Origin of the sequence: Pseudomonas frederiksbergensis (assembly GCF_900105495.1) — a bacterium.
GTDB classification, from domain to species: domain Bacteria; phylum Pseudomonadota; class Gammaproteobacteria; order Pseudomonadales; family Pseudomonadaceae; genus Aquipseudomonas; species Aquipseudomonas frederiksbergensis.
In genome coordinates this window covers 6,237,031-6,293,419 of sequence record NZ_FNTF01000002.1, presented here as the reverse complement: position 1 = coordinate 6,293,419, position 56,389 = coordinate 6,237,031, and the positions used below count along the sequence as shown (strand labels likewise).

At 59.2% G+C, this 56,389-nt stretch carries 52 protein-coding genes, 2 tRNA genes, 2 rRNA genes and 5 pseudogenes (2 of these 61 running past the window's edge); 30 read left to right on the top strand and 31 right to left on the bottom strand.

All coding sequences use genetic code 11. The features are described 5' to 3' along the window. The 5 genes from BLW70_RS29585 to BLW70_RS29565 form a co-directional block, all read left to right on the top strand. Positions 1-790: ribosomal RNA gene (locus BLW70_RS29585) — 23S ribosomal RNA — on the top strand (it extends 2,102 nt beyond the left edge of the window). A 172-nt stretch (positions 791-962) separates the two neighbouring features. Beyond that, a 5S ribosomal RNA gene (gene rrf, locus BLW70_RS29580) occupies positions 963-1,078 on the top strand. Positions 1,079-1,227: 149 nt separating this feature from the next. Then, a complete protein-coding gene (locus BLW70_RS29575; RefSeq protein ID WP_074880340.1) occupies positions 1,228-1,887 on the top strand; it encodes a paraquat-inducible protein A in 660 nt (219 codons plus the stop codon). Then, positions 1,874-2,497 (top strand): paraquat-inducible protein A, encoded by a 624-nt coding sequence (locus tag BLW70_RS29570; RefSeq protein WP_074880335.1) that lies wholly within the window; start codon positions 1,874-1,876, stop codon positions 2,495-2,497. Before BLW70_RS29575 ends, BLW70_RS29570 begins: the two co-directional genes overlap by 14 nt. Next, the gene (locus tag BLW70_RS29565; protein WP_074880332.1) at positions 2,490-4,793 is read left to right on the top strand and encodes a PqiB family protein; all 2,304 of its coding nucleotides are present in this window, start codon (positions 2,490-2,492) and stop codon (positions 4,791-4,793) included. The genes BLW70_RS29570 and BLW70_RS29565 overlap by 8 nt, the downstream gene beginning before the upstream one ends. Before the next feature lie 211 nt (positions 4,794-5,004). Here the strand turns inward: BLW70_RS29565 and mksF are convergent, their stop codons facing one another. Genes mksF through mksB form a run of 3 tightly spaced genes read right to left on the bottom strand, consistent with a single transcriptional unit; the run spans position 5,005 to position 9,807 of the window. Beyond that, complete coding sequence (mksF, locus tag BLW70_RS29560) at positions 5,005-7,845, bottom strand: Mks condensin complex protein MksF (RefSeq protein ID WP_074880329.1); 2,841 nt, start codon at positions 7,843-7,845, stop codon at positions 5,005-5,007. Further along, positions 7,842-8,543, bottom strand: a complete 702-nt coding sequence (mksE, locus tag BLW70_RS29555; RefSeq protein ID WP_038981553.1) for an Mks condensin complex protein MksE — start codon at positions 8,541-8,543, stop codon at positions 7,842-7,844. The genes mksF and mksE overlap by 4 nt, the downstream gene beginning before the upstream one ends. After that, complete coding sequence (gene mksB, locus BLW70_RS29550) at positions 8,533-9,807, bottom strand: Mks condensin complex protein MksB (RefSeq protein WP_162493964.1); 1,275 nt, start codon at positions 9,805-9,807, stop codon at positions 8,533-8,535. The genes mksE and mksB overlap by 11 nt, the downstream gene beginning before the upstream one ends. 206 nt (positions 9,808-10,013) lie before the next feature. Between mksB and BLW70_RS29545 the strand changes: the two genes are divergently transcribed. Next, positions 10,014-10,763 (top strand): energy transducer TonB, encoded by a 750-nt coding sequence (locus BLW70_RS29545; RefSeq protein WP_074880322.1) that lies wholly within the window; start codon positions 10,014-10,016, stop codon positions 10,761-10,763. Further along, a complete protein-coding gene (gene rimI / locus BLW70_RS29540; protein ID WP_074880319.1) occupies positions 10,756-11,208 on the top strand; it encodes a ribosomal protein S18-alanine N-acetyltransferase in 453 nt (150 codons plus the stop codon). The genes BLW70_RS29545 and rimI overlap by 8 nt, the downstream gene beginning before the upstream one ends. Before the next feature lie 107 nt (positions 11,209-11,315). Here the strand turns inward: rimI and BLW70_RS29535 are convergent, their stop codons facing one another. Beyond that, positions 11,316-11,720, bottom strand: coding sequence for a serine kinase/phosphatase (locus tag BLW70_RS29535; protein ID WP_074880316.1), 405 nt, complete (start codon positions 11,718-11,720; stop codon positions 11,316-11,318). Between the two features lie 152 nt (positions 11,721-11,872). On the opposite strand from BLW70_RS29535, the gene can reads away from it, so the two are divergent. Beyond that, positions 11,873-12,517, top strand: a complete 645-nt coding sequence (gene can, locus BLW70_RS29530) for a carbonate dehydratase (protein WP_074880312.1) — start codon at positions 11,873-11,875, stop codon at positions 12,515-12,517. Between the two features lie 7 nt (positions 12,518-12,524). Here can and BLW70_RS29525 read toward each other — a convergent pair whose 3' ends face one another. The 3 genes from BLW70_RS29525 to BLW70_RS29515 form a co-directional block, all read right to left on the bottom strand. After that, positions 12,525-13,049 carry an SET domain-containing protein-lysine N-methyltransferase gene (locus BLW70_RS29525; protein ID WP_074880308.1) on the bottom strand — a complete coding sequence of 175 codons (525 nt, stop codon included), beginning with the start codon at positions 13,047-13,049 and terminating at the stop codon, positions 12,525-12,527. Between the two features lie 146 nt (positions 13,050-13,195). Next, positions 13,196-14,368 (bottom strand): hypothetical protein, encoded by a 1,173-nt coding sequence (locus tag BLW70_RS29520; RefSeq protein ID WP_074880305.1) that lies wholly within the window; start codon positions 14,366-14,368, stop codon positions 13,196-13,198. A gap of 184 nt (positions 14,369-14,552) precedes the next feature. Further along, on the bottom strand, positions 14,553-14,873 hold the full coding sequence (locus BLW70_RS29515; protein WP_074880302.1) for a hypothetical protein: 321 nt from the start codon (positions 14,871-14,873) through the stop codon (positions 14,553-14,555). 256 nt (positions 14,874-15,129) lie between these two features. On the opposite strand from BLW70_RS29515, the gene BLW70_RS29510 reads away from it, so the two are divergent. The 5 genes and pseudogenes from BLW70_RS29510 to BLW70_RS31255 all read left to right on the top strand — a co-directional run. Continuing rightward, on the top strand, positions 15,130-16,443 hold the full coding sequence (locus BLW70_RS29510) for an MFS transporter (RefSeq protein ID WP_074880299.1): 1,314 nt from the start codon (positions 15,130-15,132) through the stop codon (positions 16,441-16,443). 59 nt (positions 16,444-16,502) lie between these two features. Beyond that, positions 16,503-17,057: a UDP-4-amino-4,6-dideoxy-N-acetyl-beta-L-altrosamine N-acetyltransferase gene (gene pseH, locus BLW70_RS29505; RefSeq protein ID WP_074880295.1), complete on the top strand. Its 555-nt coding sequence runs from the start codon at positions 16,503-16,505 to the stop codon at positions 17,055-17,057. 72 nt (positions 17,058-17,129) lie between these two features. After that, positions 17,130-17,954: pseudogene (locus BLW70_RS31640) on the top strand (PAS domain-containing protein); the annotation flags it as partial. Next, entirely contained in the window at positions 17,934-18,494 is a 561-nt protein-coding gene (locus BLW70_RS31635) for a methyl-accepting chemotaxis protein (RefSeq protein ID WP_413037968.1), read from the top strand. The pseudogene BLW70_RS31640 and the gene BLW70_RS31635, both read left to right, overlap by 21 nt. Positions 18,495-18,515: 21 nt before the next feature. After that, positions 18,516-18,705: pseudogene (locus BLW70_RS31255) on the top strand (flavin reductase); the annotation flags it as partial. A gap of 12 nt (positions 18,706-18,717) precedes the next feature. Here BLW70_RS31255 and BLW70_RS29490 read toward each other — a convergent pair. Both BLW70_RS29490 and BLW70_RS29485 read right to left on the bottom strand, forming a co-directional pair. Beyond that, positions 18,718-19,086, bottom strand: coding sequence for a cupin domain-containing protein (locus BLW70_RS29490; RefSeq protein ID WP_074880288.1), 369 nt, complete (start codon positions 19,084-19,086; stop codon positions 18,718-18,720). A 77-nt stretch (positions 19,087-19,163) separates the two neighbouring features. Next, positions 19,164-19,973 (bottom strand): AraC family transcriptional regulator, encoded by an 810-nt coding sequence (locus BLW70_RS29485; protein ID WP_074880285.1) that lies wholly within the window; start codon positions 19,971-19,973, stop codon positions 19,164-19,166. A gap of 150 nt (positions 19,974-20,123) precedes the next feature. On the opposite strand from BLW70_RS29485, the pseudogene BLW70_RS30640 reads away from it, so the two are divergent. Continuing rightward, a pseudogene (locus BLW70_RS30640) lies at positions 20,124-20,207 on the top strand (lysine transporter LysE); the annotation flags it as partial. An 18-nt stretch (positions 20,208-20,225) separates the two neighbouring features. After that, the gene (ddlA, locus tag BLW70_RS29480) at positions 20,226-21,320 is read left to right on the top strand and encodes a D-alanine--D-alanine ligase (RefSeq protein ID WP_074880282.1); all 1,095 of its coding nucleotides are present in this window, start codon (positions 20,226-20,228) and stop codon (positions 21,318-21,320) included. Between the two features lie 73 nt (positions 21,321-21,393). Here ddlA and ggt read toward each other — a convergent pair whose 3' ends face one another. After that, on the bottom strand, positions 21,394-23,226 hold the full coding sequence (gene ggt / locus BLW70_RS29475; protein ID WP_074880279.1) for a gamma-glutamyltransferase: 1,833 nt from the start codon (positions 23,224-23,226) through the stop codon (positions 21,394-21,396). A gap of 70 nt (positions 23,227-23,296) precedes the next feature. On the opposite strand from ggt, the pseudogene BLW70_RS31250 reads away from it, so the two are divergent. Beyond that, positions 23,297-23,459: pseudogene (locus tag BLW70_RS31250) on the top strand (DUF2817 domain-containing protein); the annotation flags it as partial. Positions 23,460-23,542: 83 nt separating this feature from the next. Here BLW70_RS31250 and BLW70_RS31685 read toward each other — a convergent pair. From BLW70_RS31685 to BLW70_RS29460, 3 genes and pseudogenes are all read right to left on the bottom strand, one after another. Next, positions 23,543-24,271: pseudogene (locus BLW70_RS31685) on the bottom strand (bestrophin-like domain); the annotation flags it as partial. 143 nt (positions 24,272-24,414) lie between these two features. Then, positions 24,415-24,491 (bottom strand) — tRNA-Met (locus BLW70_RS29465). A 116-nt stretch (positions 24,492-24,607) separates the two neighbouring features. Beyond that, positions 24,608-26,665 (bottom strand): methyl-accepting chemotaxis protein, encoded by a 2,058-nt coding sequence (locus BLW70_RS29460; RefSeq protein ID WP_074880273.1) that lies wholly within the window; start codon positions 26,663-26,665, stop codon positions 24,608-24,610. 331 nt (positions 26,666-26,996) lie between these two features. Here BLW70_RS29460 and BLW70_RS29455 point away from each other — a divergent pair, with 331 nt between their 5' ends. The 3 genes from BLW70_RS29455 (at position 26,997) to BLW70_RS29445 (ending at position 28,712) form a co-directional block, all read left to right on the top strand. Beyond that, positions 26,997-28,214, top strand: coding sequence for an MFS transporter (locus tag BLW70_RS29455; RefSeq protein WP_074880269.1), 1,218 nt, complete (start codon positions 26,997-26,999; stop codon positions 28,212-28,214). 80 nt (positions 28,215-28,294) lie between these two features. Then, on the top strand, positions 28,295-28,474 hold the full coding sequence (locus BLW70_RS29450) for a hypothetical protein (protein WP_074880266.1): 180 nt from the start codon (positions 28,295-28,297) through the stop codon (positions 28,472-28,474). A 4-nt stretch (positions 28,475-28,478) separates the two neighbouring features. Continuing rightward, complete coding sequence (locus BLW70_RS29445) at positions 28,479-28,712, top strand: hypothetical protein (RefSeq protein WP_074880262.1); 234 nt, start codon at positions 28,479-28,481, stop codon at positions 28,710-28,712. A 114-nt stretch (positions 28,713-28,826) separates the two neighbouring features. Here the strand turns inward: BLW70_RS29445 and ychF are convergent, their stop codons facing one another. From ychF to BLW70_RS29405, 8 genes are all read right to left on the bottom strand, one after another. Beyond that, positions 28,827-29,927, bottom strand: coding sequence for a redox-regulated ATPase YchF (ychF, locus tag BLW70_RS29440; protein ID WP_008011955.1), 1,101 nt, complete (start codon positions 29,925-29,927; stop codon positions 28,827-28,829). 22 nt (positions 29,928-29,949) lie between these two features. Next, positions 29,950-30,534 carry an aminoacyl-tRNA hydrolase gene (gene pth, locus BLW70_RS29435; protein WP_008153430.1) on the bottom strand — a complete coding sequence of 195 codons (585 nt, stop codon included), beginning with the start codon at positions 30,532-30,534 and terminating at the stop codon, positions 29,950-29,952. A 169-nt stretch (positions 30,535-30,703) separates the two neighbouring features. Further along, complete coding sequence (locus BLW70_RS29430; RefSeq protein ID WP_074880258.1) at positions 30,704-31,306, bottom strand: 50S ribosomal protein L25/general stress protein Ctc; 603 nt, start codon at positions 31,304-31,306, stop codon at positions 30,704-30,706. A gap of 141 nt (positions 31,307-31,447) precedes the next feature. After that, positions 31,448-32,389 (bottom strand): ribose-phosphate pyrophosphokinase, encoded by a 942-nt coding sequence (locus BLW70_RS29425; protein WP_003208392.1) that lies wholly within the window; start codon positions 32,387-32,389, stop codon positions 31,448-31,450. Between the two features lie 45 nt (positions 32,390-32,434). Further along, positions 32,435-32,509, bottom strand: a tRNA-Gln gene (locus BLW70_RS29420). A 37-nt stretch (positions 32,510-32,546) separates the two neighbouring features. Beyond that, complete coding sequence (gene ispE, locus BLW70_RS29415; RefSeq protein WP_074880862.1) at positions 32,547-33,398, bottom strand: 4-(cytidine 5'-diphospho)-2-C-methyl-D-erythritol kinase; 852 nt, start codon at positions 33,396-33,398, stop codon at positions 32,547-32,549. 2 nt (positions 33,399-33,400) lie between these two features. Next, a complete protein-coding gene (lolB, locus tag BLW70_RS29410) occupies positions 33,401-34,018 on the bottom strand; it encodes a lipoprotein insertase outer membrane protein LolB (RefSeq protein ID WP_074880254.1) in 618 nt (205 codons plus the stop codon). Between the two features lie 4 nt (positions 34,019-34,022). Then, complete coding sequence (locus tag BLW70_RS29405) at positions 34,023-35,747, bottom strand: tetratricopeptide repeat protein (RefSeq protein WP_074880251.1); 1,725 nt, start codon at positions 35,745-35,747, stop codon at positions 34,023-34,025. A gap of 182 nt (positions 35,748-35,929) precedes the next feature. Between BLW70_RS29405 and hemA the strand changes: the two genes are divergently transcribed. From hemA to BLW70_RS29375, 6 genes are all read left to right on the top strand, one after another. After that, complete coding sequence (hemA, locus tag BLW70_RS29400) at positions 35,930-37,219, top strand: glutamyl-tRNA reductase (protein ID WP_074880247.1); 1,290 nt, start codon at positions 35,930-35,932, stop codon at positions 37,217-37,219. Next, entirely contained in the window at positions 37,216-38,298 is a 1,083-nt protein-coding gene (prfA, locus tag BLW70_RS29395) for a peptide chain release factor 1 (protein ID WP_074880244.1), read from the top strand. The genes hemA and prfA overlap by 4 nt, the downstream gene beginning before the upstream one ends. After that, on the top strand, positions 38,299-39,129 hold the full coding sequence (gene prmC, locus BLW70_RS29390; RefSeq protein WP_074880241.1) for a peptide chain release factor N(5)-glutamine methyltransferase: 831 nt from the start codon (positions 38,299-38,301) through the stop codon (positions 39,127-39,129). After that, positions 39,123-39,878 carry a molybdopterin-synthase adenylyltransferase MoeB gene (locus tag BLW70_RS29385; RefSeq protein ID WP_074880238.1) on the top strand — a complete coding sequence of 252 codons (756 nt, stop codon included), beginning with the start codon at positions 39,123-39,125 and terminating at the stop codon, positions 39,876-39,878. Before prmC ends, BLW70_RS29385 begins: the two co-directional genes overlap by 7 nt. Beyond that, entirely contained in the window at positions 39,871-40,662 is a 792-nt protein-coding gene (gene murI / locus BLW70_RS29380) for a glutamate racemase (RefSeq protein WP_074880235.1), read from the top strand. The genes BLW70_RS29385 and murI overlap by 8 nt, the downstream gene beginning before the upstream one ends. Positions 40,663-40,775: 113 nt before the next feature. After that, a complete protein-coding gene (locus BLW70_RS29375; protein ID WP_074880232.1) occupies positions 40,776-41,294 on the top strand; it encodes an acyloxyacyl hydrolase in 519 nt (172 codons plus the stop codon). Between the two features lie 129 nt (positions 41,295-41,423). Here the strand turns inward: BLW70_RS29375 and BLW70_RS29370 are convergent, their stop codons facing one another. From BLW70_RS29370 to BLW70_RS29345, 6 genes are all read right to left on the bottom strand, one after another. Further along, complete coding sequence (locus BLW70_RS29370) at positions 41,424-41,729, bottom strand: YkgJ family cysteine cluster protein (RefSeq protein ID WP_074880229.1); 306 nt, start codon at positions 41,727-41,729, stop codon at positions 41,424-41,426. A gap of 112 nt (positions 41,730-41,841) precedes the next feature. Then, positions 41,842-42,621 carry an SDR family NAD(P)-dependent oxidoreductase gene (locus BLW70_RS29365; RefSeq protein ID WP_074880225.1) on the bottom strand — a complete coding sequence of 260 codons (780 nt, stop codon included), beginning with the start codon at positions 42,619-42,621 and terminating at the stop codon, positions 41,842-41,844. A gap of 14 nt (positions 42,622-42,635) precedes the next feature. Next, positions 42,636-44,081: a deoxyribodipyrimidine photo-lyase gene (gene phrB, locus BLW70_RS29360; protein ID WP_083383409.1), complete on the bottom strand. Its 1,446-nt coding sequence runs from the start codon at positions 44,079-44,081 to the stop codon at positions 42,636-42,638. Positions 44,082-44,116: 35 nt separating this feature from the next. Then, positions 44,117-45,058, bottom strand: a complete 942-nt coding sequence (locus tag BLW70_RS29355) for a MerR family transcriptional regulator (RefSeq protein ID WP_074880219.1) — start codon at positions 45,056-45,058, stop codon at positions 44,117-44,119. 10 nt (positions 45,059-45,068) lie between these two features. After that, entirely contained in the window at positions 45,069-46,025 is a 957-nt protein-coding gene (locus BLW70_RS29350; protein ID WP_074880216.1) for a YbgA family protein, read from the bottom strand. A gap of 261 nt (positions 46,026-46,286) precedes the next feature. Continuing rightward, positions 46,287-47,273 (bottom strand): NAD(P)/FAD-dependent oxidoreductase, encoded by a 987-nt coding sequence (locus tag BLW70_RS29345; RefSeq protein ID WP_074880213.1) that lies wholly within the window; start codon positions 47,271-47,273, stop codon positions 46,287-46,289. A gap of 196 nt (positions 47,274-47,469) precedes the next feature. Between BLW70_RS29345 and BLW70_RS29340 the strand changes: the two genes are divergently transcribed. Continuing rightward, a complete protein-coding gene (locus tag BLW70_RS29340; protein ID WP_074880210.1) occupies positions 47,470-48,372 on the top strand; it encodes a TIGR01777 family oxidoreductase in 903 nt (300 codons plus the stop codon). Between the two features lie 13 nt (positions 48,373-48,385). After that, positions 48,386-49,411 (top strand): ferrochelatase, encoded by a 1,026-nt coding sequence (gene hemH, locus BLW70_RS29335; RefSeq protein WP_074880208.1) that lies wholly within the window; start codon positions 48,386-48,388, stop codon positions 49,409-49,411. A gap of 73 nt (positions 49,412-49,484) precedes the next feature. Here the strand turns inward: hemH and BLW70_RS29330 are convergent, their stop codons facing one another. Next, the gene (locus BLW70_RS29330; protein ID WP_074880204.1) at positions 49,485-50,759 is read right to left on the bottom strand and encodes a uracil-xanthine permease family protein; all 1,275 of its coding nucleotides are present in this window, start codon (positions 50,757-50,759) and stop codon (positions 49,485-49,487) included. Between the two features lie 2 nt (positions 50,760-50,761). Next, a complete protein-coding gene (gene upp, locus BLW70_RS29325; RefSeq protein WP_008025893.1) occupies positions 50,762-51,400 on the bottom strand; it encodes a uracil phosphoribosyltransferase in 639 nt (212 codons plus the stop codon). Positions 51,401-51,563: 163 nt separating this feature from the next. Between upp and BLW70_RS29320 the strand changes: the two genes are divergently transcribed. After that, a complete protein-coding gene (locus BLW70_RS29320) occupies positions 51,564-52,121 on the top strand; it encodes a hypoxanthine-guanine phosphoribosyltransferase (RefSeq protein ID WP_074880200.1) in 558 nt (185 codons plus the stop codon). Between the two features lie 39 nt (positions 52,122-52,160). On the opposite strand, the gene dauA is transcribed toward BLW70_RS29320, so the two are convergent. Then, entirely contained in the window at positions 52,161-53,882 is a 1,722-nt protein-coding gene (gene dauA, locus BLW70_RS29315) for a C4-dicarboxylic acid transporter DauA (RefSeq protein ID WP_074880197.1), read from the bottom strand. A gap of 151 nt (positions 53,883-54,033) precedes the next feature. Between dauA and BLW70_RS29310 the strand changes: the two genes are divergently transcribed. Together BLW70_RS29310 and BLW70_RS29305 are read left to right on the top strand one after the other, a co-directional pair. Beyond that, positions 54,034-54,519: a hypothetical protein gene (locus BLW70_RS29310; protein WP_074880194.1), complete on the top strand. Its 486-nt coding sequence runs from the start codon at positions 54,034-54,036 to the stop codon at positions 54,517-54,519. Positions 54,520-54,582: 63 nt separating this feature from the next. Then, positions 54,583-54,870, top strand: a complete 288-nt coding sequence (locus tag BLW70_RS29305) for a PA4642 family protein (RefSeq protein WP_074880191.1) — start codon at positions 54,583-54,585, stop codon at positions 54,868-54,870. Between the two features lie 200 nt (positions 54,871-55,070). On the opposite strand, the gene mqo is transcribed toward BLW70_RS29305, so the two are convergent. Then, positions 55,071-56,389, bottom strand: partial view of a malate dehydrogenase (quinone) gene (gene mqo, locus BLW70_RS29300; RefSeq protein WP_074880188.1) — the 3' portion only. The gene runs 190 nt beyond the window's last position; 1,319 of the gene's 1,509 nt are visible here — the last part of the coding sequence; its start codon lies beyond the right edge, outside the window — the gene reads right to left on this strand; its stop codon occupies positions 55,071-55,073.

Below are 56,389 nucleotides of genomic sequence, written 5' to 3'. Positions count from 1 at the left end.
GGATAGGTGGGAGGCTTTGAAGCGTGGACGCCAGTTCGCGTGGAGCCAACCTTGAAATACCACCCTGGCAACTTTGAGGTTCTAACTCAGGTCCGTTATCCGGATCGAGGACAGTGTATGGTGGGTAGTTTGACTGGGGCGGTCTCCTCCTAAAGAGTAACGGAGGAGTACGAAGGTGCGCTCAGACCGGTCGGAAATCGGTCGTAGAGTATAAAGGCAAAAGCGCGCTTGACTGCGAGACAGACACGTCGAGCAGGTACGAAAGTAGGTCTTAGTGATCCGGTGGTTCTGTATGGAAGGGCCATCGCTCAACGGATAAAAGGTACTCCGGGGATAACAGGCTGATACCGCCCAAGAGTTCATATCGACGGCGGTGTTTGGCACCTCGATGTCGGCTCATCACATCCTGGGGCTGAAGCCGGTCCCAAGGGTATGGCTGTTCGCCATTTAAAGTGGTACGCGAGCTGGGTTTAGAACGTCGTGAGACAGTTCGGTCCCTATCTGCCGTGGACGTTTGAGATTTGAGAGGGGCTGCTCCTAGTACGAGAGGACCGGAGTGGACGAACCTCTGGTGTTCCGGTTGTCACGCCAGTGGCATTGCCGGGTAGCTATGTTCGGAATAGATAACCGCTGAAAGCATCTAAGCGGGAAACTAGCCTCAAGATGAGATCTCACTGGGACCTTGAGTCCCCTGAAGGGCCGTCGAAGACTACGACGTTGATAGGTTGGGTGTGTAAGCGCTGTGAGGCGTTGAGCTAACCAATACTAATTGCCCGTGAGGCTTGACCATATAACACCCAAGCAATTTGCATGCTTCGAGCTGAAAGGCAAAGGGCACCAGATTGCGGTGTGTGAAGACGAAACGAACCGAAAGTTCGAGATACTCACAAAACACCTGGCTATCACATACCCATTCGCTGGAGCGTGAACCTGAAAAGGCCCACGACCTGGCTACCGAATTTCTTGACGACCATAGAGCATTGGAACCACCTGATCCCATCCCGAACTCAGCAGTGAAACGATGCATCGCCGATGGTAGTGTGGGGTTTCCCCATGTGAGAGTAGGTCATCGTCAAGATTAAATTCCGAAACCCCTATCTGCGTATGCAGGTAGGGGTTTTGTTTTTGTCCGCGGGAAAGTGCCTTTCAGTTAAAGCACAAATTTGCACAGTTATTTTCGATCCATGACACTAGAATAGGTCCAACTTTTTCGGAGCCAGAGCCTTTATGCCAGAACCGGTTGACGCCCCAGGGCTGTCAGAATTACCGCTGGACGACTTGGTAGCGTGTCATGAGTGCGACTTGTTGATGCGTAAGCCCGTACTCGCCCATGGCGAGAAAGCCCTCTGTCCGCGCTGCGGCTACGAGCTCTACGCCCATCGGCATAACGTCGTACAGCGCAGTCTCGCGTTGGTTCTCGCCGCTCTGTTGTTGTACATCCCGGCGAACTTTTTACCCATCATGGAGCTCCATCTACTCGGGCAGTCATCGCACGACACCGTCTGGAGCGGCGTTGTTGGCCTGTTCGATACCGGAATGCAGGGCGTTGCAGTCGTGGTGTTTCTCTGCAGCATGGGAATCCCGCTGCTCAAGTTACTTTGCCAACTGGTTGTACTGCTGAGTATTCGTTTTGATATCGGACGCAGTTACGGCCTGTTGCTCTACCGCATTTATCACCACTTACGCGATTGGGGGATGCTCGAGGTCTACCTCATGGGCGTACTGGTGGCGATCGTCAAACTGGCAGATATGGCAGCAATTACCGTCGGGTTTGGCCTGGTGTGCTTCATCGGTTTGTTGTTGGTTCAGGTCTGGTTGGAGGTGGTGATGTCGCCCCATCAGATCTGGCAGGCTTTATCAGGAGAGGATGCCCATGCGGGCGATTGATGCAGGCATTCTGATTTGCGCCGAATGCCATGAATTGAACAAGCAGGAAGCCGAAACCGACGAGCAGGTCTGCACCCGTTGTGGTGCGCTGGTTCACGCCCGTCGTCCGAACAGTGTGATGCGTACCTGGGCGCTGCTGGTGACCGCCGCGGTTCTCTACATCCCGGCTAACGTGTTGCCGATCATGACCGTCAGTTCACTGGGGCAGGGCGATCCCAGCACCATCATGTCCGGTGTGATCCAACTCGTTCAGCACGGCATGATCCCCATCGCCGCCGTGGTTTTTATCGCCAGTATTCTGGTGCCAACATTCAAATTGGTGGGCATCGCACTGCTGCTGTTTTCCGTGCAGCGCCGCCAACCCCTGTCGGCTCGCCAACGTATTTGGATGTACCGCTTTATTGAGTTCATTGGCCGCTGGTCGATGCTCGATATCTTTGTAATCGCCATCCTGGTGGCGGTTGTGAATTTCGGACGGCTTGCCAGCATCGAAGCCAATCTTGGCGCCATCGCTTTCGCCAGTGTGGTGATTCTGACGATGCTTGCCGCAGTAACTTTTGATCCCCGACTGATTTGGGATAACACGGAGTCGGACGACGACCATGACTGATTTGCCTACAGCAAAAACCCGACCGGCCTCGAACTGGTCAGCTATTTGGGTGTTGCCCCTTATTGCCCTGATCATCGGCGGCTGGCTTGGCTGGCGAGCCTATAACGAGACCGGCATCGAGATTCAGGTGCGATTCGAAAGCGGTGAAGGCATTCAGGCCAACAAGACTGAAGTCGTCTATAAAGGTATGTCGGTCGGGAAGGTAAAGACCCTCAAACTCGATGACGAAGGTGCCTCCAAAGGCGTAATCGCTACCATCGAGATGAACAAGGACGTGGAGCCATACTTGCGGACCAGCACCCGTTTCTGGCTGATCAAGCCGAGTGTGACGCTGGCCGGCATCACTGGCCTGGAGACACTGGTCTCGGGGAACTACGTGGCGATCAGTCCGGGCGAAGGTGAGCCGACCCGCAAGTTCAAAGCCCTGGCTGAAGAACCACCACTGTCGGACGCCCAGCCCGGTCTCCACTTGACCGTCAAGGCTGATCGTCTCGGTTCACTCAATCGCGGAAGCCCGGTGTTCTATAAGCAGATCAGGGTTGGTCAGATCAAAAGCTATCTGCTGTCCGAAGACCAGAGCACCGTCGAACTCAAGGTTTTCATCGAGCCCACCTACGCCAAGCTGGTGCGCAAACACACGCGTTTCTGGAATGCCAGCGGCATCAGCATCGACGCCAACCTGTCGGGTGTGAAGGTGCGCAGCGAGTCCCTGGCCAGCATCGTTGCCGGCGGTATCGCGTTTGCCACGCCGGAGAACCGCAAGGATAGTCCGCCCACCGATCCGAGCCTGCCGTTTCGTCTCTACGAAGATTTTGATGCGGCGGCGGCCGGTATTCGGGTCAAGGTCAAACTCAGCGACTTCGAAGGCATGCAGGCGGGTCGCACACCGGTAATGTACAAAGGCATCCAGGTCGGCAATCTGAAAGCGCTCAAGGTCGATCCTGATCTATCCAGTGCCACCGCCGAATTGACCCTCGATCCTCTGGCCGAAGATTACCTGGTCGAAGGCACCCAGTTCTGGGTGGTCAAACCGTCGATTTCGCTTGCCGGTATCACCGGTCTCGAAGCGTTGGTCAAAGGTAATTACATTGCCGTGCGTCCCGGGGACAAAGGCGCCGCACCGCAGCGCGAGTTTGTCGCACGGCCGAAGGCACCCCCGCTCGACTTGCGTGCGCCAGGATTGCACCTGGTGCTGTTCACCGAAAACCTCGGTTCGCTGGAGGTCGGCAGCCCGATTCTCTACAAGCAGGTCAAGGTCGGTTCGGTCCAGAGCTATCAGTTCTCACGCACCAAAAAGCAGTTGGTAATTGGCGTACACATCGAGAAGGAATACGAAGGGCTGGTCAACGCCTCGACACGGTTCTGGAATGCCAGCGGTATCACGCTCACAGGTGGACTGACCGGCGGAATCCAAGTCAAAAGTGAGTCGCTGCAAAGCCTGATGGCTGGCGGTATTGCCTTCGAAACCCCGGAAGCCAAGGCGCCGTTGCAGAAGCGAATTCCACGTTTCCGTTTGTTCGCCAGTCATGATGAGGCGACGCAAAAAGGTGCCGTGGTAACGATCAGGGTTGATCGCGCCGATGGCTTGCACAGCGGCACACCGATTCGGTTTAAAGGCCTGGATGTTGGCAAGATTGAAGACGTCGACCTCAGCGATGACCTGCAGTCGGTGCTGCTGACTGCACGAATCACCGAAGTGCCGGAGCGTATCGCCCGGGTCGGCAGTCAGTTTTGGGTCGTCAAACCTGAACTGGGTCTGATCAAGACATCCAACCTGGAAACGCTGGTCACTGGCCAATACATCGAAGTAGAACCGGCCGCGAAAAACCTCGGTCCGCAGAAGAACTTCGTGGCCCTGAGCAATCCACCGGAAACCGCTAAACAGGAAGCCGGTTTGAGTCTGGTGTTGAGCGCAGCTCGCCGTGGTTCGCTGAAAACAGGTGTGCCGGTCACTTATCGCGAAATCACCGTGGGCAAGGTGACAGGCTATGAACTCGGCCAGACGGCGGACCGTGTGTTGGTGCACATCCTGATCGAGCCGAAGTACGCGCCGCTGGTGCGCAGCGGTACGCGTTTCTGGAACTCCAGTGGTTTTGGTTTTGATTACGGCTTGTTCAAAGGTGCGACGATGCGTACCGAATCGCTGGAGACGCTGATTCAGGGCGGTATCGCTTTCGCCACGCCGGACGGCGAGCGGATGGGCAGCCCGGCGCGACCTGAGCAAACGTTCCCGCTGTTCGATAAGTTCGAAGACGAATGGCTGACCTGGGCGCCGAAGATCTCAATCGGTAAATAACGGGAGATTATTTGGGTGTCTGTGATGGCGCTTCGCGAGCAGGCTCGCTCCTACAGAGATGTGCTGTGAGCGCAGAATGTGTGTCTGGCACTTATACAATGTGGGAGCGAGCCTGCTCGCGAAGAGGCCTTGAAACTCACTGAAAGGCACCCATGAAAAAGGCCGCGATCCATTGGATCGCGGCCTTTTTAATGCCTTCGATTAATGCAAATCAGACGGCATCCAGCTCCGGCTCATCCGCTTCAACATTAACGGCAGCCTTCACCTCATCGTGACGACGGATGTACTTCCAGTCCGCCTCGTCGATGTAGATCCCGTTCGGCCCGCTGCCACCTTCCAGGTCGATGGCGACACTGGCGCAGACCTGCGGTTTCACACTCGCCAGGATCGGCACGAAGCCCAGTTGCAGACTGGTTTCCAGCAGCGCTGCCTGGTTCTTCTCGTCGATGTCCGCTGCCTCGTCGAGGTAGTACGGCAGGCGCACGCGACCGGCCTGGTCGCGGTCCATCAAGTGCAGCAACAAGTACATGTTGGTCAGCGCCTTGATGGTCATGGTGGTGCCGTTGGATGCCGCGCCGTCGATGTCGGTGTGAATCACCGGCTGGCCGTTGACCTTGGTGATCTCGAACGCCAGCTCGAACAGGTCCTTGAGGCCGAGCTGGTTGTGATTCGCCGCCACCAGCCGCGCCAGGTATTCCTTGGCTTCTTCGTTCTTGTTGTCCTGATCGGCGCTTTGGCTCAGGTCGAAGACCGAAAGGGTTTCACCTTCTTCGTACTGGCCGGCGCTGTGAATGATCTGGTCGATGTGCTTGAGCGCTTCCTTGTTCGGCGCGAGCACGATGCGGAAGCTTTGCAGGTTCGAGACCTGACGCTTGTTGATCTCGCGGTTGAACAACGCTAGTTGATGCTCAAGGCTGTCGTAGTCGCTGCGGATGTTGCGCAGGGTCCGGGCGATGTCGGTAACGGCCGCGCGACGGGCCTTGCCAAGGGTCAGTGCTTCGTCGGTGCGGTGCGCGTACGCATTGATCAGCAGTTGCAGGCGGCGCTCCATGTCGTCTTCGCTGTCGAACTTGGCCACACCCTTGAGACGGACCTGAGCGTACAGCGCCTCGATCTGACCATCGCTGCGCTGCAAACCCTGCCAGCTGTCCTGATAGTCGTTGAGCAGCGGCAGCAGGTTGTCCATGGAATCGTCGATCGGGTCCATGAACGGCGTACCGAACGGCAGGTCCGCGGGCAACAGCTGACGGCGACGCAGGGCATCGTCGAGGGTGCGTTGCTTGGCCTCCATGTCACCGATCTGCCGGCCGACCAATTGCAGCTTGGCCGACAGTTGCTGGACGCGTTCGGTGAAGGCGTCGCTGGAGCGTTTCAATTCCTCCTGAGCGGCTTCCATCTGTGCCAATTGCTCAAGCTTGTCGCCTTCCTCGGCGCTCAGGGTTTGCGCGCGGCGGAAGTCTTCCAGGGCTTTCTGCGCATCCAGCACTTGCTGGTACAGCGCTTCGGTCTGGGTCTTGCTCGCGGCGCGGTCGGCGGCAACCGCAGCTTGGGTTTTCAGCTGCTTGAGTTCTTTTTCCAGGCGTTCTTTCTGATCGCGCAGCGCTGCGCGGTCAGCCAGGGCTTGCAGGGCCGGCGGCTCGATGTGCGAGATGTCGATGGACAGGCCCGGTACTTCGAAGCGCTCGCCTTTGAAGCCATCAAGAATCAGCTCCATGGATTTGACCCACTGACCGTCCTCGTCCAGCGTAATACCGTGTTCGCCCAGCGGAAGGCTGAACAGTGCGCTGTTGAACAGACGCATCAGGCGCTCGACATCCTGTTGCGAGAACTCCTCGCGCAGACGGGCGTAGCTGTTGTTGTCGGCGTGATCGAGTTGCTGCTTGACCGACTTCAGGCGTTTTTCCAGATCCCGCAGACGCTCTTCTAGGTCTTCGGCAGAGAACTGTCGCGACTGCGCCAGCGCACCGGCCAGTTCATCGTGCGCGTCCTTGGCCGCGAGCAACTGCTGCTCCAGGACTTTGACGTCATCGACCAGCGCGAAGCGATGCTTGAGCACCGACAATTCGCCGAGCCAGCGCTGGATGCCGGTGATTTCCCGCTCCAGGCGCATCAGCTCTTGAGTGCCGCCGCGTTGATCGTTTTGCAGTGCGTCCTGCTCGTTGCGGTAGTGCTCGGCCTGAATCGTCAGTTCTTCCTTGCGCGCACTGGCGTAGTCCGACCAGGTGCCGAGCAGGGAATCGAGTAGCGGCGAGATCCGGTGCAGTTTGCCGCGCAGGATATTGCGCTGGGTCACGCCTGCAGCAAGGGCTTCGACCAACGGGCCGGCGGTGACCAGAGAGTTGTAGTCCTGCTCCATGCGTCGTACATCGCGGAACGCTTCTTCGCACGCGGCGATGTAGTCGACGCTACCGGAACGCAGGCTGTGTTCGAACGCATCGAGGAACAATTGCTTGAGCTTGGCCGCGGTGATTTCGCGCATGTGCAGCAAGTTGATGAACAGTGCGCGGAACGTCTTCAGGCTCTGCTCGCTGGTGGAACGCAGCGGGATCAGCGTCAGGTCCAGCGGGATCGAGGTGTGACCGCCGACCAGCAAGCGACGCAATTCATCAGGTTTGAGTTCGTAGGCTTTCAGGCCTTCGCGCTCAAGGTTGGTGAACAATTCTTTCTGACGCAGGCAGGTGTCGTTTTTCTGGTAATGGGCCAGGTCCAGTTTGCCGGCGTAGGCAAAGAACTGGTGACCGAAACCACCGCCCGGGCCGCGACCGACCACACCAATCACATGTGGACCGTGGGGCAGCGAGACTTCGACCAGGATGTAACTGGTGTCCGAGGCGAAGTAGAAGCGCCGGGATTGTTCCAGGCTGTACTTGCCGAAACTCATGTCCGACATGCGCGCCAGGATCGGGAACTGCAAGGCGTTGATCGAGGCGGATTTACCGAGGTTGTTCGCGCCGTAAACCGACAGCGGTTCTTCCAGAGGGAACAGGCCGAGGCTGTAACCGGCGGTGTTCAAAAGGGCAAAGCGGCGAATGCCGTAGCGTTCCTTGCTCATGCGTCGGTCTCCTGTTCTTCGGCAATGGCGCGGGCCATGGCGTCTTCTTCGCTTTCTTCTTCGAAGTCACTGAGGTCTAGCGGATCATCGGTTTGCAGCAGCTTTTCGTCGCTGTCGTCATCGATCAGCACCGGAACCGGCAGAGGCAAGACGCTGTGCAGGCTGGCGGCCAGATCACGGTCCTGCTGGACCGACAGGCAGACATCGAGGAAACGGTGCATCGGCGGCAGGAAACGATAGATGCCATTTTCTTCACCGGCAAAACCGAGCTGAGTCATGCGGCGCATGATTTTTTCTTCGAGTTCTTCGACGGTCTGCACTTCGGCCTGGATAAACAGGTCGCGGTATTTCTCCAGCAGCGATGGCAGCTCATCGCGGCCGAGGCTGCCGCCGTCGAGCACGGCGACCGGGTCGCGGCCCTGATCGGCCAGATGTTCGACGAGGATGAAGGTGAACAGCGCCAGGCGTTGCGCGGTCTTGTTCACCGCCGCCGCGGCGAGGTCCGGGACGAAGTAGTAGAAACCGCGGGTGTCGCAGACCAGTTCAAAGCCGAGTGCCTTGAACAGCGTGCGGTACTGGTCCTGGAAGTTCGACAGTTGCGCGTACAGCTCCGGGTCGCGGCGGCTGACGTGATAGCCCTTGAACAGCTCGCGAAAGATCGGCGCCAGCTGGGACAGTTCGTTTAGATCAAGATGCATGTGGGATGCTCGCAGAATCCTCGGCGGTGTCGCGGGCCGAGAGCAGGGCGAAGGAGCGCAGGCTGACCTGATGCTCATGAGTGTGGTAGTCGCGGCGTTCCAGACGCTCGCGTGTGAAGCGCTTTTCCCGCGACAGGCGCGAGAACCAATAAAGCAATTCGTCGGTGGCGCCGTCCGGTTCCTGCTCCAGTAGCCAGGTCATCAGGTCCGGCATCGGCAGGGCGTCTTCGCAACGTTCGAGCATTTCCCGAACCGTGCGTGGCGCGCGCGGCGCTTCGCCTTTCTGAGTCTTGTGGGCCTTGGGGAAGCGCGCCGGTTTCGGCTCGAAACGGGCCAGCGCATAAACGTAGGCTTCGACCTGACTGGCACTGCCAAGGAAGGTGCTTTGCGGGCGGGTGAACATCGGCATCGCCGCTTGTGGCACCGCATCGATACCTTTGCGACGAATGGCCGACAAGGCCAGCGCCGCGCCACGGGTCACGGCGTTGTGTCGACGGGCTTCTTCACGCAGCGGCAGCAACAGCTCGCGGGCATGACGCAACGTCAGCTGGGCGCTGGTCTGCATTTCGAGGATGCGCGCGTGGGTGCGCAGCAGCATGTCGTCATCGACCAGATGGCCGAGGCGTTGCTGCTCGGTGAGCATTTTCAGCAACACGTTCTCGACCTTGCGCACGCCTTGTTCGAAGGCGCCGTCGGCGTTTACCAACTGAATCATCGGCTCGACGTATTCGTCCCAGGTCGCCAGTACTTCAGCGTAACGCTGACGCAGGGGAATCTGCCGGTCGCTGGTCTTGGCGCGCTCGGCGACGGCCACCAGGGCCTGTTCGTCGTTGGCGAGTTTTTTCAATACATCCCGTACGCGCATGTCGAGCAGGCGCAACTGGCGCGCCAGGTCGTGGCCGTCGCGGATGTCGAAGGCGTCCTGGATATAACCGGCCAGGCGTTCGAGGTGGCGCAAATAGGCTTCGATTTCCAGGCACAGGCCCAGACGGTGCTCACGGCGCAGGTAGGCGAGGAAGTCGTGGATCTGCGCGTTGAGCTCGAAACGGTTCGGGCTTTTCGCCACGGGAACCAGAATGTCGAGGCGGATCCACACGTCCAGCAGGCTGGTGATGTCCTGCGGCGTACTGTCCAGTTGCTGGGCGGCCAACTGTGAACGCAATTCGTTGAGGCTCAGGGTGCCTTGGTCGAAGTGCTCGCACAGTGGCTCCAGAAGTGCCCAGTGTTCAGCGAGGGCGCGCAAGACGCGCTTGGGTTCGATCATCGGAATGGCCGGCTGGTTGGCGATTAAAAGTCGCGATTGTACTGCATCAAGCCCGTTGCGATTCACTCTCGGGACGGACAGTTGGCTTTCTATCGATCAAGCGTGGGCGATCTTGAGCGAAGGGCGGTAGAATCACCGCACTTTAGTTATCCACAAGTGGCCGACCTTTGCTTATCGAGTCCCGTCGTCGCGCTTATTTGACCGCCATGCAGGTGGTCAACTGGCTGCCGCGCACCGAATTGCCCTTTGCTGCGCCCTCGCGCCCTGAGTTGCTGGAGATGCCCGAGCCGTTGGTCGTCGCGCCGGTTGCTCCGGTTGCGCCCGCACCTGTGGCTGATTCGCCCGTGGAACCGCTGGTCAAACCGGCCGAGCGGGTGAAAGTCGAGGTGCCGCGGCCATCGTTGGCCAGCACGCGCACGAACGCCAAGGTTGAAGAAGAGGCCGCTCCGGTCGTGGCCAGGGCGCCCGTCGTGCCGCCACCGCGTTTCGCCCTGCAATTGTTGCGGGCCGGGCGTTGCCTGCTGCTGGTGGAGTTACCCACAGGCGAATCGTTCCAGACCCGCGACCCTGCCTATCTGTTGCTCAAAGACATGCTGCGCGCCGCCGGCCTGCCGGACAGCCCGCAGATCGTCGGCGAGCCGGTGCGTTGGCCGCTGTTGTCTCGGGGCACCATGGATCAAGGCCCGGAAGCGGCTCGCGACTTCGTGCAAGGTTTTCTCTCGGCCCGGCTGGAAGACGCACCGTGCGTCTGCGTGTGGCTGATCGGCTTGCCGGCGGTGCGTTTCGCCGGTGAGGCGAACGCCGAATCCTTCAACCGTGAACTCCAGGTCGACGGCCTGGGCTCGGTCTGGGCCCTGCCGGGTCTGGAATTATTAATGGAAGAGCCACAGCGTAAGGCTGATGTCTGGCAAGCCATGCGTCGGCTGATGGCGCGTTGGAAAGAATCGAATGAGTGACGCTGTATCGTTCCGCCCGATGACCGAGGCGGACCTGGACGCTGTACTGAAAATCGAATACGCGGCTTACAGCCATCCCTGGACGCGCGGGATTTTTCTCGATGGGCTGGGTAAATATCAGATATGGCTGATGTTTGAAGGCGAGCAGCAGGTCGGCCACGGGGTGGTGCAGATCATCCTTGATGAAGCGCATCTGCTGAACATCACCGTCAAGCCGGAGAACCAGGGCCGTGGCCTGGGCTTGACGCTGCTGGAGCATTTGATGTCCCGGGCGTATGACGCCAAGGCGCGGGAATGTTTTCTGGAAGTGCGCGACAGCAACCGTGGCGCGTTCAAGTTGTATGAGCGTTATGGGTTTAACGAGATTGGTCGGCGGCGCGATTACTACCCGGCGGTGGGTGGGCGTGAAGATGCCGTGGTGATGGCCTGCACTTTGGTCGATTGAGCTACAGCGAATGTGGCGAGGGAGCTTGCTCCCGCTGGGCCGCGAAGCGGTCCTGAAATTTTACGACTGCTTCGCAGCCGAGCGGGAGCAAGCTCCCTCGCCACAGATCAACGATTACCGTCCATCGGATCCCGCCGCGCCAGTTCCTCTTCATCCAGCCCGTTCCCTCCGCCAATGTCGTCTGCATCGACAATGCTCAAATCCCAATCGGCTTGGCCCCCTTCACCCGCTTCGTGGGCGCCCCGTGCGCCGTCTTCACGGATCAGGGTTTCCGGGCTCATGTCGTCGTCGGTAGACTCATGGTCATCGGTCGAGGCCCCGGTCATGCCGGCTTCACGTACGCGTTCGCGAGGCATCAGGCGTTCACGTTCCGTTTGCGTCAGCTCGTCGCCGATTTTGGCGCTGGGTTCTTCCTCGTCGAAATCCAGCTCATGCATCGAGCCCATGCGGTCTTCGTTGTCATCGATGGGCTCGGGTTGAGTCGCATCGAACGGACGTCGTGAATCAGTCATGGCAATTCCTCATACTGTAGGCCTTACTAGGGTGGACCCTCTGGGCTGCTGAGAATTCCTCCGGCATGGAAAACCGGGTATCTGCATCTGGCGCGTGACCCCGACAGAGGGTTGTCTGTCATAGAAGCGCATCATTCTCGAGGCTTCATTGCATGAACGAATTACAAGATCTGATTGATAACAACGAGCGTTGGGCTGACGCGATCACCAAAGAAGATCCTGATTTCTTCGCCAAGCTGGCCCGTCAGCAAACCCCGGAATACCTGTGGATCGGTTGCTCCGACGCCCGGGTGCCGGCGAACGAGATCGTCGGCATGCTGCCCGGCGATCTGTTTGTACACCGTAATGTGGCCAACGTAGTGCTGCACACCGACCTCAATTGCCTGTCGGTGATTCAGTACGCAGTCGATGTGCTGAAGGTCAAACACATCCTCGTGACCGGCCACTATGGCTGCGGCGGTGTGCGCGCCTCAATGCAGGACCGTCAGCTGGGCCTGATCGACGGCTGGCTGCGCTCGATTCGCGATCTCTATTATGAGAAACGCGAGGAGCTCGCCAAGTTGCCCACTGAAGAAGAGCGGGTCGACCGCCTCTGCGAATACAACGTCATCCAGCAAGTGGCCAACGTCGGGCACACCAGCATTGTGCAAAATGCCTGGCATCGCGGGCAGAGCCTGTCGATTCACGGCTGCATCTATGGCATCAAGGACGGTCGCTGGAAAAGCCTGAACGCCACCATCAGCGGTTTCGAGCAATTGCCGCCGCAATACCGTCTGCGTCCGGTCGAGGCGTTGTAACGACCCTTCAGCATGGACTTCGCCGGCGCCAGTGTTGAAGAAACAACTGGCCGTCGGCGTTCGGCGATTCATCGTAGCCGGTGATCCAGCCACGGCAGTCGAATGAGCCGCACTGGCAGGCGAACTGACGCATGAGTTTGTCTTCGGTAGAGGCGTAGTCCATCGTCAGTCGATCGCCTTTTTTGATGTCCTTCAGCGCCCACAACCATAGCTCGCTCATGTCGAGAAATACGTTTGGGTCGCAGGAGTGTCGCAGCAGCCCGCAGAAGCGCGGGTCATAGACATGGATGCCATGAGCCAGTTGCCGGGTATGCCGACAGCGATACGGCAGCAGGTGCCCCGACGCCCGACAAATTCGGCTGATGCGTGGAAAGTCCCGAAGCACTGCGACGGCTGCCGCCGATCCGTGGGTGTTGTCGATAATCTCGAAGTCGGCCCTGGAGGGGAATCCAAGGCGAACGGGCAGCTCCGCAAATGGATAAATCCCATCGGGTGGTTGTGCAAGCGTGTCGTGCGCGGCGTGGGTTTTCATAACGATCCTTGTCGGCTGGGTGCTGCGAACTCTCCATCAGCTGACGATCCTGTCAGCCCTGCAGCACATGGGTGCGATTCAAGCCTCTCGCAAATGAAACGGCGGGTCTACTGTCATAACTGACAGTAGAACCGCCGTTCATCGTTTTATAGCGCCGGGGCAGGGATCGCGGTTTCGGGGACCGGTGCTTTCAGCTGTTTGAGCTGAGATTTGATCGGCGCCGTTGCGCACTTGGCCACGGCTTTGTCGGGCGACAGGTTGCGAATCGAGGTGTAGAAAAGCTCGCAGGTTTTTTCTGCCTGGGCCACTTGCCAGGTTTGGGTGCAACTTCTCAGTTCAATGTCGGGATTAGTGTCCGGTTGGCGGCCCATCGCGGCCTGCCAGCACGCGGCACTCAAATCCTGGCCCATGACTTTAAGGCCCGCCGTGTCGGCCTTGGCCTGGGCATCTTTGCCGGTATAGCTTTCCGGGTCGGCGGCGTACCAAATATAGCTTGGGTGGTTGGAACCCAGAACGGGCACTTTCACCCCGTCGCTCGGACTGATGCTGACCAGGCCCAGCACGTTCACGGTCGGCCCGTATTGCTGCTTGATCCAGTTACGCACCGGCGCGCCGAAGGCGACCATCGGCAACGCCGCACCACTGGCGTTCTGGCTGAGTTGCTTGACCATGGTGGTCTGGTAGTCCTTGAAGTAGTCGTAGACGCCTTCCAGATCCTTGCCGGCGTTGGATGGCGCGGCAATCGGTGCAATGTCGATGATGGTCTGGTAGCCCGGCGTCTGGTCGGCCGGAATTCCGTTGACAGTCAACAGTGTGGCCCAGCGATCGGTGGTGGCGGATCGCAGGTAATCCTGAGCCTGGGTCAGCGAATAGTCGGGTGGGAAGTGCAGCAGTTCAATGCTTTTGCGGTTTTCCAGGGCCATGCCCAGTGGCAGGAACAGATACCAGCTGTAAGCCCACTTGCCATCGGCATTCAGCTTGCTGGCGCCGGTATAGGCCAGATCACCGGCATCGAGTAACGCCGCCAGCGGTTTTTCATAGCTGCGGGGTACCCCGGTGATTTCGGCGTAGAGCTGATTATTATCGGTTTTGACCAGCACTTTCGCCGCGCTGTAACCATCGCGCTGCACGCTTTGGGTCAGGTAATGCTCGACCGTTTGCTCCAGCGTCCAGTTGCGAAAGCAGATCACGTTGCAGTTGTTGGGGTAAGCGAAGAGGCGGGTGACGCGTTCGGTACTGCCTAGCTTCAGGCCGATATCGGCATGGGCGGCGGCACTCAGGGTGAGGGCCGCGAGGGTGAGTGCTGCGAATTTGAACATGCTCAGATCCTTTTCAGCGTGGTCCCGTTGATTGGGGTACGCGCCATACTGGATCAGCGGCGTTACACAGAATAGTGGTTGCGAGTAGTTTTTTTGCGTAAGACCTGCAGTTGGATGCCAGGAACCCTCGGTTATGGAGTCCGGCCCGGGCTTGATGTCTATGGGCCGGATGGAGATTGATGCGTTACAACAGCTTTAGTGCCAGGTGAGTACCGGCGCGCAAGTACTCGACCTGGGCCAATACGGCATCCTTGACGATGGCCTCTCCTGTATCGGTCAGTTTGGCTTTTTTGGCATCGATGATGGACGTTTGCGTCAATTGCATGACTACATCCATCGCTTTTTGAAGGGCGGTCAAATTGTTGTGCTGGCCGAACTCGCGGACGACAGCGTCCATACGGCGATCTGCGTCATCACGCAGCTTTTTATACTCAACGACTGAAACCCTACCGTCCTGGTAAATCTCGTTAATCATCTCTTCCAGCGTTTTCGAAATTAAAGACATGTGTTGGTTCATCCTTGGTCAGTGCTGTCTTGCTTTAAAAAGTGTGTGAGCTGTCGGAGTCTACTCAGCAATTTATAGGTTGGAGATAAGACCTCTCCGGGTTTCATGTCAGGCGCAATCGAAGCTGTCTGTAGGATAAATCCAGGCGTTTGTCCGAAGTTTTACGCATCCAGGACTTTGGCCTAATGGGTTGTCCGTTGGCGCGTTTGCGTAGACCATGGGCGCCTCGGTTTTTGCCTATGCCAGAGTCCTTTTCATGACTGCCAACACTCACTCGCATCCGGCGCCGTTCACCCGCTCGGATTACAAGACCCTCGGCCTTGCGGCCCTTGGCGGTGCGCTGGAAATCTACGATTTCATCATTTTCGTATTTTTCGCCCTGACCCTCAGCCAGCTGTTCTTCCCGCCGGAAATGCCTGAGTGGCTGCGACTGCTGCAAAGCTTCGGGATCTTCGCGACCGGTTATCTGGCGCGGCCATTGGGCGGGATTCTGATGGCGCATTTCGCCGATCGACTGGGCCGCAAGAAGGTCTTCAGCCTGAGCATCCTGATGATGGCGCTGCCGTGCCTGCTGATCGGCATCATGCCGACCTACGCGCAAATCGGTTATTTCGCCCCGCTGCTGCTGTTGGCGCTGCGAATTCTCCAGGGCGCGGCGGTGGGTGGCGAAGTGCCGAGCGCCTGGGTGTTCGTCGCCGAGCATGCGCCGGTCGGGCACCGCGGCTATGCCCTCGGTTTCCTGCAGGCCGGGTTGACGTTTGGCTACCTGATCGGTGCACTGACGGCGACCTTTCTGGCACAGGCATTCACCCCGGCGGAAATCCTTGATTACGCTTGGCGTTACCCGTTCCTGCTGGGCGGTGTGTTCGGCGTGATTGGCGTCTGGCTACGCCGCTGGCTCAGCGAAACCCCGGTGTTCATGGCCATGCAGGCCCAACGTGATGCGGCCGTCGAACTGCCGCTGCGCACGGTCTTGCGTGAACACCGCCTGGCCATGCTGCCGGCGATGATCCTCACCTGCGTACTGACCTCGGCAGTGGTGGTGTTCGTGGTGATCACCCCAACCATGATGCAGAAAACCTTCGGTATGACCGCCAGCCACACCTTCGCCCTGAGTGCCTTGGGCATTGTCTTTCTGAATATCGGCTGTGTACTTGCCGGGCTGCTGGTCGACCGCATTGGCGCCTGGCGCACCGTGATGCTCTATAGCTTGCTGCTGCCTTTGGGTATCGGCGTGCTCTATACCTGCCTGATCATCGGAGGCGGCTGGATCGGTCTGGCGTACGCGGTGGCCGGCCTTGGTTGCGGAGTGGTCGGCGCGGTGCCGTCGGTGATGGTCAGCCTGTTCCCGGCGCGGATTCGTGTCTCGGGGATTTCCTTCACCTACAACATTGCCTACGCCGTCTGGGCAAGTATCACACCGTTGTTGCTGATCGGTCTGATGCCGTGGAGCCCATGGATCTGCGTGATCTTCTGCGCGGTGATGGGGGCAGTGGGTGTGAGCTGTGCCGCGTATTTCGGGACGCGGATGCCTAATGTCGGAAGTCGCAGCGCGGCTTCCTGCGTTTAGTGACTGTTGAAGGGGTCCTGCGATGTACAAAAGCAACACAATGCAAAGGAGCAGCATCAGTGCAATTGGTACCCATCCTTGAAGTGTCCCGTCAGGTTCAGTCGCGGGTGCGCGATTTGCGCAATCAGCCTGATGTTCGCCAATACATGTACACCGATCATGAGATATCCGAGGCCGAGCATGCTGCCTGGCTTGACTCGTTAACGGACAATCTCCGTCAATCGGTGTTCGTACTCATGCTCGACGGCGCAGCCCGTGGCGTGGTGTCGCTGAACGCGATCAGCACATTGCACAAAACGGCTGACTGGGCTTTTTATCTCGATAGCGATCTGCAGGGACAAGGGCTGGGCAGTCGATTGGAGTTCTGGCTTCTGGACCACGCGTTTGGTGTGGCAGGTCTGGAAAAGCTCAACTGTGAGGTGTTACAGAGCAACCCGGCGGTGATCAGCCTGCACCAGAAGTTCGGCTTTTCCGTTGAAGGCGTGCGACGGCAGAACATCATCAAGGACAACGTCAGAGTCGATGTGGTGATGCTGGGCATTACGCGACAGGAATGGGCGGCGCGACGGCCGAAGATGGAAGACGTGATGGCACGGCTAAACCGTGTCAGTTGATCAGATGAGCACACCGCAACTATTTTTGTAGGACAACCCTGAAACACTCTTCAGAAAATATCCTTTAGGCCGATGGCTAGGCTGCATGCCGCTTTCTTTCCCTGTCCATCGGTGTATCCCATGTTCAACAAACGCTTGAAGCAGGAGCTGTCGGCTCTTCGCGAAGAACTCTCCAGCCTCCAGCAAGTGAAGGAAAGCCTGGAAAGCGAGATGCTGGTCCTGACCCTCGATGCCGATGGGCGGATTCAATCGGTCAACCAGAACTTCATCGGCGAGATGCTTTACAAAAGCAACGACCTGATAGGGCGACACATCGAAGACATCGTCCCGGCCCATGTGAAGTCGGACGAATTCCACAAGCGCTTCAAGGTCGCACTGACCCGTGGCGAGCACTTTGCCGGCACGGTGCGTTTGTTGCGCGGCAATGGCCAGGAAGCCTGGCTGCGCTCGATCGTGCAGCCGGTTCGGTCCGCGGAGGGCCGGATCAAGCACTTCTCGATTTACTCCAGTGACCTGACCCGCACCATCGAGGCGTCTCGTGAGCATGAGAACCTGATCGGCGCGCTTGTGCGCTCCACGGCAGTGATCGAGTTTGACCTCAATGGCAACGTGCTGGCGGCCAACGAACGGTTCCTCAGCGGCATGGGTTACAGCCTGGCGCAAATCCAGGGCAAACATCACCGCATGTTCTGCGAACCCGAGGATTACAACAGCACCGCGTACCAGGATTTCTGGCGCCGCTTGAACGCAGGGGAGTTCGTCGCTGCCCGTTTCAAGCGCATCGACAGCCACGGTCGCGTGGTCTGGCTGGAGGCTTCCTACAACCCGGTGGTCGATGCCAATAACAAACTCTACAAAGTGGTGAAATTCGCCACGGTGATTACCGATCAAGTCAATCAGGAGCAAGCCGTCGCCGACGCCGCCAACATTGCCTATAGCACCTCGCAGCAAACCGACAGCAGCGCGCAGCGCGGGAGTGCGGTGGTGACTCAGGCGGTCAACGTGATGCGTGACCTTGCTTCGCACATGCAAACCGCCGGGGAAGGCATCGAAGCGCTGAACGAGCAGTCGCTGGTGATCGGCACCATTGTCAAAACCATCAGCGGGATTGCCGAACAGACCAACCTGCTGGCGCTCAACGCGGCCATCGAAGCGGCTCGGGCCGGGGAACAGGGGCGTGGTTTCGCGGTGGTGGCGGATGAGGTCCGGCAATTGGCTTCGCGCACCAGCCAGGCAACCGATGAGATTGTCGGCGTGGTGCGGCAGAACCAGGACATGGCGCGCAACGCCGTGGCGCTGATGACCGAGGGCAAACTCCAGGCTGAACAGGGGCTGGCGCTGGCGGCAGAGGCGGGGACGGTGATTGTCGAGATTCAGGACGGTGCTCAGAAAGTGGTGAACGCGGTCGGGCAGTTTGCCAATCAGCTAGCGACTTGATGCCTGCCATCGCGGCGTGAATCGCACCAGCAATACGATCTGTTTCTGGCTGAGGTGATTCCCGCACAGGCAGACGAGCGAGTGTTCAGTGACGGTCGCTGGCGCTTCGAAGGGCAAGATGCATTGCGCACCTTGCACCTTGCACCATGGGGCGGGCCGGCACTTCCTGAAAATCGGCGATCCAGCGGACGGCAAAACCTTGCCGCCGTAAGCCGCCTGCCTTTCACACCCAAACGTCATTTTGCGCAGTGCGCTCGCCACCTTCGCTCCCGGTGTTCAGCACACCCTTGGGCTCGATCAGCAGGAGTTTCACCTCCTGCTCGGCGAACGGTTTGTGCTCGACACCTTTTGACACCACATACATTTCGCCGGCGTTCACCAGCACGTGGCCATCGCGAAAGTCGATCCGCAATTGTCCTTCGAGGACGATGAAGGTTTCGTCGGTATCCTGGTGATCGTGCCAGATGAAATCCCCCAGCAGCTTCACCACCTTGAACTGGTAGTCGTTCATTTCGGCGATGACCCTGGGCGTCCAGTACGGCCCGATCCTGGAAATTTTCTCAGCGAAATTAAGGCTTTCGTAAGCGTTCATGCAGCAGCTCTCGTGGTTTGATCGTGCATCCACGATAGCCGGCGTATCGGTGAGCTTCTTGAACGATTGTGCGTGGCTCAGCGGCGGTGCATTTTCATCCAGCGTGCCGGCGACAAGCCGTAGGTTTTGCTGAATTGCCGGGTCATGTGGCTCTGATCGGTGAAGCCGGCGATCAGCGCGGCGCTGACCAGTGACTGGCCCTGGATCAACAGCGAGCGGACCAGGTCGAGGCGGCGCATGGTCAGGTATCGATAAGGGCTGGTGCCGAACAACAGGCGAAAATCCCGCGACAGGCTCCAGCGATCGCGACCACTGTGTTGCGCCAGTTCTTCCAGCGTCACGGTGCGATCCAGTGCGCTGTGGATGAATTCGCGCGCGCGTTCGGCGGCCACGTAGTCGAAGCTCTGGCGTGTGGCAGGCACGCCGGAAACACTGTTCAAGGCTTGGGCCAGATCGAACAGCGCATCCTGCTCTTCCAGAGGATCGAGGGGACAATCGAGGCTTCGCAGCAGCACGGCGGTGGCGGCGAACAAACGTGGATCGGCCGACAGGCCGGTCTTGATAAACGGCAACGGCTGGCCGCCGAGCATCTGCTGGATCAGCGCCGGCTCGATGTACATCATTCGATATTGGAACCCGGTCTCGGTGCCGGCTTCGCCATCGTGAACTTCGTCCGGGTGCAGCACCATGGTCCCGCCCGGCAGACTGTGGCGCCAGCCGCCGCGGTACTGAAAACTCTGCACGCCGGCCAGGGTATGGCCGATGGCGTAGGTATCGTGACGGTGAAGGTCGTAGCCGTGTCCGGCAAAAAACGCCTCGAAACGCTGAAGCCCGCCAACGTCCGGCGCGCGGTGGAACCAATCGATGGGAGGCGTGTGCTTGGCCATGGTGGTGTTGCCTTGAACTCGATGCTGAACACGTTACCCCACTCACCAACCGCCTGTCTGCTGCCGATCGAATCACCCCGGCCGGTAGAAAATCCCCGACTAATGTTGCAAGGTGTTGCATGTTTTTAAGTCACGAAGGCGCCCCACATCATGGAAATATCCCACCTGAGCTACGCTGCCCCGTTGTTTTCATTGGCGCTGTTATGGGCGGTTGCGGTGGTGACGCCAGGGCCAATCGTTGAGGAGTTCTGAATGAGCAAACTGCGGGTAGGTATTATTTTTGGCGGCCGTTCGGCTGAACACGAAGTGTCGCTGCAATCGGCGAAAAACATCGTCGATGCGCTGGACCGTTCGCGCTTCGAGCCGGTGCTGATCGGCATCGACAAGCAAGGTCACTGGCACCTGAATGACCCTTCGAATTTCCTGCTCAACCAGGAAAACCCGGCGCTGATCGCCCTCAACCAATCCAACCGCGAACTGGCCGTCGTGCCGGGCAAGGCCAGTCAACAATTGGTGGAAACCTCCAGTCAGGAAATGCTGGGACACGTCGATGTGATCTTCCCGATCGTCCACGGCACCCTGGGCGAAGACGGTTGCCTGCAAGGCTTGCTGCGCATGGCCGATCTGCCGTTTGTCGGCTCCGATGTGCTTGGTTCGGCCGTCTGCATGGACAAGGACATCAGCAAGCGCCTGCTGCGTGACGCCGGGTTGGCGGTCACGCCGTTCGTCACCCTGACCCGCGCCACCGCAGCGCGCACCGGGTTCGCCGAGGTGCAAGGCAAACTCGGCTTGCCGCTGTTCGTCAAACCGGCGAACCAGGGATCTTCCGTGGGCGTCAGCAAGGTGAATGACGAAATCGAGTACGCGGCAGCAGTGGAGCTGGCCTTGGGTTTCGATGAGAAAGTACTGGTCGAATCCGCCGTCCGTGGTCGCGAAATTGAGTGCGCGGTACTCGGCAACGATGACGCCATCGCCAGCGGTTGCGGCGAAATCGTGGTGCGCAGCGGATTCTATTCCTACGACAGCAAATACATTGACGCTCAAGCGGCGGAAGTGGTGGTGCCGGCAAACATCAGCATCGAAGCCAGTGAACGCATCCGTGCCCTGGCCGTCGAGGCATTCCAGGTGTTGGGTTGTTCCGGGCTGGCGCGGGTCGACGTGTTCCTGACCGACAGCGGCGAAGTGCTGATCAACGAGATCAACTCGTTGCCCGGCTTTACCCGCATCAGCATGTACCCCAAGCTATGGCAGGCCGCCGGTATGACGTACAGCGAGTTGGTCAGCCGTTTGATCGACCTGGCGCTGGAGAAGCATCAGGCGCGACAGGCGCTGAAGATCTCTCGCTAGGCTGAATCAGGTTTATCAGGCGTAAAAAAGGGCCTACCTCCCGGTAAGCCCTTGCTCATTTACCACGTAAGACTCAATCCCCCAACGCCGCCCCCTCACGCCGCGGATCGGCCCCGCCCGCCAGCGACGTTTTCCCTTGCGCATCCTTGACCCGGACAATCGCCTGGGTCCCGCTGGTCATGTCGATCTCGTTCACGCTGTGGCCTTTGTCTTTCAGCGTCTGAATCAGCGCCGGGCTGAACTGCCCCTGTTCCAGTTCGGTCGGGCCGTTGCGGCTGCCGAAGTTGGGCAGGCTGATGGCGGTTTGTGGGTCGAGGTTCCAGTCGAGCAGGCCGATGGTGGATTTGGCGACGTATTCGATGATCTGCGAGCCGCCGGGGGAGCCGATGGTGGCGAGGAATTCGCCGCTCTGACGGTCGAAAATCAGGGTCGGAGCCATGGACGAGCGGGGGCGTTTGCCGGGTTCGACGCGGTTGGCAACCTTCTGGCCATTCTCTTCGGGGATGAAGGAGAAGTCGGTCATCTGGTTGTTCAGCAGGAAACCCTGGACCATCAGGTGCGAGCCAAACGCGGACTCCACGGTGGTGGTCATGGACACGGCGCCGCCTTCGTCATCCACCGCCACCACTTGCGAGGTGGAGATGCGCAGCGGCGAGCGGTCCGGTGCGTAGGCGACCTGAATGCCTGGCGGGGTGCCGGGTTTGGCGGTGCCCATGCTGCGATCGCCGATCAGGGCCGCGCGGTCGGCCAGATACGCAGGGGCCACCAGACCTTTGACGGGCACAGGCACGAAGTCTGCGTCGGCCACGTACAGCGCGCGGTCGGCGTAAGCCAGGCGCTCGGCCTCGGAGATCAGGTGCACGGCTTCAGGCGCTGGTTCGATGCCCGCAGGTTTGTTGGTCTTGATCGGTTTGAGCGGCGCCAGGGCAAAACGCGGGTCACGGGTTTCCAGGGCCTGCAAGGTGCCGAGGATCTGCGCCACGGCAATTCCGCCCGACGACGGTGGCGGCATGCCGCAGACCTGCCAGCGTTTGTAGTCGGTGCACAGCGGCGCGCGCTCCTTGGCGCTGTAGCCGTTGAGGTCGTTCAGCGACAGGCTGCCCGGGTTGGCGTGGCCCTGAACCTTGGCGACGATTTCCTGTGCAACGGGGCCTTTGTACAACGCATCCGGTCCTTCCTTGGCAATGCGTTTGAACACAGCCGCCAGCGCCGGGTTTTTCAATTGCGTGCCTGCTGCTTTCGGGCTGCCATCGGCATTCAGGAAGTAGGCGGCCATGTCCGGCGAGCGTCGAATGGACGAATCCGAAGCGATCAACTGGTGTAGGCGTGGCGAGATGGCGAAACCTTGATCCGCGAGCCTGATCGCCGGTTCGAACAGCTGTGCCCAGGGCAGACGACCGTGTTTCTGATGGGCCAACTCAAGGGCCCGCATCACGCCCGGTGTCCCGACTGAACGACCGCCAATCTGCGCCTGGGTGAACGGCATCGGCTTGCCGTCGACTTGCAGGAATAGCTTCTCGGTGGCGCCGGCCGGAGCGGTTTCGCGACCGTCATAAGTGCGCACCGCCTTGCCATCCCAAAGCACGATAAATGCACCACCGCCAATGCCTGAAGATTGTGGCTCGACCAGGGTCAGCACGGCTTGCATCGCAATCGCGGCATCGATTGCCGAACCACCCTGACGCAACATCTCCCGCCCAGCCTCGGCCGCCAGCGGATTGGCCGCGGCTGCCATGTGTTTCGAGGCGTATTGGGTCTGCAGGTCGGCGCGATAACCTGACGCGGCTTCGGGCGCGACAGGCAACGTTGAAGTGGTCGGGGCGCTACAGGCTGCGAGGGTTAAAGCTGCGGCGATCAGCGAAAAGGCTGACAGGCGATAGCGGCTCAAGTGAAAGGCTGAGAACACGTGGGGGCACTCCGTCCGTGGGAAAGATCAGGGGACTTTATCGGCCGAACGGAAGCGACGCAAACCACGCGCGCTGCCGCAGGTGCGGTCGATGCCACTTTGTGATCGAGTGCGGGACGTATCTGATTGAGCAGTTCTATCCCGCCGACAGTGACTGGCAGGCGATGGTCTGGCTGCGGACCTGGCAGATCTGGGGGCGGGCGTTGCCAGCATTGTCGGCAATGCGTTCCTGACGTGATTGGCGCGGACGTGGCCTCTCTTTGCCCGAACTCGTGCGGTTCAAATTCTCCTGCAACCGCAGCAGGCTTTCTTCGCCGACGCGGATGAAGCCGCTGCGGGGCTGATCCATGTCGAGGATGAGGGTGAAGACCATGGCAATCAGCACCGCGAAGATGGCCGTCGAGCCGTGCCGTCGACGGTGGCCCAGGCCATAGCTGTAAGCGATCAAACCCAACGCGCCGATGGCCACCACGAACAGCAGATTGATGACGGTTGCCGGGACATGATTGTCCTGCTCGGCGCGACACTTTTCATTGACACTGTAGACGTCGGTCAACGACTGGATCATCAGGTTCATGGCGGCTGTCGCTTCGCCCTGGGCCTCGGCGGCGGTGGCCAGATTCCATAACTGGTCCTCGATCGTCCGCGACGATGCGCTGGCCGCCTTCAGCAGTTTCTCGTCCGTGCCGGCGCGCAGGTACTCAATCCGCGCCGAGACATACTCCTTGAGCAGCGCTGTCACCTTCCCGCGCAGTTCAGGTGGCAGCAACTTCGCTCGCAGATAGGTCGAGCCGATTACCGTGACTTCATCTTGAATCAGTGTCTTGCGCGCTTCGAAACGTGAAGTGGCCATGGCGAAGTTGAAACCCAGCAACAACGCGAGCAAAACGAGGAGGGCGGTTTGCAAAACGGTGAGGTGGGATCGGGCCGAATCACTGCTGTGGGTTCGGTGATGACGGCCGAGACGAAAAGCGAGTTCCAGCACCACGCAGAAAATGGCGACCGCGATGAAAAACACAATGATCTCGTCCAGGCCCCAGTACATAGGGTGGTCTCTCTGCGTTTAGCTTTGGCGTTAACTGTAGGAGAGAACCGCGAAGTGTGGGGACTAACCGCCCTGTGGACAGGGAGCACTTTTCTCGAGGCATAAAAAAACGGCCTACCTTTCGGTAAGCCGTTTTTAGTACTTGGTGGCTACACAGGGACTTGAACCCCGGACCCCAGCATTATGAATGCTATGCTCTAACCAACTGAGCTATGTAGCCAAGTGGCGCGCATTATTGGCTCGTAACGGAGATGTGTCAAGCGTAAATCTAAAATATTTCTCTACGCTTTCAACCGCTTATCCGCCTGACCCGAAAAAACGGGCCAGGGGAGGGCGTCAACTGAGCTGAAATCTCCCGGTATTGGCACTCAAGGCCTTGCTGCCCTGGCTCAAGGTGTCCGCTGCCAGGTTCACCGCCCGTGCGCCTTCGAGCAAGCGTACTGCCGCCTGATCGACTTGCTGGATATTGCCGCTGACCTCGTCGGCGGTGGTCGCTTGCTCGTCGACCGCTGTGGCGATCTGCGCCAGGGTATCGGTGACGCTCTGCACGGCACTGGCGATTTCCCCCAGGCGTTCGCCGAGGCCAGTGACGGCCTGGGCGTCGGACTGAGCCTGGCCGCAAGCGGCTTCCATCAGGCTCACCGCTTCGTTTACGGTGTTGCGCAGGCTGTCGACAGTCCCGGCAATCTGCGCGGTGGAGGACTGGGTGCGTTGCGACAGGCTACGCACTTCATCGGCCACCACCGCAAAGCCACGACCTTGCTCACCGGCGCGAGCGGCCTCGATGGCGGCATTAAGTGCCAACAAGTTCGTCTGCTCGGCAACCCCGCGGATGGTGTCCACCACCAACTGAATCTGCTGTCCTTGCTCACTGACCCGGCCCAATGCTGCCGCGGTATCGTTCAAACGCTGATTGAGTTGCTGAATACTCGCCGTCGTGCGCAGGCTGTCACGGCTGCTGTCGGCGGCAATGCGCTGGGTATGCTGAGCGCTGCCGGAGGCCTGTTCGCAACTCTGGGCGACGCCTTGAGAGGTCGCCGCCAATTGCGTGGCTGCCGCGGCGATCTGGCTGATCTGCAACTGCTGGGCTTCGACTTCCCCCAAGGCGCCGCTGGAGTGATGGTTAAGGGTGCGCACCGCGTTGCTCAGCTGCAAGGTTTCATGATCAACCCCCAGCAGGCTGTTGCGCAGTTGCACCACCGCGACGTTGAGGGCGGTGCTGATGGCGGCCAGCTCGTCGCGGCCTTCTACCGGTACTTGCAGGCTCAGATTGCCGTCGCGCAAGGCTTCGGCCAGCAGGGTAATGCCGCTGGCGCTACGACGGATCGAGGCCTGCAAGCAGATGAACAGGTACAGCGCGGCCAGCAGCAGGCAGCCAAAAATGCTCGCGACCAGGATGAACTGGCGGATGGCAGAGCCGTGGTAATAGTCCAGACGTTGATCCAGCGACACCAACGATTGCTGACGCAGCGAAGCGAGGTCGGCGAGCAGGGTGTCGAGGCTGCGTTCGAACTCGTCCGGCTTGAGCTTGATGCTGCCGCCGAACACACCGTCATCGAGGACTTTCAACTCGGCATCCAGGTGCTTGAGGCTGTCATGGTATTGCCCGGCCCAGGCCTGCAATGCGCTGGGTAGTCGCGCTTCGAGCAGGCTGGCGGTTTTGACCAGTTGCTCCCGGGCGTCACCGATGCGGCTGCGCAAGTCCCGCAGTTGCAGACGACTTTGCAGGGTGAACTGCCCGGACACTACAGAGGCCTGACCAACGCTGGCGAGACGGCCGACGCGTTCGATCAGGTCCGGCGCGTGCTGCGTGGAGATCTGCGTCAGCAGATAGGTTTCCAGCCACGGCGCCAGCGTCAGGCGATTGTCCATGGCAATCTGTTCGCGCAAGGCTTGCAGAGCGCTCAAGGCATTGGTGAAACGATCGTAACCGTCCGGCCACCAACCGACGCTGCTCAGGCTTTTCGAGTCCAGGCCGTTGAGGGCGCTTTGCAGCGCTTGAAAACGGGCCAGGGTTTCGCCCTCGGCGCCTTCGGTTTGCAGTGCGTTGCCGAGGTCCATGGTGGCTTGGGCGACGGCGGGCTGAACCGTATCGAAAGCCGCCATCGCCGCGATCGTCGCGGGTGTCGGCTGACGATTGGTTTCCGTGGCGCGCCAGCGAGCCGCGCGATCACGCTGAGCGGCGAGCAGATTATCCAGAGCGTCCAGGGCGAGCAGTTGCCGAACCCCGGCACGTTCGCCGGAGATCAGGTTCAGTTTGTCGCGATAGTCTTGACCGATCATCCACAGACTGCCCGTCAACGGCAGGATAAACAGCAGAAACAAAAGCTGAAATTTGCGTGCGAAGCCAAAACGCCCCAGCAACCCGATCCCCGGTGATAAAAAAGCCTGCATGCCCCATGACTCCTCTGGACACCACGCACCATTGGCGTGCGTCGCAACCGTTGCGGTCGCGACCGGTGCCCTTCTAAAAGGCCTCGAAAGTTCACCCTCGCCAGCTCTGTAGGCCGGCTCTGTAGCGAAACTTCCCATTCTCGGTCCCCTTTGTAAGGGGCCGCGTTGAAGCGGATTACCAAGGCAAGATTCAGACCATGGCGTTGCGCTATCACCTTTTCAACGATGAAAACGAGGTCGTTAGCAGGCTAAGGGGATGGCGCGGTTGCACCGAAAAATGGCACATTGGCGCACCTGCCCGTGTGCACCCATCTGTTGTATGGAAACTCTTATGGCTATCAGCAATGTCCAGACCGGCGCGCAGCCGGCATCCGCGACTTCACAAAGCAGCCCTTTGGTCATGCGCATCATCGGCGCCGTGGCGCTGGCGCATTTGATCAACGACTTGATCCAGTCGGTGCTGCCGTCGATCTATCCGATGCTCAAGGCCAGCTACGGCCTGACCTTCACCCAGGTTGGCCTGATCACCTTGACGTTCCAGCTGACGGCTTCGCTGTTGCAGCCGTGGGTCGGTTACTACACCGATCGGCACCCCAAACCCTGGCTATTACCGGCCGGGACGATCTGCACATTGATCGGCATTTTGATGATGTCGGTGGTCGGCACCTTTCCGATGATTTTGCTGGCGGCAGGGTTGATCGGTATCGGCTCCTCGACCTTTCACCCGGAAGCTTCTCGCGTGGCGCGGCTGGCTTCGGGCGGGCGGTTTGGTTTGGCGCAGTCGACGTTTCAGGTCGGCGGCAATGCTGGCTCAGCCTTCGGTCCTTTGCTGGCTGCGGCGATCATCATTCCGTTCGGTCAGGGCCATGTCGCCTGGTTCGGGCTGTTCGCGGTGTTTGCGCTGTTCGTGCTTTATCGGATCAGCCGCTGGTACGCCAATCACTTGAGCCTGTTCAAACTCAAACAAGGCCAGGCGGCGACACATGGTTTGTCGAAAAACCGTGTGATCAGTGCGCTGGTGGTACTCGGGCTGCTGGTGTTTTCCAAGTATTTCTACATGGCCAGCCTCACCAGTTACTTCACCTTCTACCTCATCGAGAAATTCGACCTGTCGGTAGCGAGTTCACAGTTGCACTTGTTCCTGTTTCTCGGCGCGGTAGCGGCGGGGACTTTCTTCGGCGGGCCGATAGGCGACAAGATCGGGCGCAAGGCGGTGATCTGGTTCTCGATCCTCGGCGTAGCGCCGTTCACTCTGATCCTGCCGCATGTCGACCTGTTCTGGACCAGCATCCTCAGCGTCGTGATCGGCTTCATCCTGGCCTCGGCTTTCTCGGCGATCGTGGTGTATGCCCAGGAACTGGTGCCGGGAAATGTCGGGATGATTGCCGGGGTGTTCTTCGGATTGATGTTCGGTTTTGGCGGGATTGGCGCGGCGTTGCTTGGGCATCTGGCGGACATTCACGGCATTGAGTACGTGTATTTCTTGTGTTCGTTCTTGCCGCTGCTTGGGGTGTTGGCGATCTTTCTGCCGCGGAGCAAAAAAGTCTGAAGCGGACCGATCGGGATTTGCGAAAACCCCAGTCCTGATGGACACTTCGCGCCTTTCTGAATTCGTTAAGGATGCGAACAGTGGAGTTTGACAGGAATCAATTTACCGCCAATCACGGCATTGTCCTCAGCGCTCATCCGTTTCAGTGTCAGGCCTATCACGCTGGCGATGTCATCGTCAGTCTGGACGCTCAAGTCAGTGGCGGCATCGGGCCGCAGCGTTCCGTGTCCTCCATGATCATCAAGTCACAAGGGGCATAGGCCCATGAGTCTCTACATTCAATATGCGTTGGCAGGCGTGGGGATGCTGCTGCTATACAGTTGCGTAAGGAGCTACGTACTCAGGAAATGGCTGGGTATTGCTCTGGTCGGTTTGGGCTTTTGCGTGATGTTTGTGCTGCCGCTCTATATTGGCAGCATTGATGTCGGGATCTTTGCAATCGCGGTAGTGGGGGCGGGGGCTTCGATGTTCTTCAATCGGCGTAAGTATCAGGTGTGAGGTAACGAGCCGCCGTAGCATGTGTTGTGCTGGTTTAATCCATGAAAAAAAAGGCACAAAAAAGCCGCGTCTAAACGCGGCTTTTTCTTGGGTAGTGCTTTGTTCTGAATAAAGTTACACGTTAAAACGGAAGTGCATCACGTCGCCGTCTTTAACGATGTAGTCCTTGCCTTCCAGACGCCATTTACCGGCTTCTTTGGTGCCGGCTTCGCCCTTGTATTGGATGAAGTCGTCGTAAGCGATGACTTCGGCGCGGATGAAGCCTTTTTCGAAGTCGGTGTGGATCACCCCAGCGGCTTGTGGCGCAGTAGCACCGACGCGGACGGTCCAGGCGCGGACTTCTTCGACACCGGCGGTGAAGTAGGTCTGCAAGTGCAGCATTTCGTAGCCAGCGCGGATGACGCGGTTCAGGCCAGGCTCTTCGAGACCCAGGGCTTCGAGGAACATATCTTTCTCTTCGCCATCTTCGAGCTCGGCGATTTCGGCTTCGATCTTGTTGCAGACCGGAACCACCATGGCGCCTTCTTCTTCGGCGATGGCTTTGACGATGTCCAGCAGCGGATTGTTCTCGAAACCGTCTTCAGCGACGTTGGCGATGTACATGACCGGCTTGGTGGTCAGCAGGTGGAAACCACGAATCACCGCTTTGTCGTCGGCGCCCATGTTCTTCATCAGCGTACGAGCAGGCTTGCCGAGGGTGAAGTGAGCGATCAATTGCTCCAGCAGGCCTTTCTGGACCACGGCGTCCTTGTCACCACCCTTGGCGTTGCGGGCGACTTTCTGCAGTTGCTTTTCGCAGCTGTCGAGGTCGGCGAAGATCAGTTCCAGATCGATGATTTCGATGTCGCGTTTCGGGTCGACGCTGTTGGAGACGTGAATCACGTTCTCGTCTTCGAAGCAGCGGACTACGTGGGCGATGGCATCGGTTTCACGGATGTTGGCCAGGAACTTGTTGCCCAGGCCTTCACCTTTCGAGGCGCCGGCAACCAGGCCAGCGATGTCGACGAATTCCATGGTGGTCGGCAGGATGCGCTTTGGATTGACGATGGCCGCCAAGGCTTCCAGACGTGGATCCGGCATCGGCACGATACCGGTGTTCGGCTCGATGGTGCAGAAGGGGAAGTTCTCGGCCGCGATCCCGGATTTGGTCAGGGCGTTGAATAGGGTGGACTTGCCGACGTTAGGCAGGCCGACGATGCCGCAATTGAATCCCATGGTGTTTTCCCCGAGGAGTGAGTCAGGCCTTCTGGCTGTGCAGGTTTTTCATCGCGCGGTTCCATTCCCCGGCGAGGATATCCGGCAGCACGCCGAGGGCAAAGTCGATGCTGGCATCGAGTTTTTCCTGTTCGGCGCGTGGCGCACGACCCAGGACGAAATTTGAAACCATACTGGCAACGCCCGGGTGGCCAATGCCAAGCCGCAAGCGGTGAAAGGTATTCTGATTGCCCAGTTGCGCGATGATGTCGCGCAACCCGTTGTGCCCGCCATGGCCGCCGCCCTGTTTGAGCTTGGCAACGCCGGGTGGCAGGTCGAGTTCGTCATGCGCCACCAGGATTTCTTCAGGCGTAATGCGGAAGAATCCGGCAAGTGCCGCGACGGCCTGGCCGCTGCGGTTCATGTAGGTGGTGGGAATCAGCAGACGAACATCCTGACCTTGATGCGAATAGCGTCCGGTCAGGCCGAAATATTTGCGATCCGCCACAAGGTTTACGCCTTGTGCGTTCGCGATGCGCTCAACAAAAAGGGCCCCTGCGTTATGCCGGGTCTGTTCGTATTCAGCGCCTGGATTTCCCAGGCCAACGATCAGTTTGATGGCAGTCACGATAGGGGCCCTTCTTTGGAGTGGTGGATAACATCGCCGCGACCGTTGTGTGCGGCGAAAGTGGACGACAAGTGCTCATTTACCATTATGTAAACTCCGCGATCTCGCCCGCTTTCTCGCTACGCTCTAGTCCGCGATGTTTCCGGTCACTCCGGCGAACAGAGTGAAATTACTCTGCTGCGCCTTCTTCAGTAGCTTCTGGAGCAACACGTGGAGCGTGAACGTTGGCAACAGCCTTGTCATCGCCGTGTGCCAGAGCAACAAACTCAACGCCTTTAGGGGCTTTGAGGTCAGACAGGTGAATGATCGAACCGATTTCGGCGTTAGCCAGATCGACTTCGATGAATTCAGGCAGGTCTTTTGGCAGGCAGGTAACTTCGATTTCCGAAACAACGTGCGAAACTTCGCCGCCTTTCTTGATCGGAGCTTCTTCGCCAACGAAGTGTACAGGCACGATAGCGGTCAGTTTCTGGCCAGCTACTACGCGTACGAAGTCAGCGTGCAGCACGTGGCCTTTGGCCGGGTGACGCTGCAGGGCTTTGATGATCACGTTTTGCTTGGTGCCGCCAACGTTCAGCTCGATGATGTGGCTGTAAGCCGCTTCGTTTTCGAGCAGTTTGGCAACTTCTTTAGCCAGCATGCTGATGGATTCAGGGGCTTTTTCGCCACCGTAAACTACAGCTGGTACCAGGCTTGCGAGACGACGCAGGCGGCGGCTCGCACCTTTCCCCAGGTCGGAACGCACTTCAGCATTCAGAGTAAATTCGTTCATGTTGTATCTCCAAAATAACCACATTCGCCCCAGCGTTTGCGACCAGCGCTAAAGGCGATATGGGCAAAAAAGCCCCGCCCCGACAGGAATGCCGGGGCGGGGCGCTTTTCGTCAACGAGATGGTCGAGAAGGGCAGGGCCCTTAACGGAACATCGCGCTGATCGATTCTTCGTTGCTGATGCGGCGAACCGCTTCGGCAACTACCGGCGCGATATCCAGTTGACGGATACGCGAGCAGGCTTGAGCAGCAGCGGACAACGGGATGGTGTTAGTCACCACCAGTTCGTCCAGCATTGAATTTTCGATGTTTTCGATCGCCCGACCGGACAGCACAGGGTGTGTGCAGTAGGCGAAAACCTTGGCAGCGCCATGCTCTTTCAGGGCCTTGGCCGCGTGGCACAGAGTGCCGGCGGTATCGACCATGTCATCGACCAGAATACAGGTGCGCCCTTCGACATCACCGATGATATGCATCACTTCAGAGTGATTGGCTTTCTCACGGCGTTTGTCGATGATCCCGAGATCCACGCCCAGGGATTTGGCAACAGCACGTGCACGCACGACGCCGCCAATGTCTGGGGATACGATCATCAGGTTTTCGAAGCGCTGATCTTCAATGTCATCCACCAGTACCGGGGAGCCGTAGATGTTATCTACCGGAATATCGAAGAAACCCTGGATTTGGTCAGCATGCAGATCAACCGTGAGAACACGGTCGATGCCGACTACGGTAAGCATGTCAGCAACGACTTTCGCGCTGATAGCCACACGTGCGGAACGCGGACGGCGATCCTGACGGGCATAACCAAAGTAAGGAATAACAGCAGTGATACGAGTAGCCGAGGAGCGGCGGAAGGCATCAGCCATCACTACCAGTTCCATCAGGTTATCGTTAGTCGGAGCGCAAGTCGGCTGAATAATGAAGACATCTTTACCGCGGACGTTTTCATTGATCTCGGCAGTAATTTCGCCGTCGGAGAACTTACCGACAGAGATGTCACCGAGAGGGATATGCAGCTGACGTACAACACGCCGAGCCAGATCGGGGTTAGCGTTCCCCGTAAAGACCATCATCTTGGACACGCGCAGTACCTAGAGGCTGAGGGTAACCTGGATGAGTATGGAAAATGGCAGGGGCGGCTGGATTCGAACCAACGCATGGCAGGATCAAAACCTGCTGCCTTACCGCTTGGCGACGCCCCTGTATCTGTTGCAACGAGTACCCAGTACTCGATTCCTTTTAGAGCAGACTTTGCAGCTTGCGATGCAACATCGAAACGTTGCTTCCCTTTGCTACAAACCCTGTAAGGGTCTCTGTAAGAAGGGCCGAGACTTTATCAGCTTCAGCTTTGTTTGGGAAGCCCCCAAACACACAACTTCCAGTTCCGGTGAGTTTTGCTTCGGTAAATTTACCTAACAAATTCAATGCGTTACGTACATCTGGGTAACGCCTTGCTACCACCGGTAAGCAGTCATTTCGACTGTTTCCCTTGGGAACGGGGCGCACTTTAATGGGAGAAGAGTTACGTGTCAACAACGGATCTGAAAAAATTTCTGCTGTACTTACAGAGACTTGCGGCACAAGCACGAGATACCACGGTTCTTCGGGGTCTACAGGGGTCAGTTTTTCCCCCACGCCTTCGGCAAAAGCCGCGTGCCCACGCACGAAAACCGGGACGTCCGCGCCCAGCGTCAGGCCTAGAGCGGCCAGTCGATCCTCATTCCAACCCAGTTGCCAGAGATGATTGAGACCGAGCAAAGTCGTCGCGGCATTTGAACTGCCGCCACCAATTCCACCGCCCATAGGAAGAATTTTTTCGATCCAGATGTCGATGCCGAGCGAACAACCGGATTGCTCCTGAAGTTTTTTTGCCGCTCGAACAATCAGATTGCTGTCGTGAGGGACGCCTTCGAATTCGGTGTGCAGTCGAATCACACCGTCATCACGAACGGCGAAGGTGATCTCATCGCCGTAATCGAGAAACTGAAAAATAGTCTGCAACTCGTGATAACCGTCTTCACGGCGACCGAGGATGTGCAGCATCAGATTGAGTTTGGCCGGGGAGGGCAGCGTCAAGCGCGCAGCAGTCATCTTCATTGCCCCAATTTGCGAGGTTGCCATTCCTTGATCACCAGCGTGACATCAAGGTCGGTGCCATGCAGTTTGATCCGCTCGGGCAGCCAAAAGCCGTTTTGCTCGGCATAACTGAGGTATTCGACTTGCCAGCCATCCTGCTCAAGGTTGGCCAGGCGGCTGTCAGTGTCCAGCGTCAGACGGCTTTTGCTGTCCGGAGCCGGGAGCCCCCGAACCCACCAGGCCAGATTCGACACCGGTAACTTCCAACCCAGTTGTTCTTCGACCAACACTTCAGGCGTCGGCGCTTCATAGCGGCCCTGGTTGGCGACTTCCAGCGAGACCTTGCCGGGGCGGCCGGTCAGGCGTGCTGCGCCGCGACCCAGGGGGCCGGAGAGGCGAATGTCGTAGTAATCCTGTCGCTGCAGCCAGAACAACGTGCCGCTGCCCGAGTCTTTCGGGGCGCGGATGCCGATCTTGCCGTTGATCTGCCAGCCGTCGAGGCTGGTCAGTTGCTGTTTGTACACGCGCCATTGGGCCGTGTTGCCTTTGCCCTGGACTGATTCGCGGGCACCGAAGCCCGCGCAACCGGCGAGCAGGGCGATGAAACTGAAAACGATGAGGTGGCGCAAAAACATAATGTTAAAGAGTCTCTGATCCGGTCAGGCGCTTGATGGTGCTGCGCAGGATGGGGCTGTCGGGTTGTTCCTTGAGGAACTTGCTCCAGATTTGCTTGGCTTCCCGTTGCTTGCCATTGGCCCACAGGACTTCGCCCAGGTGCGCGGCGACTTCCTGATCGGGGAAGCGCTCCAGCGCCTGGCGCAGCAGGCGTTCGGCTTCGTCGAGGTTGCCCATGCGGAAGTTCACCCAGCCGAGGCTGTCGAGTACCGCCGGGTCTTCCGGATTGATCTTGTGCGCCTGTTCGATCAAGGCCTTGGCTTCGACATAGCGCGTCGTACGGTCCGACAGGGTGTAACCGAGGGCGTTCAGCGCCATCGCGTTGTCGGGGTCGCGCTTGATGATCAGCCGCAGATCACTTTCCATCTGCGCCAGGTCATTGCGTTTTTCCGCTTGCATGGCGCGGGTGTACAGCAGGTTCAAATCGTCCGGGTATTGCTGCAAGGCTTGCTTCAATACATTCCAGGCCTTGTCGGGCTGTTTATTGGCAGACAAGGTTTCGGCTTCGATCAAGTACAACTGAATCGCGTAATCGGGTTGCTCGTCGCGCTCCGCAGCCAGACGGCTTTGGGCTTCGGCGGTCTTGCCGTTATTCATCAGGATATCGGCCTGACGCAATTGCGCCGGCAGGTAATCGTTGCCAGGGCCGACCTGGGCGTACTCGATCAGCGCGCCTTGAGGGTCATTGCGCTCTTCAGCGATACGACCGAGGTTCAAGTGCGCCGAATCGACGTGGCTTTCCCGGGCAATCAGGTCTTCCAGATAGCCCTTGGCCTCATCCCAGGCCTTGGCTTCCAGGCAAACCAGCGCCAGGGAATAACGCAGCTCGTCGTCTTCGGGGTACTGCTGAACCAGGCTGGAGAACTCGGCTTTGGCGTCGTCCATGCGGTCCTGTTCAACCAGCATGCGCGCGTAAGTCAGGCGCAGGCGTTTGTCGTCCGGGTATTTCTTGATGCTTTTTTGCAGCAGCGGCAAGGCTTCGTCACCACGACTGAGGGCCTGCAGCAGGCGTGCGCGCAGCAAAATCGGTGCTATTTCGCCTTCGTCCGGAGGATTGTCTTCCAACAGGCTCAGCGCACCCTTGGCATCACCGTCCTGTTGCAGCAGCAAGGCTTTGCCGAAAATCAGCTGACTGTTGTTCGGATGGCGCTGCAATAAACGGTCAAAACTTTTCATCAAGCCGTTGCGCGTGTCCTGGTCGGTATCGGCCGCAGACAGGGCGAGGAAGTCGAAATGCGTGTCGCCCTTGCCTTGCAGGACTTTCTCCATATAGACCATGGAGTCGTCATAGCGCCCGGCACGAGCCAGTTGCACGGCAGCGGCCCGTTGCGCCTCAAGGTCTTGTGGCGCGTTTTTCGCCCAGATCAGCGCGGTGTCCAGGGCGGCCTGATCGGCGCCCAGATACTCGGCAATACGGAATGCTCGCTCGGAGATGCCCGGATCCTGAGTATTGATCGCCTGGGTCACGTAGTTGTCCAGGGCAATGTCGAAACGATTGCGCTGGCCAGCCAGTTCGGCGCTCAACAGGCTGAAGACGGTTTCTTCACTGAATGAGCTGTAGACCTTGGGCTTTTCAGGGGCCGGAGTGCTGTCTTCGACCGGCGGCGTACCGTCCGACGAAACGGGTGCCAAGGCCTGGCAGCCGCTGAGGAAGACAAAAGCGAGGAGCAACGCGGAAGATCTATTCATATAGGAAGAGGACGACTAACCTGCGGTCGGATCATCATGACACAAGCCTTCGGCCAAACATAACCGAGACTCAATCGGCACCTTTATAGAGGCAGGTCATTGGGACAATAGTCAGCGGTAGTTGTTCTGGCTCTGTCGAAGTAGGACAATTGCCGGCTTCACGTCACTATCAGCGACCTTGAATGGCCTTCCTTGCACTCGGTATTAACCACAAGACTGCTTCAGTAGACGTCCGCGAGCGCGTGGCCTTTACCCCTGAGCAACTGGTGGAGGCCTTGCAGCAGCTCTGCCGACTCACCGACAGCCGCGAAGCTGCGATCCTCTCCACCTGCAATCGCAGTGAACTCTATATAGAACAGGATCACCTTTCGGCGGACGTCATTCTGCGCTGGCTGGCCGATTATCATCATTTGAGCCTCGAAGAGCTGCGTGCGAGCGCTTATGTGCACGAAGATGATGCGGCAGTTCGTCACATGATGCGGGTGGCTTCCGGGCTCGATTCGCTGGTGTTGGGCGAACCGCAGATTCTCGGTCAGATGAAATCGGCCTACGCCGTGGCCCGCGAGGCTGGCACCATCGGTCCGTTGCTCGGGCGGTTGTTCCAGGCCACGTTCAATGCGGCCAAACAGGTGCGCACCGACACCGCCATTGGCGAGAACCCGGTGTCGGTGGCGTTTGCCGCGGTCAGTCTGGCGAAACAGATTTTCAGCGACCTGCAACGCAGCCAGGCCTTGCTGATTGGCGCCGGCGAGACCATCACCCTGGTCGCCCGCCATCTGCACGAATTGGGTGTGAAACGCATCGTCGTCGCCAACCGCACCCTGGAGCGCGCGAGCATTCTGGCCGAGCAGTTCGGCGCTCACGCGGTGTTGCTCTCGGACATCCCGGCGGAACTGGTGCGCAGCGACATCGTCATCAGCTCCACCGCCAGCCAGTTGCCGATCCTGGGCAAGGGCGCGGTGGAAAGCGCCTTGAAACTGCGCAAGCACAAGCCGATCTTCATGGTAGACATCGCCGTCCCCCGGGATATCGAGCCTGAAGTCGGCGAACTGGACGATGTTTACCTCTATAGCGTCGACGATCTGCACGAAGTGGTCGCCGAGAACCTCAAGAGTCGCCAAGGCGCAGCCCAGGCGGCGGAAGAGATGGTCTCGATTGGTGCCGAAGATTTCATGGTTCGCCTGCGTGAACTGGCGGCAGTGGATGTGCTCAAGGCCTATCGCCAACAAAGCGAGCGCCTGCGCGACGAAGAATTGCAGAAGGCCCAGCGCATGCTGGCCAACGGCAGCAGCGCCGAAGACGTGCTGGTGCAACTGGCGCGGGGCCTGACCAACAAACTCTTGCACGCACCGAGCGTGCAGTTGAAAAAGCTCTCTGCCGAAGGCCGCCTCGATGCGCTGGCCATGGCCCAGGAACTCTTTGCCCTGAATGAGGGCTCATCGGATAGCTTTTCGGATAAAAAACCGCAATGAAAGCGTCACTGCTCAATAAGCTGGACATCCTCCAGGACCGTTTCGAGGAATTGACCGCCTTGCTTGGCGACGGCGAAGTCATTTCCGATCAGAACAAATTCCGCACCTATTCCAAGGAATACGCGGAAGTCGAACCGATTGTCGAAACCTATAAACAGTTGCTCAAGGTACAAAGCGATCTCGAGGGCGCTCAGGCGCTGCTCAAGGACAGCGACCCGGACATGCGCGAAATGGCCGTGGAAGAAGTCCGCGAAGCCAAAGAGCAACTGATCGACATCGAAGCCAGCCTGCAACGCATGCTGCTGCCCAAGGATCCGAACGATGGCCGCAACGTGTACCTCGAAATCCGCGCCGGCACCGGCGGTGACGAGGCGGCGATTTTCTCCGGCGACCTGTTCCGCATGTATTCGCGTTACGCCGAACGACGTGGCTGGCGGGTGGAGATCCTCTCGGAGAACATCGGTGAACACGGCGGCTTTAAAGAAGTCATCGCTCGCGTCGAAGGCGACAACGTCTACGGCAAGCTGAAATTCGAATCCGGTGCCCACCGCGTACAACGGGTTCCGGCTACCGAATCCCAGGGTCGTATCCACACCTCGGCCTGCACCGTAGCGGTGTTGCCCGAGCCGGACGAGCAAGAAGCGATCGAGATCAACCCCTCGGATTTGCGCATCGATACCTACAAATCCTCCGGTGCCGGTGGTCAGCACGTTAACAAAACGGACTCGGCGATCCGCATCACGCACTTGCCGTCCGGTATCGTCGTCGAGTGCCAGGAAGAACGTTCCCAGCACAAGAACCGCGCCCGGGCGATGTCCTGGCTGTCGGCCAAGCTCAACGATCAGCAAACCAGCGCCGCCGCGAACGCGATCGCCAGCGAGCGTAAATTGCTGGTCGGTTCGGGCGATCGCTCGGAGCGGATTCGCACGTACAACTTTGCCCAGGGGCGGGTCACCGACCACCGGGTCAACCTGACGCTGTATTCCCTCGACGAAATCCTCGCGGGTGGCGTCGATGCGGTGATCGAGCCGTTGCTGGCCGAATACCAGGCCGACCAATTGGCAGCGATAGGTGAGTAAATGACGATCATTGCCAGTTTGTTACGCGCCGCCGACCTGCCGGATTCGCCCACTGCGCGCCTGGATGCCGAATTGTTGTTGGCCGCGGCGTTGGGCAAGTCCCGCAGTTTTCTGCACACCTGGCCCGAGCGCATCGTTCCGAGCGAAGCGGCGCTTAAATTTGCCGAGTATTTGCAGCGCCGCCGTGGCGGTGAGCCAGTGGCCTACATCCTCGGCCAGCAAGGTTTCTGGAAGCTTGATCTGGAAGTGGCGCCGCATACGCTGATCCCGCGCCCGGACACCGAACTGTTGGTGGAGACTGCGCTGGAACTGCTGCCGGCCACACCAGCCAAGGTCCTCGACCTCGGCACCGGCAGCGGCGCCATTGCGTTGGCCCTGGCCAGCGAGCGTCCGGCCTGGAAGGTGACCGCCGTGGATCGCGTACTCGAAGCCGTGGCCCTGGCCGAGCGCAATCGCCAGCGCCTGCACCTGAACAACGCCACCGTGCTGAGCAGTCATTGGTTCAGTGCGCTGGAAGGTCAGCGCTTTCAGCTGATCATCAGCAACCCGCCTTATATTGCCTCCGCCGATCCGCATCTGGTGGAAGGCGATGTGCGTTTCGAACCGGCCAGTGCCTTGGTGGCTGGCGTCGACGGGCTCGACGATCTGCGTCTGATCGTCGCCCAGGCGCCGGATTATCTGGAAGCGGGCGGTTGGCTGATGCTTGAACACGGTTACGATCAAGCCACTGCGGTACGCGATTTGCTGCTGACCCGCGGCTTTGAAGAAGTCCACAGCCGCACCGATCTGGGCGGTCACGAACGTATCAGCCTGGGGCGCCTGCCGTGCTGAATGATCAGGAGTTGTTGCGCTACAGTCGGCAGATTCTGTTGCAACACGTCGACATCGACGGCCAGTTGCGACTGAAAGAAAGCCGCGTGTTGATCGTCGGTCTTGGCGGCCTCGGCTCGCCGGTTGCGCTGTATCTGGCCGCCGCCGGCGTCGGTGAATTGCACCTGGCGGACTTCGACACCGTCGACCTGACCAACCTGCAACGCCAGATCGTCCACGACACCGACAGTGTCGGCCTGAGCAAGGTCGATTCGGCGATCCGTCGACTGAGCGCGATCAATCCCGAAATTCAGTTGATCGCCCATCGCACCGCGCTGGACGAAGATTCCCTGGCCGCCGCCGTGGCTGCGGTGGATCTGGTGCTGGACTGTTCCGACAATTTTTCCACCCGCGAAGCGGTCAACGCTGCGTGTGTCGCCGCCGGTAAACCTCTGGTCAGCGGCGCAGCGATTCGGCTCGAAGGGCAGTTGTCGGTGTTTGACCCGCGCCGTCCGGAAAGTCCGTGCTACCACTGTTTATATGGTCACGGCAGTGAAGCCGAACTGACCTGCAGCGAAGCCGGCGTCGTAGGGCCATTGGTTGGCCTGGTGGGCAGTCTCCAGGCGCTGGAAGCGATGAAATTGCTGGTGGGTTTCGGCGAGCCGCTGGTGGGGCGCCTGTTGTTGATCGATGCCTTGGGCTCGCGCTTTCGCGAATTGCGGGTCAAGCGTGATCCGGGCTGCAGCGTCTGTGGTTCGAAGCATGCGTGAAGCGCCGATTGGCGTGTTCGACTCCGGTGTCGGCGGGCTTTCGGTGCTGGCCGAGATTCAGCGTTTGCTGCCTAACGAGTCACTGTTGTACGTCGCCGATTGCGGGAATATTCCCTACGGCGAGAAAACCCCGGAATTCATCCGTCATCGCTGCAGCGTGATGGCCGGTTTTTTTCAGCAGCAGGGCGCCAAGGCCTTGGTGCTGGCCTGCAACACGGCGACGGTCGCTGGCGTTGCCGACTTGCGCCGCGATTATCCCGAGTGGCCCATCGTCGGCATGGAGCCAGCGGTCAAACCGGCCGCTGCCGCCACCCGCAGCGGTGTGGTCGGCGTGCTCGCCACTACTGGCACCTTGCAGAGTGCCAAGTTCGCGGCGTTGCTCGACCGATTCGCCACCGATGTGCGCGTCATCACCCAGCCGTGCCCCGGCCTGGTGGAGCTGATTGAAAACGGCGATCTGCACAGCGAGGCATTGCGCCAGTTGCTGGCCAGGTATGTCGAACCGCTGCTCGGTGCCGGGTGCGACACGATAATTCTGGGCTGCACGCATTATCCCTTCCTAAAGCCGTTGCTTAAGCAGATGATCCCCGATGACATCAGTTTGATTGATACCGGCGCCGCTGTAGCGCGGCAACTTCAGCGATTGTTGGCCGAGCGGGAATTGCTCGCCCAAGAACCTGCGCGTGCTGCGCAATTCTGGACGAGTGCCGATCCGGAGCATTTCAGAAATATCTTGCCGATACTGTGGAATACCGCTGGTGTTGTGCGAAGCTTCAAGGAGTAACAAAACTCGGGGCAAGCGAGTAATTGGGGTGAACTTCTGATTAATCGTCGACTTCTATAGCGTTAAGCAACAAAAAAAAACCATACGAAATCGTTCGGAAAAGGATGTTTCTAATGAAGCGACTATTCTGCTTGGCCGCGATTGCGGCCGCACTAATGGGGCACAGTTTTACCGCACAAGCGGCAGGCGTGGAGTTCGCGGTCGGCCAGACTGACGAATCGACCATGACCTATCGGCTGGGCATGCAATTCGATTGGGACAAGAGCTGGTTGCAGAGTGATATCGGTCGTTTGACGGGTTACTGGAGCGGTGCCTACACCTATTGGGATGGCGACAAGACCTCCAGCAACCACAGCCTGTCGTTCTCGCCGGTGCTGGTTTACGAGTTTGCCGGGCAGACCGTCAAACCCTACCTGGAGTTGGGCGTCGGCGTCGCGGTATTCGCCAATACCGAAGTCGAAAACAACCAACTGGGCAGTGCCTTTCAGTTTGAAGACCGGTTCGGTTTTGGGCTGCGCTTTACGGGCGGGCATGAAGTCGGGATTCGTGCGACGCATTATTCCAATGCCGGAATCAGCAGCCCGAACGATGGTGTAGAAAGTTACGCGCTTCACTACACCATGCCGCTGTAAGACTCACTCGGTTAAATGTGGGAGCGGGCTTGCTCGCGAATGCGGACTGTCAGTTGACATCATCGTTGACTGACACGCCGCCTTCGCGAGCAAGCCCGCTCCCACATTGGATCTTCACTGGTCTGACTTTCAGCGATACGCCGTGGTAATCCCTTGGCGTTCTTCGATGCATTCCGGTGCGCCCATCTCGAACTCCCGACAGATCAACGGGCGTTTTTCGTAGATGGTGCACATCATCGTGTTGCGATCCAGCGCGGCGCACCAGCCGTCATCCAGGCGCAGCATGACTTCCCCGCCCCAGTCATCGGTATCGATAAAACGTTCGGGCACGCCCGTGTCCGTGATCAGCATGACTTCGAGCTGACAGCAGCAAGCTGCGCAGGTCGAGCATGTGACCGCAGGCTCGGCGATTTGCGTATGGGGAATGGTTTTCATGGCGCCCAGTGTAAGGCAGTGGGCCGATGCTGTGTGAAAGGCCTGACGGACAGGGTGATCTCATGGCTGCGATTCAACAGCCAGGAGCGATCAGCCTTGAGAGGCGGGTGATTTACGGCTGGTCCTTGATCGGCGGGTTGCTGCGCACCATGCGTTTGCCGATTGCCAGGTTTGCTCGGTGGGGTGGTTTCGATAATGGCCAGAGGTCAGCCATGAACAACGCGGGGAAGGCTATCTCCAGCGGCCGATCCTTGAGTTCGGCGAAGATGTGGCGTGCGGCCTTGTCCACCGGCCAGCCGAGTGGCGTGGGACTGTTTTGCGCTGTCAGGGGTGTTTCGACAAACCCGGGGCTGACCACGGTGACTTCGATGCCGTCTGGAGCAAGATCAATGCGCGACGATTCAAACAGATAACGCAACCCGGGCTTTGAGGTGCCATGAGCCTCGGACCGTGGCAGCGGCAGGTAGGTGACCGAGCTGGCGACGCCCACCAGATATGGCGCGGTGCCGGCGCGCAAGAGCGGCAGGGCAGCCTGGATGCAAAAGCTGCTGGCAAGCAGATTGGTGCGCACCACGTGCTCGACGATCGACGCATCGAACTGCTGAACGTCGACGTATTCGCAAGTGCCGGCATTGAGGATCACCGTGTCCAGGGCTCCCCACTCCTCGGCAATCTGCTCGCCGATTTCTCGCACGGTCTGGCTGTTGGTCAGGTCACCGGCCACCACCAGCACTTGCCCCGGATAACGCTGGGACAAGACCTTGAGTGGCGCCACCGAACGAGAGCTCACCGCGAGGTGAGCGCCGGATTTCAATATTTCTTCGGCCAGCGAGGCACCAATGCCGTTGCCGGCACCTGTGAGCCAGTAGCGCCTTGGAGGTGTAAAACTCATCCCATTCTCCTTTTTCAGTCAGGTAATCGCCCGGCAGATTGTCGTGATGGCAAGTTCTTGAACGCGGCCAGCGCCCGTTGCCGAGAGCTGCTCAGATTGACGATCGGCGAAGGATAATCCGCCACACCGAACAGGCCGCCGAGGTTCGCCGGGTTGTGCACATCCTTCTTGTTCAGCCCGGCCAGTTCCGGCAGCCAGTACTTGATGAACAGCCCCTCGCTGTCGAATTTCTCCGACTGGCTCAGCGGGTTGAAAATCCGGAAGTAGGGCGCCGAATCGGTGCCAGTGGACGAACTCCACTGCCAGCCACCGTTGTTCGCCGCCAGGTCGCCATCGATCAGATGACGCATGAAAAAACGTTCGCCTTCACGCCAGTCGATCAGCAGATTCTTGGTCAGGAACATCGCCACTACCATGCGCAGGCGGTTATGCATCCAGCCGGTTTCCAGCAATTGGCGCATGGCCGCGTCGATAATCGGCAGACCGGTGCGGGCCTCTTGCCAGGCCAGGAGTTCATCCGGGGCATCGCGCCAGGCGAGGGCTTCGGTTTCCGGGCGGAATGCGCAATGACGCGAGACCCGTGGGTAGCCCACCAGGATGTGTTTGTAGAACTCGCGCCACAGCAATTCGTTGATCCAGGTAACGGCGCCGACCTTGCCACTTTCGAACTCGCCCTGATTGCTTTGCAGCGCGGCGTGCAGACATTGACGGGGGGAAATCACCCCGGCGGCGAGATAGGCCGAGAGCTGACTGGTGCCGGGTTTGGCCGGGAAGTCGCGTTCGTCTTTGTAGTCGTCGATCTGAGCGTCGGCGAAGGTGACGAGGCGACGGTGGGCTTCGGCTTCCCCGGCAGGCCAAAGACTGCGCAGGCTGTCGCTGGGCGTTGCGAAGCCTTCAACGTTCGACGGGATCTTGTCGCTGTCGATCGCCAGCGGCGCCTGCACGGCGGGTGCTGGGACCCGTTGCGGTAACGACCAGTGCAGGCGGTCATAACACGCCTTGCGGAACTGGCTGAACACCTGAAAGTAGGTGCCCGTTTTGGTCAGTACGGTGCCCGGTTTCAACAGCAATTGATCGAGGTAGCTGTAAAAGTCGATGGCGTGGGCATTCAGTGTTTCGGCTACGGCTGCGTCACGACGGCTTTCATGAATGCCGTACTCCTCGTTGACGTGCACCGCGTCGACTTTCAACTGCTGGCAAAGATCGAGCAGCACCTTGGGTGCTTCATCCCAGCGAGATGCCTTGCGGATCAACAAGGGAATGTTCAGCTCATCCAGGGCGCTGCGTAACTCGCTCAGGTTGCGCAGCCAGAAATCCACTTTGCACGGCGCATCATCGTGTTCCAGCCATTGCTCCGGGCTCAGCAGATACACCGCCACAGTCGGGCCGCGGGCTGCAGCGGCCGAAAGGGCGGTGTTGTCATGGAGGCGCAAGTCGCTGCGCAACCAGATCAATTGCACAGAGGTGTCCGCACGATTCATTAAAAAATTCGCCATTAAATGAGCCCACGCTGAATCAGGCCCTGATGCGCTGCTAGCGGATCTTCAGCCAGGAACAAATCAGTGATCTTGTACGTTCGTGCGGACAACTCGGTGTGGTGGATGCATACCGTTGGTCCGGCAATCAATTTTGGGCAACTGACCCCGTTCAAAAGTTTCGGCAGCTGCGAAAGATTCATGGCTTTGCTGGAATACAGCAGTACGCCGCGGGCTTGCAGATGATCGACCGCCAGTGCGAGTTCGCCGGCAGGAAGTGGCCAGTCGAACACTTCCACCGGGCAATCGGCGCTGCTGATCAGCCAGGCGGTCAGCCACAGGTGGGGTTCCAGTGGCAGGTCCGAGTGATTGATCAACAACAGGGGCGCGGTGCGTAACTGCCGGTTGTTATGGTAGATGCGTGCGCCAAATTTGCTGCGTAACCAGGAGTAAAAAAACACTCGCTCCATCTGTGCGCCAAATTGGCCTTGCCAGCGTTGTTCCAGTTCAGCCAGCAAGGGCATCAGCAGTTGTGCGCACAAGGTCCGTGGTGGATACAGCGCCATGGCCTGATTGACGGTGTCATCGACGGTGCGTTCATTCAGTTGAGTGACCGCTTGCAGCAGCGTCTGGCGCAGCACTTGCCAATCGTTTTCGACGGATTGGGTTAAGGCCTGTGGGGTGTCGAGCAGTTGTTTGACCTGGCTGACAGCCACGCCGCGATTGAGCCAGGTGAGGATCGTCAGGATGCGTTGAACGTGGTCGGCAGAAAACAGCCGATGCCCCTTGGGCGTGCGTTGCGGGACGATCAGGCCATAACGCCGTTCCCAAGCCCGCAGGGTGACGGCGTTGACGCCAGTCTGCCGCGCGACCTCACGGATCGGCAGCCAGCCTTCGTCGAGGGCTTTCCTGAAGTCGGCACCGAGGTCTTCGCTGGCGCTGGTGTCGAGTGGGCTTTTCATTGGATTGTCATTAGATCGCGTTTCGCAGGCTGAGATTTTCCGGATGCGGTTGCAGGTAAACCTGTTGCGCGATGTACGGATCCGGGTGTTGACGGAAGAAGTGTTTGAGCAGCGTCAACGGCACCACCAGCGGCACGATGCCGTGGCGGTACTGGCCGATAACGTGTTGCATTTCCTGTTTGTCTTCAGGGCTGATGGCCTGTTTGAGATAGCCACTGATGTGCTGCAGGACGTTGGTGTGGGTGCGGCGCGTGGCGCATTTTTTCAAGGCCGCCATCAGCTCGCTGAAGTAGCGCGGGCCGAGTTCGTTCGGATCGGTCTGGCCCATGTTGCCCAGCAGATTCCCCAGGGTTTTGTACTGCACCGGATTGTGGGCCATCAGCAGGTATTTGTAGCGCGAGTGAAAGTCCGTGAGGCCACGGCGAGTCAAACCTTCGCGCAGCAACTGCTGCCAGGCACTGTAGGCAAACACGCGGGTGAGGAAGTTTTCTCGCAGCACCGGGTCGTTGAGTCGGCCGTCTTCTTCCACCGGTAGATCTGGATGCCGCGCGCAGAACGCCTGGGCATAGATACCTCGGCCTCCACCGTCCACCGGCGCACCGTTGGCGTGGTAGACCTTGACCCGATCCAGGCCGCATGACGGGGATTTCTGCATGAAGATGTAGCCGCTGATGTCGCCCAGTTCCGCGGCCATTTTCTGACCGTACTCGGCGAGTGGCCGGGTGACATTGAGCTCCGGGTTGACCGAGCCGACAGCCTCGGGATGTTCGGGATCACCCACCAGGCGGATCGGCTCCCGAGGAATGCCGAGGCCGATGGCGACTTCGGGGCAAACCGGGACGAAATCGAAATAGTCCGTGAGGGTGCGACTGCACAACTGCGAGGCCTTGTGCCCGCCGTTGTAACGTACTTCTGCGCCCATCAGGCAGGCGCTGATGGCAATCTTCGGTTTCACGGCGTGGGGCATTGGAGCACCTCGAATCTAAACCTGTACAGACTGTTCAGTCTGTACAACATGACTTCATCATAGATTCAAAGGTGTACAAGTCAAATTAATTGTACAAGTTTTTTGTGAGGATCAACGCCGCGTCTGCATCGCCTGCAACCCGGCATTCGACTCTGTGCCTTCGTCGTCGCGACAGCTCGATGATCAGAAGATGTTTTTCGCGGTTTTGCGGGTGGGCTGCTGTCTATTTCGACAGCAGCAATTGACTCTGATCGATGCGGTTTACTGCAGATGCGCATGCAAGCGGCGGGCGGCTTCCTGGCCGCTGAGCCAGGCGCCTTCGACACGACCGGACAAGCACCAGTCGCCACACACATAGAGCCCCAGGTCGGCATCGGCCAAGGCCCCCCATTCATGACTGCTGGCCGGCCGGGCGTAAAGCCAGCGGTGCGCGAGGCTGAAGGTCGGGGCGGGCATGGAGTCGTGCAGCAGCTCGGCAAATGCGCCGTGCAATTGCTCGATCACCGCTTCCTTGGGCAGGTCGATATGCTGCCGACTCCACGCGCTGGTGGCGTGCAAAACCCAGGTGTCGAGGGTGATGTCACGTCCGGGTTTGCTGCGATTGCGAGCCAGCCAGTCGAGCGGGCTGTCCTGTACGAAGCAGCCTTCCATGGGCGTATCCAACGGTACCTCGAACGCCAGCGCGACAGCCCAGGTCGGGTCCATTTTCACCCCGGCGGCGGCACCGGCGAGTTTCGGCGCGGAGGCCAGCAGTGCAGTCGCCTGAGGCGCCGGCGTGGCGATGATCACATGGCTGAAAGGGCCGTGGGTGAAGCCTTCGGCGTCCTGCAGATGCCAGTGTTCTTCGCCGCGATAGACCTCGGTAATGCGGCAGGCAAAATGCACCTCCAGGTCGCCGAGCAGCCCACGGGTGATGGCGCTCATGCGCGGCGTGCCGACCCAGCGAGTCTGTTCGTCCGGCGACAGGTTGAGCTGGCCACCATGGTAGGTGTAGAGCTGCGGTAACCATTCGGCGACCCAGCCTTTTCCTTGCCAGCGCTGGACTTCAGTGACGAAGCGACGGTCGCGGGCAGTGAAATATTGCGCGCCCATGTCCAGAGCACCCGCATCGCTGCGCTTGCTCGACATGCGTCCGCCACTGCCGCGGCTTTTATCGAAAAGTTGAACGACATGCCCGACCTCTGTAAGGGCCTGGGCGGCGGAGAGTCCGGCGATGCCGGTGCCGATGATTGCGATAGGTACAGTCATAGGGGCCTCGTTTGCCTTTCTGTACAGACTACGCCGTGGATGAAACCTGTACAATATTGTTTTTTGGTATAACTTTTAGCGTTCTTGTTCTGACAGCTTGGCCTATTGTTAAACACAGAGCCTGCCCGATACCAAAGATCCCTGCATATAAAAATAGACTAGTGATCAAGGTAAAACGCCACGCGAGGAAGAAGTCATGCACATATTGCTGACCGGCGGTACTGGTTTGATAGGACGTCAGCTCTGCCGACACTGGTTGAGTCAGGGACATCGTTTGACTGTCTTGAGCCGCACACCTGAAAAAGTCGCGCAGATTTGCGGTGCGCAAGTGCGGGGAATCGCACTGTTCGAGGACCTTGGACAGGAAACGGTTGATGCCATTATCAACCTGGCGGGCGCACCGATTGCCGACCGACCCTGGACCTCCAAACGCAAGGCGCTGCTCTGGAGCAGCCGGATCACGCTGACCGAAACCATGCTGGCCTGGCTCGAAAGCCGCGCGCAGAAACCGCAGGTATTGATTTCGGGCTCTGCTATTGGCTGGTATGGCGACGGTGGGGAGCGCGAATTGACCGAGCAATCTCCGCCGGTCATCGATGATTTCGCCAGCCAGTTGTGCATCGCCTGGGAGGAAACAGCCCAGCGCGCCGAGGCGTTGGGCATTCGCGTGATCCTCATCCGCACCGGGTTGGTGTTGTCGGCCGAGGGCGGCTTTTTGTCGCGGCTGTTGCTGCCGTTCAAAATGGGGCTGGGCGGGCCTCTGGGCAGTGGCCGGCAGTGGATGCCATGGATCCATATCAACGATCAAATCGCCCTGATTGATTTTCTTCTGCATCAGGAAGACACCAGTGGTCCTTATAATGCCTGCGCGCCCAAGCCGGTGCGCAATCGCGAATTCGCCAAGACGTTGGGTAGCGTGCTGCACCGTCCGACGTTCATGCCCATGCCGGCCCTGGCGTTGAAGGTGTGTCTGGGCGAGTTGTCGTCGCTGTTGCTGGGTGGCCAGAAGGCTGTACCGGCTCGCTTGCTGGAAGCGGGTTTCACTTTCCAGTTCACTGATTTGCGCGCGGCTCTGGACGACCTTTCCAGCCGCCTTTGAAATAGGACGTTGCATGACCGATCACGCATTGCTTCTGGTCAACCTGGGCTCGCCGGCTTCCACCTCGGTGGCGGATGTGCGCAGTTACCTCAATCAATTTCTGATGGACCCGTATGTGATCGACCTGGCATGGCCGGTGCGACGTTTGCTGGTGTCGCTGATCCTGTTCAAGCGCCCGGAGCAGTCGGCGCACGCCTACGCCTCGATCTGGTGGGAGGAGGGCTCGCCGTTGGTGGTGCTCAGTCGTCGCCTGCAACAGGCCATGACGGCCCAGTGGACCCACGGTCCGGTGGAACTGGCGATGCGTTACGGTGAGCCGTCGATTGAATCGATGTTGGTGCGCCTGGCGGCCCAGGGTCACAAGCGGGTCACGCTCGCACCGCTCTATCCACAGTTCGCCGACAGCACAGTGACCACGGTGATTGAGGAGGCCAAGCGAGTGGTTCGCGAGAAGCAGCTGGATGTGCAGTTTTCGATTCTCCAGCCGTTCTACGATCAACCGGAATACCTCGATGCGCTGGTGGCCAGCGCCAAGCCGCATTTGCAGCAGGATTACGATCACCTGCTGTTGAGTTTCCATGGTTTGCCGGAGCGGCACCTGACCAAGATCGACCCTACCGGTCACCATTGCTTCAGAAGCGACAATTGCTGCCAGAACGCTTCGCCAGAAGTTTTGGCGACCTGCTACCGCGCCCAATGCCTGCGCACGGCCTCCGAGTTTGCCAAGCGGCTGGGGCTGCCGGACGGCAAGTGGTCGGTGTCGTTCCAGTCGCGTCTGGGGCGGGCCAAGTGGATCGAACCCTACACCGAAGCGCGCCTTGATGAGCTGGCTGGAATGGGCGTGAAGAAAGTGCTGGTGATGTGCCCGGCATTTGTCGCCGATTGCATCGAGACGCTGGAAGAGATCGGGGATCGCGGCAAGGAGCTGTTCCGCGAGGCGGGGGGAGAGGAGTTGGTGTTGGTGCCGTGTCTTAACGACGACCCGCAGTGGGCGCGGGCGTTGAGTGCCTTGTGCGAAAGAGCGCCGCTGGCGCTTTAAACTGTGGCGAGGGGGCTTGCCCCCGTTTGAGTACAGATCGTTCCCACGCAGAGCGTGGGAACGATCAGTTCGCTCAAAGCAGCGATTCATTCGCCTTCTTGTGCTTCCAGCTGTCATTGCCCGGCAGCAACAGGTTCAGCGCAATCGCCGTCACCGCGCACAGCGCGATGCCTTTGAGGCCGAAGTCGTCCGGCCCTGTGCCGGTGCCGACCAGTACGCCGCCAATCCCGAACACCAGGGTCACCGAGACGATCACCAGATTGCGCGCTTCGCCCAGGTCAATCTTGTGGCGAATCAGCGTGTTCATGCCCACCGCCGCGATCGAACCGAACAACAGGCACAGAATCCCGCCCATCACCGGCACCGGAATGCTTTGCAGCAGCGCGCCGAACTTGCCGACGAACGCCAGGCTGATGGCGAATATCGCCGCCCAGGTCATGATCTTCGGGTTGTAGTTCTTGGTCAGCATCACCGCGCCCGTCACTTCGGCATAGGTGGTGTTGGGCGGGCCGCCAAACAGGCCGGCTGCGGTGGTGGCAATGCCATCGCCGAGCAGGGTGCGGTGCAGGCCGGGTTTCTTCAGGTAATCGCGACCGGTCACGCTACCGACAGCAATCACGCCGCCGATGTGCTCGATGGCCGGGGCCAGGGCCACCGGAACGATGAACAGAATCGCCTGCCAGTTGAATTCCGGCGCGGTGAAGTGCGGGATTGCAAACCATGGTGCAGCGGCAATTTTCGCGGTATCAACGACGCCGAAATAAAACGCCATCGCAAAACCCACCAGCACGCCCGAGATGATCGGCACCAGGCAAAAGATGCCTTTACCGAACACCGCGACGATCAGGGTGGTCAGCAGCGCGGGCATCGAGATCAGCATCGCCGTCTGATAATGAATGAGCTCGGTGCCGTCGCCAGCCTTGCCCATCGCCATGTTGGCGGCGATTGGCGCCATGGCCAGGCCGATGGAGATGATCACCGGGCCAATCACCACCGGTGGCAGCAGACGGTCAATGAAACCGGTGCCTTTGATCTTCACCGCAAGGCCGAGGAAGGTGTAGACGAAACCGGCCGCCATCACGCCGCCCATGGTCGCCGCGAGACCGAACTGGCCCTTGGCGAGAATGATCGGGGTGATGAAGGCAAAGCTCGACGCCAGGAACACCGGCACCTGACGCCCGGTGACGATCTGGAACAGAATCGTCCCCAGGCCTGCGGTGAACAGCGCCACGTTCGGGTCGAGGCCGGTAATCAGCGGCATCAACACCAGGGCGCCGAAGGCCACGAACAGCATCTGCGCACCCGACAGCACCGTGCGCCAGAGCGGATCGTTGAACTCTTGCTGCATGCTCAAGCGTCCTTCTGCTTGGTACCGAAGATCTTGTCACCGGCATCGCCCAGGCCTGGGATGATGTAACCATGCTCGTTCAGTTTTTCGTCAATGGATGCGGTGTAGATGGTCACGTCCGGGTGAGCTTTCTCTACGGCGGCAATGCCTTCAGGGGCAGCCACCAGCACCATCGCGCGGATATCCCGGCAACCGGCCTTTTTCAGCAGGTCGATGGTCGCGACCATGGAACTGCCGGTGGCGAGCATCGGGTCGATGATCATCGCCAGGCGTTCGTTGATTTCCGGAACCAGTTTTTCCAGGTAGGTATGAGCCTGCAGCGTTTGTTCGTTGCGGGCCACGCCCACGGCGCTGACTTTGGCGCCTGGGATCAGGCTCAGCACACCTTCGAGCATGCCGATGCCTGCGCGCAGGATCGGCACGACAGTAATTTTCTTGCCGGCGATTTTTTCGACCGACACCGTGCCGCACCAGCCTTCGATGTCGTAGCTTTCCAGCGGCAGGTCTTTGGTGGCTTCATAGGTCAGCAGGGCACCGACTTCCTGAGCGAGCTCACGGAAATTCTTCGTGCTGATGTCGGCGCGGCGCATAAGGCCAAGTTTATGGCGGATCAGCGGATGGCGGATCTCGAGGATGGGCATGGGAAAGGCTCCGGCGGCGGGCAAAAAAACCGGCCTAGATTAATCTATCCGAGGGTGTTGTCCTATAGACATTCAGAACGTTAGTCCACAAATGCTTGATCTGGCCTCGCTTGATGCGTACCTTTGCCCGCTTTTCCTGAACCGCCACCCCCCGGAGAACGCCATGCCCGCAGATCTCGAGCATATCCGTCAAATCATGCGAGAGGCTGACTGCCTGTACACCGAAGCTGAAGTCGAGGCGGCCATCGCCCGTGTTGGTGCACAAATCAACGACCAGTTGGCTGAAAGCAATCCTGTGGTGTTCTGCGTGATGAACGGCGGGCTGATTTTCTCCGGCAAACTGCTGACCTATCTGAACTTCCCGCTGGAAGCGTCCTACCTGCACGCGACCCGTTATCGCAACGAAACCAGCGGCGGTGATCTGTTCTGGAAAGCCAAGCCGGAAGTCTCGTTCCTCGACCGCGACGTGCTGATCATCGACGACATCCTCGATGAAGGTCACACCCTGGGCGCGATCATCGACTACTGCAAACACGCCGGCGCCCGCGCTGTGCACACCGCCGTGCTGATCGACAAGGACCACGACCGCAAGGCTCGCCCGGACCTGAAAGCCGATTTCGTCGGCCTGCCATGCATCGACCGTTACATCTTCGGTTACGGCATGGACTACAAAGGCTACTGGCGTAACGCCAACGGGATTTTTGCCGTTAAAGGCATGTGAATGGGGTGACTGTCCGCGCAGTTTGCTTGAACTGCGCGCTCAGTCCTGTCCGGCGAGCCAGCGTTCGCTTTTGCGTCGAGCCTGTTCCAGATTATTCACATAGGCCAACTGGCGCTGCTCCCGATGAATCCCCGCGCGCCTGAGTTTCAGGCGTACCCGTGGAGCGGTTCCTACCAGAATCAGGCCGATGCCGTCGGTGCGGTAATCCCTCAGGATATTGTCGAAGGCAGCCAGTGCCGTCATGTCCAGCATGGGCACGGCGCTCATCTCGACGATCACCACTTTGACCTCCGGACTGAATTTGCGCAGCACGCCCAGGGCTTTTTCGGCGGCACCGAAAAACAGCGGCCCGCGTATCGCATAACAACGAACATGCTCCGGCATATCCCGTAAGGCTTGATGGAATTCGCGAGGCAGTTCGGCGGTGTCCGTGAGGTCGCTCATGCGCTTGATGAACAGACCGGCGGCCAGCAGCAGGCCGACGGCGACAGCCATCACCATGTCGAACAACACCGTCAGGCTCAGGCAGGTCAGCAACACCAGCACATCGCTGCGGGGCGCGATGCGCAAGGTATGCAGCACGTGCCGGGCCTCGCTCATGTTCCACGCCACCATCACCAGCAACGCGGCCAGAGCAGCCATCGGCAGATAGCTGAAAAGCGGTGCGAGGACGAGTATCGCCAGCAGCACCACAGCACTGTGAATAATGGCCGCCAATGGCGAAAACGCTCCGCTGCGCACGTTGGTGGCACTGCGGGCGATCGCCGCCGTGGCGGTAATGCCGCCGAACAGTGGTGCGATCAGGTTGCCCAGGCCCTGGCCCAGCAGTTCTGCATTCGGATCGTGTTTGCTGCCGGTCATGCCATCCGCCACCACCGCACACAGCAAGGATTCGATGGCCCCGAGCATGGCAATGGCGAACGCCGGTGCGAGTAGCTGACGAATCAGATCGTAAGACAGGTGCAAAGGCTGGCCGTCCGGGCCGGGAAGATTCCACGGCCAATCGAAGCTCGGTAGAAACGGCGGAATCCCGGGATGGCTGACGCCTTCGACCATATAGCTGAAACGCTCGCCCAATGTCGCCACCGGCAGCCCGCCGTGCTCCAGCGCCAACCCCAGGAGCGCGCCGATGGTCAGCGCCACCAGATGCCCCGGAATCCTCGGCACCCACCGTGGCCAGACAATCAGAACCGCCAGGCAGCTGATGCCGATGATCCCGTCCCCCAACCGGGCGCTGGGCAAGGCCAGAATCAGTACACCCAACTGTTCGATGTAGTGCTCTGCCTGGCCGGGAGTGTTCAGGCCCAGAAAATCCTTCAATTGCAGGGTTGCGATGACAATGCCGATCCCGGCGGTAAAACCCAGGGTAACCGGATACGGAATGTACTGGATCAACCGCCCGGCTCGGATCAGCCCCAAGGCTATGAGAATGACGCCGGCCAGCATGGTGCACAGCAGCAAACCGCCCAGGCCATATTGTTGGGTGATGGGTAACAGAATGACCACGAAGGCAGCGGTCGGCCCACTGACATTGAAACGTGAACCTCCTGTCAGGGCGATCAGGGGCGCCGCGATCAGCACCGTATACAACCCATGCTGAGGCGGTACACCCACGGCAATCGCCAGCGCCATGGCCAGCGGGATGGCGATAATCCCTACCGTTACCCCGGCGCTGATGTCGCCGCGTAAGCGTCTGAGGGAGTAACCAGCGCGCCAGGTCTGACGCCAGGCGGCGAACAACGGGGGAACGGAGAACGACATGAGCACTCCACGGTAGATGGCGCACCGTTGAACGACGGCTGAAAGCTCTTTCAGTATGGCCAGCTTCACCCTGCGAAGTATTGACCCATATCGCCAATTCGCGCGGTTGATCCTCATGCTAGAGTGCTCGGCTTCGCCTTGGGAGCCTGTCATGAGCCTTTTAATCCGCAGCTGCGCCGCCCTGTTGCTGACTGTCAGCCTGCCTCTGGCGGCCGCCCCGGTGCCGATGCACGCGCAGTTCCTGCCCCCCGATGACCTCACCCTGCGTGACGCGGAGCCCGAGCAGCAACAGTTGTTGCAGGTTACCGAGTACTCGGTAGTGGTCGGCAGTCAACGCCAGTCCAACCAGCAGCCGATCCCGGTCACGTCGCCGTTGCTGATCCGACTCAAGGGCAAATCCTTGAACAAGGGTGCGACCATCAGCCAGGTGCTGGTCAATTTCGATGGTGAAAGCAAAAGCCTGAAAAAGCCGATCTACGACGACAAGAGCAAAACCCTGACGCTGTTTTACCCGATGGCGCAGTACCGAGTGGTGATCGACTTGTTGCGCAATGACACGGTGTATTGCCAGTTCCTCAGCTACGCCAACGGTCATGTCTGGGCCGATCTGCACACGGGCGCTGTTCGTCCGCGTTGAGCCCGGTGGCAAGGGAGGGGTAAACTGCCCGCCCCGTGAAATGTCTGCGAGCTGGAGTCGGCAATGCGTAAAGATAAGAAGCAAGTGATTGGTGACGAGATCGGCGATGAGCAGATCAAGCTGTTCCTCGATTTCGAACCGGTCGACGCCACGTCGCCGTCGCTGCACAAACTGATCAAGGCCTATCGCGGCCTGCGCATCGATGACTTCGAACGTTTCCTGACGTTCTTCGTCGAAGCCGGTCTGGATCTGAACGGCAAGGATGAGCACGGCAATGACTTCGTCGCCCTGATCAAGGATCAGCGTAATGCGGCCGAGTACATCGAATTGATCGAAAAGGCTCGCGGTTAACGTCAACACACCGACATTTGTGGCGAGGGAGCTTGCTCCCGCTGGGCTGCGGAGCGGCCCCAAAATTCTGCGAACGACGCAGATTTTTGTGAGCGCTGCGCACTCAAGCGGGAGCAAGCTCCCTCGCCACAATGATTGTTTCACCGCATAAAAAAACGCCCCGCTCTCAAAGAGAACGGGGCGTTTTTTATGGAGCCGAATCAAGCGTAGCTTTCGGTCTCGTTGCTGGCTTCAACCAGTTCCAGCGCGACGTTGTTCTGCACATTGATCTTGCGATATAGCGCAGCGTCGGTTTCCAGGACTTTTTCCCGAGCCGGGAAGATTTCCGCCAGTTTGGCAGCCCATTCACCGGACGCTTTGTTCGGGAAGCATTTTTCGATCAGTTCCAGCATGATCGAAACGGTCACCGACGCACCTGGCGACGCGCCGAGCAGGGCAGCAAGGCTACCGTCCTTGGCCGCGACCAGTTCGGTACCGAACTGCAGAACGCCGCCCTTTTTCGGGTCTTTCTTGATGATCTGCACCCGTTGGCCAGCCACTTCCAGGCGCCAGTCTTCGGCTTTCGCCAGTGGATAGAAGCGACGCAAGGATTCCAGGCGCTGTTCCATCGACTGCATCACTTCGCTGACCAGGTACTTGGTCAGGTCCATGTTGTTTTTCGCCACGGCCAGCATCGGGCCGATGTTGCCGGCGCGAACCGACATCGGCAGGTCCATGAAGGAACCGTGTTTGAGGAACTTGGTGGTGAAACCGGCGTAAGGTCCGAACAGCAGGGACTTCTTGCCATCGACTACTCGGGTGTCCAGATGCGGCACGGACATTGGAGGCGAACCCACCGCTGCCTGGCTGTAAACCTTGGCCTGGTGGTGCTTGACCACTTCCGGGTTGTCGCAACGCAGCCACTGGCCACTGATCGGGAAGCCGCCGAAGCCTTTGCTTTCTTCGATGCCCGACGCTTGCAGCAGCGGCAGTGCAGCGCCACCGGCGCCGAGGAAGACGAATTTCGCATCGACCTCACGGGTATTGCCGCTGTTGACGTCCTTGATGCTGACAGTCCAGCCGCCGTTGTTGCGCTTCAGGCCGGTCACACGCTTGCAGTACTTGACCTGGGCATCGGGAGCGCTGGTCAGGTGCTTGAGCAGTTGATTGGTCAGGGCGCCGAAGTTGACGTCGGTGCCGTTCATGACGCGGGTGGCGGCGACGACTTCGTCGGCCGGCCGGCCAGGCATCATCAGCGGCATCCACTCGGCCATGGTGGCCTTGTCTTCGGTGTATTCCATGTCCGAGAAGGCGTGGTGCTTGCTCAGCGTCTTGAAACGTTCCTTGAGGAAGGAAACGCCATCGTCGCCCTGCACGAAGCTCAGGTGCGGCACCGGGCTGATGAACGTCTTGCACGAGCCGAAGGTGCTTTTCCTGGTCAGGTAGGACCAGAACTGCTTCGACACCTCGAACTGGGTGTTGATGTGCACGGCTTTCTTGATGTCGACGGTGCCGTCGGCGGCCTGCGGCGTGTAGTTGA

Bases quoted from the DNA above. Each gene is read 5' to 3' on its own strand.
- lolB (WP_074880254.1), bottom strand. From the start codon at position 34,018: ATGTTTTTGCGCCACCTCATCGTTTTCAGTTTCATCGCCCTGCTCGCC.
- BLW70_RS29525 (WP_074880308.1), bottom strand. From the start codon at position 13,049: ATGAAAACCCACGCCGCGCACGACACGCTTGCACAACCACCCGATGGG.
- BLW70_RS29455 (WP_074880269.1), top strand. From the start codon at position 26,997: ATGGCTATCAGCAATGTCCAGACCGGCGCGCAGCCGGCATCCGCGACT.
- BLW70_RS29575 (WP_074880340.1), top strand. From the start codon at position 1,228: ATGCCAGAACCGGTTGACGCCCCAGGGCTGTCAGAATTACCGCTGGAC.
- mksE (WP_038981553.1), bottom strand. From the start codon at position 8,543: ATGCATCTTGATCTAAACGAACTGTCCCAGCTGGCGCCGATCTTTCGC.
- BLW70_RS29310 (WP_074880194.1), top strand. From the start codon at position 54,034: ATGAGCCTTTTAATCCGCAGCTGCGCCGCCCTGTTGCTGACTGTCAGC.
- BLW70_RS29430 (WP_074880258.1), bottom strand. From the start codon at position 31,306: ATGAACGAATTTACTCTGAATGCTGAAGTGCGTTCCGACCTGGGGAAA.
- BLW70_RS29375 (WP_074880232.1), top strand. From the start codon at position 40,776: ATGAAGCGACTATTCTGCTTGGCCGCGATTGCGGCCGCACTAATGGGG.
- BLW70_RS29355 (WP_074880219.1), bottom strand. From the start codon at position 45,058: ATGAAAAGCCCACTCGACACCAGCGCCAGCGAAGACCTCGGTGCCGAC.
- BLW70_RS29405 (WP_074880251.1), bottom strand. From the start codon at position 35,747: ATGAATAGATCTTCCGCGTTGCTCCTCGCTTTTGTCTTCCTCAGCGGC.
- can (WP_074880312.1), top strand. From the start codon at position 11,873: ATGAACGAATTACAAGATCTGATTGATAACAACGAGCGTTGGGCTGAC.
- ddlA (WP_074880282.1), top strand. From the start codon at position 20,226: ATGAGCAAACTGCGGGTAGGTATTATTTTTGGCGGCCGTTCGGCTGAA.
- BLW70_RS29370 (WP_074880229.1), bottom strand. From the start codon at position 41,729: ATGAAAACCATTCCCCATACGCAAATCGCCGAGCCTGCGGTCACATGC.
- BLW70_RS29520 (WP_074880305.1), bottom strand. From the start codon at position 14,368: ATGTTCAAATTCGCAGCACTCACCCTCGCGGCCCTCACCCTGAGTGCC.
- ispE (WP_074880862.1), bottom strand. From the start codon at position 33,398: ATGACTGCTGCGCGCTTGACGCTGCCCTCCCCGGCCAAACTCAATCTG.
- upp (WP_008025893.1), bottom strand. From the start codon at position 51,400: ATGCCCATCCTCGAGATCCGCCATCCGCTGATCCGCCATAAACTTGGC.
- BLW70_RS29535 (WP_074880316.1), bottom strand. From the start codon at position 11,720: ATGACTGATTCACGACGTCCGTTCGATGCGACTCAACCCGAGCCCATC.
- BLW70_RS29570 (WP_074880335.1), top strand. From the start codon at position 1,874: ATGCGGGCGATTGATGCAGGCATTCTGATTTGCGCCGAATGCCATGAA.
- BLW70_RS29545 (WP_074880322.1), top strand. From the start codon at position 10,014: ATGCAGGTGGTCAACTGGCTGCCGCGCACCGAATTGCCCTTTGCTGCG.
- BLW70_RS29565 (WP_074880332.1), top strand. From the start codon at position 2,490: ATGACTGATTTGCCTACAGCAAAAACCCGACCGGCCTCGAACTGGTCA.
- BLW70_RS29515 (WP_074880302.1), bottom strand. From the start codon at position 14,873: ATGTCTTTAATTTCGAAAACGCTGGAAGAGATGATTAACGAGATTTAC.
- ychF (WP_008011955.1), bottom strand. From the start codon at position 29,927: ATGGGATTCAATTGCGGCATCGTCGGCCTGCCTAACGTCGGCAAGTCC.
- BLW70_RS29350 (WP_074880216.1), bottom strand. From the start codon at position 46,025: ATGCCCCACGCCGTGAAACCGAAGATTGCCATCAGCGCCTGCCTGATG.
- mksF (WP_074880329.1), bottom strand. From the start codon at position 7,845: ATGAGCAAGGAACGCTACGGCATTCGCCGCTTTGCCCTTTTGAACACC.
- prfA (WP_074880244.1), top strand. From the start codon at position 37,216: ATGAAAGCGTCACTGCTCAATAAGCTGGACATCCTCCAGGACCGTTTC.
- BLW70_RS29510 (WP_074880299.1), top strand. From the start codon at position 15,130: ATGACTGCCAACACTCACTCGCATCCGGCGCCGTTCACCCGCTCGGAT.
- BLW70_RS29490 (WP_074880288.1), bottom strand. From the start codon at position 19,086: ATGAACGCTTACGAAAGCCTTAATTTCGCTGAGAAAATTTCCAGGATC.
- BLW70_RS29365 (WP_074880225.1), bottom strand. From the start codon at position 42,621: ATGAGTTTTACACCTCCAAGGCGCTACTGGCTCACAGGTGCCGGCAAC.
- mksB (WP_162493964.1), bottom strand. From the start codon at position 9,807: ATGATCGAACCCAAGCGCGTCTTGCGCGCCCTCGCTGAACACTGGGCA.
- BLW70_RS29445 (WP_074880262.1), top strand. From the start codon at position 28,479: ATGAGTCTCTACATTCAATATGCGTTGGCAGGCGTGGGGATGCTGCTG.
- hemA (WP_074880247.1), top strand. From the start codon at position 35,930: ATGGCCTTCCTTGCACTCGGTATTAACCACAAGACTGCTTCAGTAGAC.
- murI (WP_074880235.1), top strand. From the start codon at position 39,871: ATGCGTGAAGCGCCGATTGGCGTGTTCGACTCCGGTGTCGGCGGGCTT.
- BLW70_RS29460 (WP_074880273.1), bottom strand. From the start codon at position 26,665: ATGCAGGCTTTTTTATCACCGGGGATCGGGTTGCTGGGGCGTTTTGGC.
- prmC (WP_074880241.1), top strand. From the start codon at position 38,299: ATGACGATCATTGCCAGTTTGTTACGCGCCGCCGACCTGCCGGATTCG.
- BLW70_RS29340 (WP_074880210.1), top strand. From the start codon at position 47,470: ATGCACATATTGCTGACCGGCGGTACTGGTTTGATAGGACGTCAGCTC.
- BLW70_RS29345 (WP_074880213.1), bottom strand. From the start codon at position 47,273: ATGACTGTACCTATCGCAATCATCGGCACCGGCATCGCCGGACTCTCC.
- BLW70_RS29485 (WP_074880285.1), bottom strand. From the start codon at position 19,973: ATGGCCAAGCACACGCCTCCCATCGATTGGTTCCACCGCGCGCCGGAC.
- dauA (WP_074880197.1), bottom strand. From the start codon at position 53,882: ATGTCGTTCTCCGTTCCCCCGTTGTTCGCCGCCTGGCGTCAGACCTGG.
- BLW70_RS29305 (WP_074880191.1), top strand. From the start codon at position 54,583: ATGCGTAAAGATAAGAAGCAAGTGATTGGTGACGAGATCGGCGATGAG.
- BLW70_RS29330 (WP_074880204.1), bottom strand. From the start codon at position 50,759: ATGCAGCAAGAGTTCAACGATCCGCTCTGGCGCACGGTGCTGTCGGGT.
- BLW70_RS29320 (WP_074880200.1), top strand. From the start codon at position 51,564: ATGCCCGCAGATCTCGAGCATATCCGTCAAATCATGCGAGAGGCTGAC.
- hemH (WP_074880208.1), top strand. From the start codon at position 48,386: ATGACCGATCACGCATTGCTTCTGGTCAACCTGGGCTCGCCGGCTTCC.
- rimI (WP_074880319.1), top strand. From the start codon at position 10,756: ATGAGTGACGCTGTATCGTTCCGCCCGATGACCGAGGCGGACCTGGAC.